This is a genomic window from Flavobacterium sp. P3_A6, assembly GCF_056403035.1.
Genome location: NZ_JBFUGG010000004.1, coordinates 1 through 57,671, shown reverse-complemented (window position 1 = coordinate 57,671; position 57,671 = coordinate 1). Strand labels below are relative to the sequence as shown.

General features: G+C 35.7%; 36 protein-coding genes and 1 pseudogene (1 of these 37 running past the window's edge). 7 read left to right on the top strand and 30 right to left on the bottom strand.

Going from position 1 to position 57,671, the window contains the following annotated elements; translation table 11 throughout:
* The 5 genes and pseudogenes from AC1DVP_RS05605 to AC1DVP_RS05585 form a co-directional block, all read right to left on the bottom strand.
* Positions 1 to 687 carry the start of a DUF6443 domain-containing protein gene (locus AC1DVP_RS05605; protein ID WP_477182554.1) on the bottom strand. It extends 2,829 nt beyond the left edge of the window, so 687 of the gene's 3,516 nt are visible here — the first part of the coding sequence; the start codon lies at positions 685 to 687; its stop codon lies off the left edge, out of view.
* Between the two features lie 32 nt (positions 688 to 719).
* A complete protein-coding gene (locus AC1DVP_RS05600; RefSeq protein WP_477182553.1) occupies positions 720 to 6,452 on the bottom strand; it encodes a DUF5977 domain-containing protein in 5,733 nt (1,910 codons plus the stop codon).
* 61 nt (positions 6,453 to 6,513) lie between these two features.
* On the bottom strand, positions 6,514 to 8,181 hold the full coding sequence (locus AC1DVP_RS05595; protein WP_477182552.1) for a T9SS type A sorting domain-containing protein: 1,668 nt from the start codon (positions 8,179 to 8,181) through the stop codon (positions 6,514 to 6,516).
* 657 nt (positions 8,182 to 8,838) lie between these two features.
* Positions 8,839 to 9,630, bottom strand: coding sequence for a gluconate 5-dehydrogenase (locus AC1DVP_RS05590; RefSeq protein ID WP_477182551.1), 792 nt, complete (start codon positions 9,628 to 9,630; stop codon positions 8,839 to 8,841).
* A 16-nt stretch (positions 9,631 to 9,646) separates the two neighbouring features.
* Positions 9,647 to 9,787 (bottom strand): annotated as a pseudogene (locus AC1DVP_RS05585) (5-dehydro-4-deoxy-D-glucuronate isomerase); the annotation flags it as partial.
* Between the two features lie 761 nt (positions 9,788 to 10,548).
* Here AC1DVP_RS05585 and AC1DVP_RS05580 point away from each other — a divergent pair.
* The 5 genes from AC1DVP_RS05580 to AC1DVP_RS05560 all read left to right on the top strand — a co-directional run bounded on the left by AC1DVP_RS05580 (position 10,549) and on the right by AC1DVP_RS05560 (position 17,663).
* Positions 10,549 to 11,577: a LacI family DNA-binding transcriptional regulator gene (locus AC1DVP_RS05580; RefSeq protein WP_477182550.1), complete on the top strand. Its 1,029-nt coding sequence runs from the start codon at positions 10,549 to 10,551 to the stop codon at positions 11,575 to 11,577.
* Positions 11,578 to 11,962: 385 nt separating this feature from the next.
* Positions 11,963 to 13,582, top strand: coding sequence for a hypothetical protein (locus AC1DVP_RS05575; RefSeq protein ID WP_477182549.1), 1,620 nt, complete (start codon positions 11,963 to 11,965; stop codon positions 13,580 to 13,582).
* Between the two features lie 14 nt (positions 13,583 to 13,596).
* Positions 13,597 to 15,912: a heparinase II/III domain-containing protein gene (locus AC1DVP_RS05570; protein WP_477182548.1), complete on the top strand. Its 2,316-nt coding sequence runs from the start codon at positions 13,597 to 13,599 to the stop codon at positions 15,910 to 15,912.
* 34 nt (positions 15,913 to 15,946) lie between these two features.
* Entirely contained in the window at positions 15,947 to 17,380 is a 1,434-nt protein-coding gene (locus tag AC1DVP_RS05565) for a glycosyl hydrolase family 28 protein (RefSeq protein ID WP_477182547.1), read from the top strand.
* Positions 17,381 to 17,468: 88 nt separating this feature from the next.
* Positions 17,469 to 17,663 carry a hypothetical protein gene (locus AC1DVP_RS05560; protein ID WP_477182546.1) on the top strand — a complete coding sequence of 65 codons (195 nt, stop codon included), beginning with the start codon at positions 17,469 to 17,471 and terminating at the stop codon, positions 17,661 to 17,663.
* Positions 17,664 to 18,067: 404 nt separating this feature from the next.
* Here AC1DVP_RS05560 and AC1DVP_RS05555 read toward each other — a convergent pair whose 3' ends face one another.
* From AC1DVP_RS05555 to AC1DVP_RS05510, 10 genes are all read right to left on the bottom strand, one after another.
* Positions 18,068 to 18,487, bottom strand: a complete 420-nt coding sequence (locus AC1DVP_RS05555) for an energy transducer TonB (RefSeq protein WP_477182545.1) — start codon at positions 18,485 to 18,487, stop codon at positions 18,068 to 18,070.
* Positions 18,488 to 18,566: 79 nt separating this feature from the next.
* Positions 18,567 to 19,406 carry a hypothetical protein gene (locus AC1DVP_RS05550; protein ID WP_477182544.1) on the bottom strand — a complete coding sequence of 280 codons (840 nt, stop codon included), beginning with the start codon at positions 19,404 to 19,406 and terminating at the stop codon, positions 18,567 to 18,569.
* 179 nt (positions 19,407 to 19,585) lie between these two features.
* On the bottom strand, positions 19,586 to 20,440 hold the full coding sequence (locus tag AC1DVP_RS05545; RefSeq protein ID WP_477182543.1) for a hypothetical protein: 855 nt from the start codon (positions 20,438 to 20,440) through the stop codon (positions 19,586 to 19,588).
* A gap of 31 nt (positions 20,441 to 20,471) precedes the next feature.
* Positions 20,472 to 21,899 carry a hypothetical protein gene (locus AC1DVP_RS05540; RefSeq protein WP_477182542.1) on the bottom strand — a complete coding sequence of 476 codons (1,428 nt, stop codon included), beginning with the start codon at positions 21,897 to 21,899 and terminating at the stop codon, positions 20,472 to 20,474.
* Between the two features lie 5 nt (positions 21,900 to 21,904).
* The gene (locus AC1DVP_RS05535) at positions 21,905 to 23,449 is read right to left on the bottom strand and encodes a T9SS type A sorting domain-containing protein (protein WP_477182541.1); all 1,545 of its coding nucleotides are present in this window, start codon (positions 23,447 to 23,449) and stop codon (positions 21,905 to 21,907) included.
* Between the two features lie 188 nt (positions 23,450 to 23,637).
* Positions 23,638 to 24,921, bottom strand: coding sequence for a hypothetical protein (locus tag AC1DVP_RS05530; protein ID WP_477182540.1), 1,284 nt, complete (start codon positions 24,919 to 24,921; stop codon positions 23,638 to 23,640).
* Between the two features lie 10 nt (positions 24,922 to 24,931).
* Positions 24,932 to 25,099, bottom strand: coding sequence for a hypothetical protein (locus tag AC1DVP_RS05525; protein WP_477182539.1), 168 nt, complete (start codon positions 25,097 to 25,099; stop codon positions 24,932 to 24,934).
* A 65-nt stretch (positions 25,100 to 25,164) separates the two neighbouring features.
* Positions 25,165 to 26,430, bottom strand: coding sequence for a hypothetical protein (locus AC1DVP_RS05520; RefSeq protein WP_477182538.1), 1,266 nt, complete (start codon positions 26,428 to 26,430; stop codon positions 25,165 to 25,167).
* Positions 26,431 to 26,500: 70 nt separating this feature from the next.
* A complete protein-coding gene (locus tag AC1DVP_RS05515; protein ID WP_477182537.1) occupies positions 26,501 to 28,018 on the bottom strand; it encodes a hypothetical protein in 1,518 nt (505 codons plus the stop codon).
* A 52-nt stretch (positions 28,019 to 28,070) separates the two neighbouring features.
* A complete protein-coding gene (locus AC1DVP_RS05510; protein ID WP_477182536.1) occupies positions 28,071 to 29,702 on the bottom strand; it encodes an O-antigen ligase family protein in 1,632 nt (543 codons plus the stop codon).
* A gap of 1,193 nt (positions 29,703 to 30,895) precedes the next feature.
* Here AC1DVP_RS05510 and AC1DVP_RS05505 point away from each other — a divergent pair.
* Entirely contained in the window at positions 30,896 to 40,120 is a 9,225-nt protein-coding gene (locus AC1DVP_RS05505; RefSeq protein ID WP_477182535.1) for a LamG-like jellyroll fold domain-containing protein, read from the top strand.
* A 252-nt stretch (positions 40,121 to 40,372) separates the two neighbouring features.
* Here AC1DVP_RS05505 and AC1DVP_RS05500 read toward each other — a convergent pair whose 3' ends face one another.
* The 3 genes from AC1DVP_RS05500 to AC1DVP_RS05490 all read right to left on the bottom strand — a co-directional run bounded on the left by AC1DVP_RS05500 (position 40,373) and on the right by AC1DVP_RS05490 (position 42,791).
* The gene (locus AC1DVP_RS05500; protein ID WP_477182534.1) at positions 40,373 to 40,756 is read right to left on the bottom strand and encodes a DUF4345 family protein; all 384 of its coding nucleotides are present in this window, start codon (positions 40,754 to 40,756) and stop codon (positions 40,373 to 40,375) included.
* Positions 40,757 to 40,879: 123 nt separating this feature from the next.
* Positions 40,880 to 41,827 carry an NADP-dependent oxidoreductase gene (locus AC1DVP_RS05495; RefSeq protein ID WP_477182533.1) on the bottom strand — a complete coding sequence of 316 codons (948 nt, stop codon included), beginning with the start codon at positions 41,825 to 41,827 and terminating at the stop codon, positions 40,880 to 40,882.
* 115 nt (positions 41,828 to 41,942) lie between these two features.
* Positions 41,943 to 42,791 (bottom strand): SDR family NAD(P)-dependent oxidoreductase, encoded by an 849-nt coding sequence (locus tag AC1DVP_RS05490; RefSeq protein ID WP_477182532.1) that lies wholly within the window; start codon positions 42,789 to 42,791, stop codon positions 41,943 to 41,945.
* Between the two features lie 75 nt (positions 42,792 to 42,866).
* Between AC1DVP_RS05490 and AC1DVP_RS05485 the strand changes: the two genes are divergently transcribed.
* Positions 42,867 to 43,451: a TetR/AcrR family transcriptional regulator gene (locus AC1DVP_RS05485; RefSeq protein ID WP_477182531.1), complete on the top strand. Its 585-nt coding sequence runs from the start codon at positions 42,867 to 42,869 to the stop codon at positions 43,449 to 43,451.
* 478 nt (positions 43,452 to 43,929) lie between these two features.
* On the opposite strand, the gene AC1DVP_RS05480 is transcribed toward AC1DVP_RS05485, so the two are convergent.
* The 12 genes from AC1DVP_RS05480 to AC1DVP_RS05425 form a co-directional block, all read right to left on the bottom strand.
* The gene (locus AC1DVP_RS05480; RefSeq protein ID WP_477182530.1) at positions 43,930 to 44,934 is read right to left on the bottom strand and encodes an NADP-dependent oxidoreductase; all 1,005 of its coding nucleotides are present in this window, start codon (positions 44,932 to 44,934) and stop codon (positions 43,930 to 43,932) included.
* Between the two features lie 21 nt (positions 44,935 to 44,955).
* Complete coding sequence (locus AC1DVP_RS05475; protein WP_477182529.1) at positions 44,956 to 45,813, bottom strand: hypothetical protein; 858 nt, start codon at positions 45,811 to 45,813, stop codon at positions 44,956 to 44,958.
* 1 nt (position 45,814) lies between these two features.
* On the bottom strand, positions 45,815 to 46,759 hold the full coding sequence (locus AC1DVP_RS05470) for an alpha/beta fold hydrolase (RefSeq protein WP_477182528.1): 945 nt from the start codon (positions 46,757 to 46,759) through the stop codon (positions 45,815 to 45,817).
* Between the two features lies 1 nt (position 46,760).
* A complete protein-coding gene (locus AC1DVP_RS05465; protein ID WP_477182527.1) occupies positions 46,761 to 47,606 on the bottom strand; it encodes an alpha/beta fold hydrolase in 846 nt (281 codons plus the stop codon).
* A 15-nt stretch (positions 47,607 to 47,621) separates the two neighbouring features.
* Complete coding sequence (locus AC1DVP_RS05460) at positions 47,622 to 48,422, bottom strand: SDR family oxidoreductase (RefSeq protein WP_477182526.1); 801 nt, start codon at positions 48,420 to 48,422, stop codon at positions 47,622 to 47,624.
* A 146-nt stretch (positions 48,423 to 48,568) separates the two neighbouring features.
* Complete coding sequence (locus tag AC1DVP_RS05455) at positions 48,569 to 49,162, bottom strand: TetR/AcrR family transcriptional regulator (protein WP_477182525.1); 594 nt, start codon at positions 49,160 to 49,162, stop codon at positions 48,569 to 48,571.
* Positions 49,163 to 49,492: 330 nt separating this feature from the next.
* Positions 49,493 to 49,681 (bottom strand): hypothetical protein, encoded by a 189-nt coding sequence (locus AC1DVP_RS05450; protein ID WP_477182524.1) that lies wholly within the window; start codon positions 49,679 to 49,681, stop codon positions 49,493 to 49,495.
* A 125-nt stretch (positions 49,682 to 49,806) separates the two neighbouring features.
* Positions 49,807 to 51,276 carry a glycoside hydrolase family 30 protein gene (locus tag AC1DVP_RS05445; protein WP_477182523.1) on the bottom strand — a complete coding sequence of 490 codons (1,470 nt, stop codon included), beginning with the start codon at positions 51,274 to 51,276 and terminating at the stop codon, positions 49,807 to 49,809.
* Positions 51,277 to 51,668: 392 nt separating this feature from the next.
* Positions 51,669 to 54,254, bottom strand: coding sequence for a glycoside hydrolase family 2 protein (locus AC1DVP_RS05440; RefSeq protein WP_477182522.1), 2,586 nt, complete (start codon positions 54,252 to 54,254; stop codon positions 51,669 to 51,671).
* Positions 54,255 to 54,311: 57 nt separating this feature from the next.
* Positions 54,312 to 55,352 carry a glycoside hydrolase family 43 protein gene (locus tag AC1DVP_RS05435; protein WP_477182521.1) on the bottom strand — a complete coding sequence of 347 codons (1,041 nt, stop codon included), beginning with the start codon at positions 55,350 to 55,352 and terminating at the stop codon, positions 54,312 to 54,314.
* A gap of 29 nt (positions 55,353 to 55,381) precedes the next feature.
* Positions 55,382 to 56,968: a glycoside hydrolase family 43 protein gene (locus tag AC1DVP_RS05430; protein ID WP_477182520.1), complete on the bottom strand. Its 1,587-nt coding sequence runs from the start codon at positions 56,966 to 56,968 to the stop codon at positions 55,382 to 55,384.
* 331 nt (positions 56,969 to 57,299) lie between these two features.
* Positions 57,300 to 57,671: glycoside hydrolase family protein (locus tag AC1DVP_RS05425; protein ID WP_477182519.1), on the bottom strand; the 372-nt coding region annotated here is incomplete at its 5' end.

The following is a 57,671-nucleotide window of genomic DNA, read 5'->3' as shown; positions in this document are numbered from 1 at the left end:
AGTGCTTCCTAATTTTTCATCTGTTGGAGCAGCAGCTGAATTCTCATCATAGGTAATGGTTTTATACAGCTGGTTAACGGCATAATTTCCTGCATCTGAAAACGAAATGTCATACAAACCCGATCCAGCATTCCATGTTGCAGTAGCTTTGTATAATTTTACCTCAGTATCTGTTGTATTGGTCTGGTAATCCAGTTTTATTTCATGTCCGCCATTCATTGCCCAGTCATTGCCGGGAGCTGCTTGTTTCAAAACCCTGCTGAGCGGTGAGGACTCTAATTTTTTCTCCGAGAATGGATTCCCATTAATGCTGCCATAATTTGTTTGATATTGCGTAATGATGTTAGGCACTAAAGTTGCAGGATCTATAAGAGCAGAAGTAGTTTGCGTTGATACATAGGGCAGATAATCTTTGACTTGCCTGCCAAAGCCATCGTACTCGATATGTGTGACAATATTTGAGCCGCTTCCCCCTTGATTAATGGCGATAGTTTGTTTAGGTCTACCCAATCCGTCAAAATAAGTTACATTTTGATTGATATCATCTTTACTTAAACTATCGTAATTAGCAATCTGTACTGCTTTTTTAGGTGTGGCACCATAAACAAAATTATCATCACTAAAAGTCTGAGATTTACCAATATAGGTAAAGAATAACAGGATTAATAATAGTATATATTTTTTCATTTGGATTTCTTTATATTTTTAAATACTAAGAATTAATTAATAGTAAATGATTGAATCACTGGTTCTCCGACAAAGGTCAAGACAACTGTAAATGTTGTACCAGTTGAATTTGCAGGTAAAACAAAATATTTAGTTATAGTAGCTGTTTTATTAACTTGATACTGATATCGTATAGTTACAGAAATTGTTCTCTCTATATGGCTTGCCGAGTTGCAGCTAGCGCTTACCCAAATCTTAGACATCATCGGATCATAATCTAACATAGAAACACTGTAAGTCTCAGATGAGCAAGTTCCATTTGCATTTATATAGGTTTGTGAATTGAGACTAATATCGTTTTGAGCCAGCAAGTCAGCATTTGATTGAGAAATAGTTGAACTATATGTTCCGGCAGGAACTGTATAGGTTACCGCAGAACCGCCTTTACCTGTACCGCAATTGTTTTTATTGGCTGTTATGGATTTAGCGGCACTATAAAAAGTACACGTTGCCGATGAGTTGGAATTGGCATTAGCCYGTCCATCAGTATTAAATTTATTGAGACCTTTAGTGTCAGCATCAGCCTGAGAAACAGTTGAAGTAACAGCTCCAGCAGCTTGGCTAAAAGGAACACTAGATCCAATTCCTCCTGCTTCACAATTGTTTTTCGCAAATGAACCATTAAATCCAACACTGCTAAACGTGCAGTTTGCATTTGCATTTGCATAGTTTTGTCCATCCGTATTAAATTTAGCCAGTCCTAATGCATCGGCGTCCGCCTGCGAAATTATCGATGTAACCACGCCTAAAGCTTGGCTGTAGCTAACACTGGATCCAACGCCTCCAGATGCACAATTGTTTCTTGTGAAAGAACCGCTTTGGGCAATACTTTTAAAGGTACAGCTTCCGTTTGCATTGGCATAGTTTTGACCATCGGTATTAAATTTAGCCAGTCCTAATGCATCGGCATCGGCCTGAGAAACAATCGATGTAACAGCTCCTAAAGCCTGGCTGTAGCTCACACTGGACCCAACGCCTCCAGATGCACAATTGTTTCTTGTGAAAGAACTGCTTTGTGCAGCACTGCTGTAAGTACAGGTTCCGTTTGCATTAGCATTATTCTGGCCGTCCGTATTAAATTTTGACAGGCCAATTGCATCGGCATCGGCCTGCGAAATAATAGACGTAACAGCGCCAGCTGCCTGGCTAAAAGGAACACTAGATCCAACGCCTCCTGCTGCACAATTATTCCTTGTGAAAGAACCGCTTCGCGCGACACTGCTGTAAGTACAAGTTCCGTTTGCATTGGCGTTATTCTGGCCGTCTATATTAAATTTTGTTAGTCCTAATGCATCGGCATCGGCCTGGGAAATAATAGACGTAACAGCTCCTAAAGCCTGGCTGTAGGTCACGCTGGATCCAACGCCTCCTGCCGCACAATTATTCCTTGTGAAAGAACCGCTTCGCGCAGCACTGCTGTAAGTACAGCTTCCATTTGCATTGGCATTATTCTGGCCGTCAGTATTAAATTTTGTCAGTCCTAATGCATCGGCATCAGCCTGGGAAATAATCGATGTAACCACGCCTAAAGCCTGGCTGTAGCTCACGCTGGACCCAACGCCTCCAGATGCACAATTATTCCTTGTAAAAGAACTGCTTCGGGTTATACTCTTAAAGGTACAGGTTCCGTTTGCATTGGCATTATTTTGGCCGTCTGTATTAAATTTTGTCAGTCCTAATGCATCGGCATCAGCCTGCGAAATAATCGATGTAACCGCACCTAAAGCCTGGCTGTAGCTCACACTGGATCCAACGCCTCCAGATGCACAATTGTTCCTTGTGAAAGAACCGCTTCGGGCTATGCTTTTAAAGCTACAGGTTCCGTTTGCATTGGCATTATTCTGTCCGTCAGTATTAAATTTTGTCAGTCCTAATGCATCGGCATCGGCCTGGGAAATAATCGATGTAACCATGCCTAAAGCCTGGCTGTAGCTCACACTTGATCCAACGCCTCCTGCTGCACAATTATTTCTTGTAAAAGAACTGCTTCGGGCTATGCTTTTAAAGGTACAGGTTCCGTTTGCATTGGCATTATTCTGGCCGTCCGTATTAAATTTAGTCAGTCCTAATGCATCGGCATCGGCCTGGGAAATAATCGATGTAACCGCGCCTAAAGCTTGACTATAACTAACTGTTGCGCCAACGCCTCCAGATGCACAATTATTCCTTGTAAAAGAACTGCTTCGGGCTATACTCTTAAAGGTACAGGTTCCGTTTGCATTGGCATTATTCTGGCCGTCCGTATTAAATTTAGTCAGTCCTAATGCATCGGCATCGGCCTGGGAAATAATCGATGTAACAGCACCAACAGCTTGGCTGTAGCTCACACTGGATCCAACGCCTCCAGCCACACAATTATTCCTTGTGAAAGAACCGCTTTGGGCTATACTCTTAAAGGTACAGGTTCCGTTTGCATTGGCATAAATTTGGCCGTTTGCGGTGACATCATTTTGGGCTTTTGTATCCGCATCAGCCTGCGATATGATAGAGGTATAGACACCAGCCGCAACGTTATAGATTACTGATGAGCCAATACCCCCTGCACTGCAATTGTTTTTTGTGTAAGTACCGCTTTTGGCTGTGCTTGTATAAGTGATAACACTTATTTGAGAACAATTTATAACTTGCCCTTTGTAATTGTAGCAATATCGTTGCAAAACATTTAAATCCTGATCTTTGATAAATTTTAACCTATTAAATTCATCATAATCATAGTAAGTAGAGTTCCCCTTAGGATCAGTTACACAGCTTACTCCAATAAGTGGTTTATAAGTGTAGGTGTTTACCATAGAGTTGGAAAGATTGGATCTCAAACTGCTAAAAGAACTTTCGGTCAAAGATCCATTATCACTTGCTGTTTGTAACGCAGCAACATAACTGGAGACTTGGCTATAAGTGGCATTCTCTATTTTGGCTATGGGCTGTGTTTTGTTGTAACCCCAAATAATACTTACAGGAATTCCGCTTTCTAATGTGTACTGCAAAATATTCCCTTTGTCATCGTATTGATCATAGGTGATTTTTTTATCCAGACTTAAATCGATAGCATTTACTCCTTTGTTAAGACCAATAGATCCTGGTAATAATAAATTACTTGTTGCAATACTTTTATCATAAACTGTTTTTTGTTCTGATAATTTTACCCCTTGCCTTAAAGTTTGTGTATCAAGAAGTATCCCGATCATATTTTTAGAGATTAACTCATTTCGGAAGGGCTCAGCTGCCATTTCGGAGTCTTGTGGATAAAAATATTTGGTTTCCAAAGCTTCTCCTTTTGAGTTGGTTAACTTTTGACTTTTTAAAAAACTTGAGTTTAAATTATAATCATATGTGGTAACCTGAACTAAAGAATCACCATGATAATAATTTGTATTTTCTTCTTGTACTAATTTATAATTTTTGGCTCTAATTGCTTTCCAACCGTATTTAAAATAATTTAAAGGCGAAAAATATGCTGGCCCACAACCTGAGCCAATTCCAGTTCCGCCTGAATATAATTTCTCCATAACATGTTTTGATTCTAAAGAATATACATATTTTGAAACATCTGGGTTCTTCTCAAATAAATAACCGTTTTTTTGTCTTTGTACAGCTATATTTGCTTGATCCTTTATCGTTTTAGAATCAAGCAAGCCATCAATTAAATAGGTTTCCTGATCTTGTAAAGAATTCAACGTTGGCATTCCTAAATAAGTAAATATTATTTTCCCATTATTGGTTCCGTCTTGAGAAACATCCATTTTTTCTACCATCTTATAAAGGACTGGACTACCTCTAAAATTTGATAATGGAAAAATACTATTGTAGTTATAATAATCTGTTTTAACATAAGAGCCTTGAGGGCAATCTTTACTGTCAGCAATAAAATACCCTGAATAAAATTCTGGTTTTTGAAGCATTACTCCTGTACTATTATTCGCTTGAGAATAATTATATACTGTACTTAAACATTGATTACTAAAATCACAATTTTGGACTTGTTTAACTCTCAGCCCTCCAACAGTTTGATTGAAGGAATTTGGTCTTTGTTTTAACGTTGCGGTTAACGAACTAGAAGCACCAACAGTTGAAGCGGCCTTTAGGTGGTAAGTCCCTAATTGATTAATAACATTTTTTTGGTTAGCCCCAGTTTTGTTTAAGTCAGTAGGAATCCATCTATTTTCCCAAGCCCAATTTTGATTATCTCTAAATATTGGGGTATTTTCTTGTCCTTCTAAAAATATGGAAATAGTTGCACTTCTATCATCAAAAGGCATAATACTTGTATTATTGGCTAAAGTATAATTAAATACTATTTCTGCAGGAACCGAATTAACAGTAAATGTCTTTTCTACTGTAATTCCAGTATTTGCATTGGTTGCAGCAGATAATGGGGTATACAGAGTGCTGTCTGCATCATAAGGAAGATTATAATTATTAGAAGCTAAATAAACACTATTGGGCTCATAATCAATAACAGAATACCCCTTCGTTTGATAGGTAATCTTTTTCAACGCTCCAATTTTTGTACTGGCAAAATCAGGTTTTATACTCGGATTATCAGTAGGTGCTGTTGAAGAGGTAACAGCAGTAACATTTTTATTGTAATATCCCCACAAATCTTTTTTATAATGATAATTTAGAAGTGTTGAATTGGGATAATCAGTAGTCATGTCATACTCCATTTGGTTTGTAATTTCACCATTGTATGCAACATTCAATAAATTCCTTCTTCTATCTACCCAATTTGAATATGCAAAAGAATAGTTCTTAACTATATCTCCTGAATTGTTTTTTAAGAGTAATTTTTTTATGACACTAACAGACTCTTCACTTGGGTTTTGATCGTATTCTAATTCTATTGTATAACCATTCGTTATTATCTTATTCAGAGTTCTATTAGAAATATTAATATTTGTTATGTTATTCCTAATTAAATTTTGAGTAGCAATTGGATTGCCTAAGTCATTCGTAGCTATAATTAATGATTGGCTTTGATTGGTGTCATTATAAGAACTTATATTACCATATTCAAATATGATTTTATTATTCGTTTTTGGGAAATTAATTTCTGTTAATAAAAAAGAAGAGTTATAATCAAGTTCTTCGGTACCCTGAATTCTAGTTGCAGTTATTGGAAGGTTAAAAATATAATTAATTCCCTGATCATCAACCAATGTGAATCCAGTTGACGAATTTCCGATAATTTTATAATTTTCATTCTTCAAAAAAATAGGGTTGTTATTCTTATCTAAGTAAAAACTACAGTTAATATTTCCAACGTTTATTGTGTATTTATCAGGTTCTCCATCAAATACTCCATCAGAAACACTTTTCAAAAACTCATACGTTTGCTTTTMTGTATAACTATCAAATGGAGGTTGCTTATTCACATAGGCATCAATTATTGCTTTATTACTTTCAAAAACTTCATCATTTAGACCATTAATAGTGTGCAAAATAGAACCTCCAATATTAAAAGTCCAGCCTACACCAGCATAACCAGGAGTTTCATCCAGCAACAATCCTGAATAATTATATGATAAATTGATTGGCATAGTAAAACCCCCTTCTTGAATTTCAAATATTGGAATTGTGTAGTTTATTCTGCCAGTAGAGATATCTATAGGGATTTCGCCTACCTTACTCATAGATGCAACCTGAGGGGAAGCTGTAGTTATGTTCGGGATATATTGTTTACCAGGATTTGTAGGGTCTTGGGCTTTTACTAATAATGTATTTAGCACTAGAATAATTAAAAAAAAAGAATATTTGGTCATTATATGGGACTTCATCTGTTTTGTCTGTTTATTTATTACTTCCCTTAATCAATTTCACCCCATCTGTATGCACATTGGTCTTTATGCTTACCAAGTAGAATCCCTGGGGGTAATTGCTTAAATCTATAGGAACGGTTCGACTGTGTATTTCAAAATGCTGCAGCTGCCTCCCTTGCAGGTCGTACAATGATGCTGTACCCTGTTCAAAATCATAACCAATTATTATATTGGTAAAAGTCGTAACAGGATTAGGGATTGCTTCTATATTTACTTTTACCTCAATTGGTTTTTCTTTATCTTTCAATTTTACTACCCAAAAATCATTTCCGCCAATGGTTGAATTTTTATCTTGAGACGATTTAGAATTGGAAGTTCCCGCAAGCAAGTAGCCGCCATCTCTGGTTTCGATAAGTTTCCTTAAAATATCTTCTCCTTTGCTTCCAACAGTCTTCTTCCAGAGCTCTTCGCCTGTATCACTAATTTTTAAAGCGATGTAATCGTTAATTCCATCTTTATCACCACTCGCTTTCAATTGCAAACTTCCTTTTGTTCCTTGGTCGCTTTCGCTTTGGGCATACCCGCCAATCAGGAAAGTATGATCCTCGTTTTCTACCATTGAGGTCAAAATATCTACTTTGCCAAAATTGTAGGTCTTGCTCCACACTGCATCCCCTTTCTCATCCATTTTCAATACCCAGTAATCGGTGCCATTACTCACAGTGCCACCTTTATAACTAAGTTGAGTGGTGCTATTGGAATTCCCGCCTGCAATATACCCTCCATCCTTAGTTTGATGGATCACATATAACTGATTATCTCCATTGCCTCCGTATGTTTTTTGCCATTCGATTTCACCTAGATTGTCAATTTTCAAAATCCAATAATCCCCAATTCCATTATTTTTCTCAGTTTTATCTCCGGAGCGTGGTGAATTGGAGTATCCGCCTAGAATATAGCCGCCATCAGCGGTTTGTTCCATACTTCTTAATACATCAGCATATTCACCGCCATAAGTTTTTTGCCATTGTACAGTTCCGGTATTGTCAAGTTTTATAATCCAATAATCCATATTGCCTCTGCACTTTTCGGTCTTACCTGTTAAATCGGGTTTTACATCAATTGTGCCTTTTTCCGTGATGTCTTTTTTAGGAGGTAATGTACTATTGGAAGAGCCCCCAAGCATATAGCCGCCATCGAGGGTCTGAAAAGCGCACAGCAATTCATCCTGGCCGTTGCCTCCAATAGTCTTCTGCCATTGTTCGTCACCTTTGGCGTTAAGTTTAATAACCCAAAAATCGGTTATCCCCTTGCAGTTTTCTTTTTTGTCGCCAATGGATCCTTTTGGGGTTTGCTGACTGTTTGATGTACCGGCCAAAATAAAGCCGCCATCCTTAGTGTTTTTGATGCTTTGAAGCAGATCAAAACCACTTCCTCCAAGGCTTTTTTGCCAATCAAGGTCTCCTTTCTCATTCATTTTCCAAATCCAGTAGTCCAAATCGCCGTGATTGTCCTCACTCTTATTCCCTGTTTTGTCAGACAGAGAACTCCCTGCTAGAATAAATCCATAATCGGCTGTGGGCTGGGCATCAAAAAGATAATCTGCATGGATTCCTCCGTATGATTTTTCCCAAAGGATATCTTGGGAGTTAGTAAAACAAGAATAAAATAGGAATAGTAGAAGTATTTTTTTTTCCATAGATTTGATTTAGAAGGGAATAGAGAGGCAACAGTTGTCTTAAACTTACTTAAGCAATTTGGTGTTAATTGTTGTTAAATTTTAAGCAAAATTTGTGCAATAGTAGGTTATCTATTTCATCTGTACAATACCCACTTTTAGTGATATTTCATTTAATAAAATTTTCAAAAAAAAGTATAAATTCACACAATAGATTCAAAACCAATAAATAACAAAAAAATGCTCAAATGACAGTAAATTGATAATTCAAAAGGAAGGATAAAATGTGATGCGATATTGAAAAAAGGAAAGAAAAAAATAAAAATTCGATGAGTTGATATAGAAAACAATAAAAGTCCATAAAAATTAGAATGCCGTTTGATAGGAAAATAACTTTAGAAATAGTACAATATGCTATCAAGAACAATTGAAATACTAAAATACTTATTATTGGAATATCGTTTTTATTTCTTCAGCATTATATTTTTATTGACACTCTTGGTTTATAACCGATATGAGATTTTAGCTATAGAAAAAAACGTCTTGAGATAGACAAAAAACTGTATCGACTTCAAGTCAAGGAAACCTCTATGAGAATTATATCATAAACAAAAAAAACATCACATAAAAAGTGATGTTTTTTATATAAAAAATCCGCTTAGCTTATCCTAAACACTTTTAAACCTCATTAGACGGTTTGCCAATAGTTGCCAGAATTCCACCGTCAACATAAACAATATGCCCATTAACAAAGTCACTTGCTTTTGAACTCAAGAAAATGGCAGCTCCTTGCAAATCATCAGGATCTCCCCAACGGCCTGCTGGAGTTCTACTAACAATAAATTCATTAAATGGATGTCCATCAACTCTAATTGGGGCTGTTTGGCTAGTTGCAAAATATCCCGGTCCTATTCCGTTTGTTTGAATATTAAATTTGGCCCATTCCGTAGCCATACTGCGTGTCAGCATTTTCAATCCTCCTTTTGCGGCAGCATAAGCACTTACAGAATCTCTGCCCAATTCACTCATCATGGAACAGATGTTTATTATTTTTCCACCTCCACGTTGAATCATTCCTTTTGCAACATTTTTTGAAACAATAAAAGGACTTATTAAATCCACATTTATTACCGCTGCAAAATCTTCAACTTCCATTTCAATGATTGGAGTTCGTTTGATGATTCCTGCGTTATTGATTAAAATATCGATAGGGCCAACTTCTGTTTCTATCTGTGTTATGCTGGCAATTACAGCTTTTTCGTCGGTTACATTAAATACATACCCGTAAGCTTCAATCCCTACAGACTTATACTCAGCAACAGCTTTATCTAAGGCTTCTTGTGAAAGATCGTTTACTACAATTTTGGCTCCTGCATGTCCAAGTCCCTTAGCCATCGCCATTCCTAAACCATGAACACCACCGGTAATTAAAGCAGTTTTACCTGTTAAATCAAATAAATTTATTGACATAATTATTTTTTTAAGTTTATTTTAATTCATCTATTTTACAAAAATCCATATTGCCGTTGTCCATGTTCTCGCTTGCCATTCCCCAAATAAATACATAATTGCTCGTTCCCGACCCCGAATGCATAGACCATGGCGGATAAATTACAGCTTCATTATTCCTAAGAAATAGCCTGATTTTAAGGGACTAATTGTTTCTAACTCCAAAGTAGTTTTAACAAGTACAGCTCCACCTTCAATATACCTGTAGTAATGAGTGCATACCAAATTTACCCTACGAGCTACATTAAATTTCGAATTAAAAACTCTTCCCGCAATCTTGTTGTATCGTATGTTTTCACATCTTGAGGTGAAGAGGCATATCGAACTTTAAAATCATTTGCCGTTATTATACGTATCTAAGTATTAGTTGTTACTATTTAAAAAAAAGCATAAAACAGACTATTTTTTTGGCAAAAGTAATATATTTATTTTAAAATACAATCGATTGTATTTTAATTTTTTTCGTAATTTTGTAAGATAGCGTTTCGAGAAAAAAAATGTTATAGAAAGGTCTTTTTTAAAATTATGAATTGAGTTGCCTAATGTATATTGGACGGAAATTGAAAAATTATTTTTATTGAACGCTCCATAAATAGTAATTTTCAAAAATTGCTACTATATTAGTCTAACCTGTTGGACTTAATTTATAAAATTTTAATTTAACACATACAAACATAGATTTTACTTTAAAAAAGAATGCAAAAAAGAAATACATTTCTTTTACATAGTAAGCTATGTGTTTTTAAAAAAAGTGAAACGCCTATTTTTGAGCTTACAAAATCTACGTGCTGAAAATAATTACACCCAATGAGTTAGTCTAATATTAATTTGCTATTAGAATAAAATTAAAAACTTAAAAAAAACTAATCCAATTCTATAATGGAAAACAGTAAAGTGACAATACATGATATCGCCAAAGAATTAAACATAGACAGTTCAACGGTTTCAAGAGCCTTGAACAACAACTCCAGAGTAACTCAGAAAACAAAAGACAGGATTCTTGAAAAAGCCAATGAGATGGGATATCAAAGAAATCTATTGGCATCCAGTTTACGAAATAACAAGACCAACACGATAGGCGTTATTGTTCCCAGAATATCGCGCCATTTCTTTTCTTCGGCAATTGCAGGTATTGAAGAAACAGCATCTGAAGCAGGATACAATGTTATCATTTGCCAATCATTGGAACAATTCAACAGAGAACAAAAAATGGCCAATACCCTTTTGGCAAACAGAGTCGATGGTCTCTTAATCTCTATTTCTATGGAAACTACGGATAGTGATTATTTGCAAATTTTCAAAAAAAGCGGCACACCATTAGTGTTTTTCGATAGACATTGTGACATTCCAGGCAATAGCAATGTGGTTATTGATGATTTTCAAGGAGGGTTTGATGCAACAGAACATCTTATATTGCAGGGATGCAAAAAAATAGCTCATTTTTCTGGACCACAAGAATTAGAAATTTATAAAAATAGATATAAGGGTTACAAATCTGCTTTGGAGAAACATAATATTAAGTTGGACAACAACTTGGTTATACACTCAAAACTAATGGAAATAGACGGAATTGAAAGTGCTAAAAAATTACTTTCCCAACCAATGCCTATTGATGGGATTTTTTCTGCAAATGATACTGCAGCCATCAGTGCCTTGCAATATTTAAAAGGAGAAGGTATCAAAATTCCGGAAGACATTGCAATTGTTGGATTTAGCAATGAACCTATTTCTTCGGTAATAGAACCTTCATTGACAACTATTGATCAACCTGGTTTTGAAATGGGAAAAATAGCTGCAAATTTACTACTGGCACAAATAAATGATAAGCCAGACACTATTGTGCCTAAAACAATAATATTGAAACCTGTTCTTATAAAACGTAATTCTTCAAAAAAATTATCTGAATAAATTGTATCGCAAAATATTAGAAAACTACATTTTACAAAAAAGCGTTGAAATTTAACAAACAGTTCAGAATGCAATCCATTTTAATTATATATAATTTTGGGATTTAATCAAATTATTTCCAAAGATTATGATTTTAATTAGTGAAGATTCAGAAAGCAAATTATTATTTACTAAATTTTTATGTTTTAACAGATGCAGGAAAGCAATACATTTATTTTATAGATAATATGTTTGCCAATTGCATTAATACAAAGCTATATTATACCCTGATTCAATTGAAACCCACATCAAAAAAGATTTTTCTTCCGATGAAATAAAAATGTGGATTCCTGACAACCAAAATTTAAATACTTTTTCGAAAGAAATAAAAACTTAAAGATAAACAATGAAACATCTGGTATTCACTATCTTCATCACCTTGTTCTCTGTTTCAAGTCTTCTTGCGCAAACTGCTCAATGGCAGTGGTCGGTTCCGGTTTCTAGCATTATCTCTAATGAAACAGGCGAACATCCACGTGCCTTTTTGTGGATTCCTGAAAACTGCAAACAAGTTCGAGCCGTTTTGATTGGCCAGCATAATATGACAGAAGAAACTATTTTTGAAAATCTAAAATTTCGAAAAGAAATGGCTAAATTAGGTATTGCTATCGTTTGGGTAACTCCTGGATTTGACATGTTATTTGACTTCAATAAAGGTGCCGGAGAGCAGTTCGAATCCATTATGAACGCTTTGGCAGAGGAATCAGGATACTCAGAGCTCAAATTTGCCCCGGCAATTCCAATAGGACATTCTGCCTATGCTACATATCCATGGAATTTTGCGGCATGGAATCCAGAAAGAACATTGGCAGTCCTATCTATTCATGGAGATGCTCCCTTAACAAACCTTACTGGATTTGGACGTCCAAATATGGATTGGAACAGACGAAACATTGATGGTGTGCCTGGTTTAATGATCGAAGGCGAATATGAATGGCTGGAAACACGAGTACAGCCAGCACTCGATTTTCAGCAACATTTTCCGGCTGCTCCAGTCTCTTTTTTATGTGATGCCGGACACGGTCATTTTGATATTTCGGACGAATTAATAGATTATCTCAATTTGTTCATCAAAAAAGCGGTACAATATCGTTTACCGTCGTCTGCAGCCGCTCTTGACAAACCCGTTCTGTTAACACCGATTAATCCAAAAAAAGGCTGGCTTAAAGAGCGTTGGAAAAAAGATATTAAACCAACATATCCTGCTGCTTCCTATAATCAATACCAAGGCGATAAAAAAGATGCTTTCTGGTACTTCGACAAAGAAACAGCCAGTGCTGCCGAAAAATTTTACGCCAAAACCCGCGACAAAAAAGAGCAATACCTTGGCTTTAGCCAAAATGGAACTTTACTTCCTTTCAATCCAAAACAACATGCCCGCATTTCCGGCAAGTTCTCTCCCGAAGCGGATGGGCTCACCTTTTATCTAAAATCTGTTTTTACAGATACTTTAAGAGCAAAACCGACAGATGATCATGCCAAATCAAAACCAATAATAAGTCGTATTTGCGGGCCAGTTGCAAAAATAAATGATACCACCTTCTCGGTACGATTCTACCGAATGGGACTCAATAATGAAAAACGAACTGGAGACATTTGGCTTATGGCAAGCCATCCGGGAAACAAAAAATATAAGAGTAGTGTTCAGCAATTCAATATGAAAATACCATTGCAAAATAAAGAAGGAATTGATCAACACATCAGTTTTCCAGCAATACAAAACATAAAGCAAGGGATAAATTCCCTATCTTTAAAAGCAACTTCAGATAGCGGGATGCCCGTTTATTTCTATGTTAATGAAGGTCCTGCAAAATGGAAAGATGGAAAATTAATTTTTACAAAAATTCCACCTCGGAGCAAATTTCCAATTAAAGTTACTGTGATAGCTTGGCAATACGGACGTACTGTTGAACCTAAAATCAAATCGGCTATACCGGTTGTTCAAAGTTTTTATATTTTAAAATAATCAAATATTCATTAATGAATAATAGTAAAAAAATGAAAAAACACTTATTCTTGATAATTGTCTGTGCATTTAGTATCACGGCTTCAGCTCAGGGACGAAAATACTTATTGCATACCGATGTTAATATTTCCCGTTTGAAAGAACAAATCAAAAATGATTCAGAGGTTAAAAAATCTTGGGAGAACCAGTTACAAAAAGCAGAAGACATTCTTAAACGCGAACAGTCTAGTGCTCCAGATTTACAGGAACTGGGATTAGCATACCGAATGACTGGCGACTCTCGTTTTGCAGAAAGAATTAAACAAGTATTGCTTAGTTACATCGGTCAAAAAAGTTGGGAAGGGCAGGATTTACTGCAGCGCTCTCCAGCTTGGAAAGGTGGACTAGGAACAGCTCATACCAGTTATTATATTGCCATAGGATATGATTGTGCATACAGCTACTTAAATCCTGCCGAAAGAAAAAAAATTGCTGATGGCATCGTAAAATTAGGGATTAAACCCGCAATGGACGATTGGCTTTCGCCTGAAACAAACATCCACACTTTCGATACCATGGGACACAATTGGTGGAGCGCTTGCGTCGATATGGCTGGATTTGCTGCATTGGCAGTAAAAAACGAAATTCCTGAAGCTCAAAAATGGGCTAACGAAATTTCAGAAATAACGACAGAATGGGTTAATTTTTCTGGAAATGTAATGGACAACAAACCGATGACTTTCGGTCGCGATGGCGGTTTTTATGAAAGTATCAACTACGCCAGCTTTGGTTTTTCGCAATACCTCCTTTTTCGTTATGCTTTCCAAAATGTACTTCCAGAGGTAAAATTACCTGAAGTTCCGGCTATGGAAAAAATGGCCGACTTCTTTATTCAAACGACTTATTACACAAAAGACACACCGCTTTCAGTCAATTTTGGAGATGGCAGTATCAAAAAAAATGGAAACTCCTGTGTCCTTTTATTATGGAATCTGGGAGTTCATAAAGATCGTTATAATTGGTATTTGCAAAAAACAATGAAAGGTTCCGACAAAGAAAGCTTGGAGATGGACACCCCTCAAGGCCTGATTTTGCATCCTGATTTTTCAAATCAAAAAGAGGTTAAAGCCCCTGATTTGCCCGAATCAAAACTATTTTCGGATTTAGGCTGGGCAACTTTACGCAATTCTTGGAAAGACAATGCAACTATGCTGGGCATCAAATGTGGTACCACATGGAATCATGCACATGCAGATGCGGGTTCTTTCATCCTCTTTCACAATGGTAAAAACCTAATCATCGACTCTGGAAATTCGTCCTACGGAAGACCTGAATACACTGAATATTATTGTCAGAGCGAAGCACACAATGTTGCACTTTTCAATGGAAAAGCCCAAAGCAGAAATGATCCTTATTTCGGAGTAAAAAATGAAGGACACCTTTATAATCTGCTTGAAACTGACAAAATGAAATACATTTTTACGGATGCCACCGGCCCAACTTCACAATGGTTTTCCCGTAATTATCGCCATTTTTTATGGATAGGCGATGTAATTCTGGTGATAGACGATCTAGAATCCTATGAACCTGGAAAGTTTGAATGGTTACTGCATTACAATGGAGAATCAAAACGTCATGGCTTGGATTTATCAATCAAAGATGGTGATGCCGAAGTGCTGGTTCGTCCACTTTATCCAGAGACATTTCCTGATGGCGGATTACCTCATGACTTTCCTGAAAAAATGCGCCTTGAAGAAAAATCAGGGTTAAAAGACCACGAACCAGATGTAAAACAACCCTACTGGTCTATTAGTCATTTTCAAGAAACCAACCGCACCAAATTTGTTACGGCAATAACCTTAAAAAACGAACAAACCAAAGATAAATTACCAACTATTGAACCCTTTGACGGAAAAGATTTTCTGGGTGTTAAAATCACTCAAAATGGAGAAACTACAGTAATTTATCTAAACCTGTTAGCGGACGGTCGAATCAAACACCGCAATAGCCTCAATGTGATGAACGGATGGGATACTGATGCCTATCTAATGGCGCTGACATTCCCTGAAGGTACGGATATCAACAATCCAAAAAACATAAAACGACTGTTCATTTCAGATGGCAGTTATCTGCGCAGAAATGGAACGCCATTAATTCATGCACTTTCCAAATTTTTTACTATCATTGATTTTGACGGTAACAACCAAAATATGCAATTTCAGGGACAAGATGAGGTAAGGGTTTCTATGTATTCCGAAAAAAAACAGAAATCGGTTATCGTCAACGGTAAAAAAGTACAAGCCGATTATAATACGGATTCTAAATTGTCAAAATTTGTTATAAAAAAATAATCCTCAATTTAAAATTAATTCAATCCATATTCTAATGAAAAAAATAGTTATCATCCTCTTATTGACTAGTATCAACTTTTGTTTAAATGCCCAACAACTAATTACATTTCCCGTATCAGACAGTATACCTCATAATGACGATTTCACCGTTAAAGTTAGAATACCTGGCGGTCAATGGCAGGATTTATATGAATATGAAGCATTAGTAGACATGCATAATGTCCGCAAAAGTTCGATGGTAAACTTTGACTTCAAAGGAACAGTTGAATTTTCGGTAACCTGCAATCGAGAAGCTGTAAAATCTGCACGCATTCGTCCATTATCTTATGGTTTTCAGCCTCAAATAACGGGAAACACCATAACATTTTCGCTTGACAGACCTACAAACCTTTCTCTTGAAGTTAATGGAGATATTTTTCATAATCTGCATATATTTACCAATGCACCCGAAACCGTTAAACCTAAACCCAAAGATCCTAATGTAATTTATTTTGCGCCAGGTTTTCATACAGTCAAAGATAATGTGTTGAAAGTTCCAAATGGCAAAACAGTCTATTTGGCAGGAGGAGCGGTTCTAAAAGCCTCAATTCTTTGTGAAAATGCAAAGGATATCCGAATCTGCGGGCGTGGAATTATTTATAAAGCAAATGACGGTGTGGGGGTAAATTTTTCAAACAACGTTTTAATTGAAGATCTAATCTTCTTAAATCCGGATCATTATACCGTATCGAGCGGACAATCTTCGAACCTTACGATAAAGAACATCCGCTCTTTCAGTTCCAGAGGCTGGGGTGACGGCATTGATCTTTTTAGCAATAACAATGTTTTAATTGATGGCGTTTTTATGAGAAATTCAGATGACTGCATCGCCATTTATGGACATCGCTGGAAATTTTACGGGGATTGTCGGGATATCACGGTACGAAATGCTACTCTTTGGGCTGATGTAGCGCATCCCATTTTAATTGGAACCCATGGAAATCCAGAACCAGGACAATCCGAAGTAATCGAAAACATAAAATTTGAAAACATAGATATTTTGAATCATGATGAACCTCAGATTAATTACCAAGGCTGTATGTCTATTAATGTCTCTGACGAAAATTTAGCCAGAAATATTTATTTTGAAAATATCCGAGTTGAAGATTTCGAACAGGGACAACTTATCAATTTACGTGTTACCTATAATAAAAAGTATGCAAAAGCTCCCGGTCGTGGAATTGAAAATGTATTTTTTAAAAATGTGAGTTATAATGGAAAAAATGCCAATCTATCAATTATTGAAGGATATTCGCCAGAACGCGGAATTAAAAACATTGTATTCGAAGGTTTGAAAATAAATGGAACTGAAATTTCAGATCAATCAATTAATAAACGGCACATGCAGCTATCTGATTTTGCCAAATTCTATGAAGGTTTATATGTAGAAGGGCTTGTTTATAAATCCTTAAATCAAGACGCAAAATAATACTTACAAAAAAGCAGTTAGAAATAACTCAACTTCATATCAAACCAGGAAATCGAGAAAGATTTCCTGGTTTTTTTGTACAAAAACCTTGTTCACTTATATTAAACATGAAAACCAAGAACTTAATGTTGGACACGATATGTGTTACGGATCTTTTGCTTATGAAAAAAATGGAAAATATAAGGTTAGATTTACTTCAATGAATATTGATGGTAAATCTTTAAATACAACTGACTGGCAGATTTTTGAAAATCCTTATCTAAATGACAATAGTAATCAATAAAAAACACTACCGCCAACTCACGTCTGTATCCATTTGCGGATTTGGCGGAATTATCGTTTTAATTCGTATTTTCGTTTAATCTAAAAACTCGTCTTTGTAAATCGCAGGCGGCTACAGGCGCGGGAACGTTAACAGGGTTTAATTTTTATGCTTCCCTTTATGGGTATTAGTTAGAAGAAGTTCAAACAGCCCACAGAACCTAACAAGATTCTCGTTTTAGAGAACGCCTTATAGAACTGGATAACATAATAAATCCTAAATCACTTTTTAGAATAAAATAGCTACACCGTTTTTATGATGTAGCTATTTTTGTCCTTCGTCTCTGAATATGTTTTTTTTATTATTTATATCTCAAACTTCTGCTTTGAAATTGTAATGGCTTTATTTTTTTAAGAAGCGTATTCTTAATTCTGGTTTCCTTGAATATTTAGAGGCATACTATATTTTACCTCTACTGGTTTTCCATCTTTAATTCCTGGAGTCCATCCTTTACAATTTTCAAATATCTTTCTTAACTGCTGTGATATTCCAAAACCAAGATCATTATTTATTTTATCAACACGCAGTGATCCATCTGTTTGAACAACAAATTCTATTACTACTCTTCCTCCAACAAAATTCGGATCTGAAGGAATAACTATTCTTTCTGCTATATATTTATAGAACTTATCTCCTTTATTTGCAGTTTTCTGTCCTTCTTTACTTTTATTTTCATCAAGAGTCGCTGATATTTGATCAGTGCCAATCTTAACTCCTGTTTTTTCAGTTTGTGAATAAAGTGAATTAAGACTTAAAATTGAAACTAGCAATAATGTTGTTCTCATTTTGGAAATTTATTAAGTTATTTAATTTATTATGTGTCTATTAGTTTACTCTCATAAGTAAGCATAAAATATCAATATATTATTCGTTTTCATCCAGTTGTTTTCTTTTCTTGCCTATAACAACGATGCCATTAGGCGTTTGTTTATCAGTTTCAAAAAAACGCTCTCCGTTTACAATATAACTGCGAATATAATTAGGTGATCGTTTTAACATATCTAAAAAGTGATCAAATCGATTTTCTCCAATCATAATATTATTATTACCGTTTTTTAAAACTCTTTCATGAATTTCTACATTATCACCTTCTTTGTAAACACCATCCTTGTCTAGAACATAGTAGTTGGTAACAGTAGGAGCATCATATACTTGTACAAAAACATCTGATTCAGCTTTACTGTTTTTATATCTCCAGTCTTTTGGAACTTTAAATTTATGAATGTCTATTTTATTAAACTCCATATTGGAACTTTCCTTTTCAAATTTATAGGCTAATACCGCAAGATATTGTTTTTGTGTCTTTTTCTCTGTAAAATAAATTTCACTATAACAATATACGTATGGCATTGGAAAATCTTCTAGTTTTAAACTTTTAAATTTTGTTTCATACGCCTTTAATTGTGTTTCCGAAAAAGATTTAGGAGGGAGCATAAATGAATTGGCTTCTGCGGCATAATCTTTAAACGCTAAAGGATAGTTCGTTGCACAATAACCCCAATACCAAGAAGGTAAGTAGGCAGTTTCAATGGGTTTATGCGCAATCATAATATAAGGACTTTCATAATACACCACTTTGTCTATTTTTATATTATCTAATTTATCATAAGATTTTATTGTTATAGAATTAGGTGATGATTGTCCAATAGCAATTATTGGTAAGACCATTAATAACTTAAATAGTAATTTGTTTGTTCTGTTCATATTGACTAGTGTTCAATTAGAGATTGGCAAATAACCTATGATTTGTTCATCCTATATTGGATAGCATAAATCCTAAATCATTTCATTTTTTGGAATAAAATAGCTACACCGTTTTTATGATGTAGCTATTTGTGTTGTTTGCCCTCGTATGTGTCACAAATACTGTAAGTACTACTTAATTATTGCTTATCCGATTCGTTTTCATCTAGTTGTTTTCTTTTCTTGCCTATAACAACGATGCCTTTTGGCGTTTGTTTAACGGTTTCAAAAATACGTTCTCCATTTACAATATAACTACGAATATAATTTGGTGAGCGTTTTAACATATCTAAGAAGTGATCAAATCGATTGCCTTCAATTTCAATATTACTGTTATTATTTGTCATGACATTTTGAATAATATCTACAGGATTACCTTTTTTATAAACACCGTCATTGTCTAAAACGTAGAAGTCGATAGTAATAGGTGAATCATATAGTTGTACAAAATTATCTTCTGACTGAGCTTTAGGGGTTTTATATCTTGACTTTTTTGAAATATTAAATTTATGTATGTCAACATTGCTAAATTCCATATTAGGTATTTCCTTTTCAAATGTATAATTCAATAACATGATATACCGTTTTTGTGTTTTTTTATCAGTCAAATAAATCTCTCCATAACAATATACATATGGTAGTGTTAAATCTTCTAGTTTTAAACTTTTAAATTTTGTTTCATAATCTTTTAATTCCTTTTCTGAAAAAGATTTAGGAGGGAGCATAAATGAGTTAGCATCTGCAACATAATTTTTAAAAGCTAAAGGATATGATGTTGCGCAATACCCCCAATACCACGAAGGCAAGTAGTCAGTTTCAACAGGTTTATTACCATATATAGCATAAGGAGTTTGATAATATACTACTTTGTCTATTTTTACATTATCTAATTTGTCATAAGTTTTTCTAACTATTGTACTAGGAGATGATTGTCCAATAACAAGTATTGGTAAAAAAATAAGCGATTTAAACAATGAGTGGATTATTTTTTTCATATTATATCTATTTAAATTAAGATTTTAGGGTTTAGTTTTTTTGGTAAAGTATAACTGGATTTAAAGGATAATCTTCTGCCTCCCAAATGGTATATTCCCCTACTTTATATTGACATGTTTCATCGATTGTGCCCATATTAATTTTAACAGATAAACTAAAATCAGCTGAAATTTTTCCTAATTTTAGAGTAGGAGTCAAAAGAACACCTGATCCATCGGTATTGGTCATTACGGAGGCTCTATATTTGAATGCCTCTGCTTTGATTGATCCTTTAGCTTCACCACATATATGATTAGAATCACCTACCTCAGCTGATACCGATCCAGATACTGCTGTAAAGCCTATTTCAAAACCTCCTTCAATTTCTGCTTTAGCAGCGGTTGAATCATCCAATGCCCCTTTTATATCAATGGATCCAGTTGCTGAACCTAAATTTAATGCAGCAAACATATTTACGACACCAATTGAATATATAGGAATTTTTATGGTCGGCATTGTTTGTGTTAAAGTTCCCATTAAATCAAATGATGTTGCATTACCATATTTAGTACCATCGGCATACATATCCACATTTTTGCTTTCTATGGTTCCTGTTAAAGTTAAGAATTTTGAACTTTCACTAATCTTACTTCCACTTGTTTTTGATTCTACGAAAGCTTTAATGTTTTCAGCCATATCATTTATTTTTGTTTTTATACCATCAATTTTTGATTGATAACTGATTTTATTCTCATCCACAATCTGAATGTTTCCTGTCGCGGAAATGCCACCTGATCCGGTAGATACAACAACCGAAGTTGAAGTGGTACCTGAATAAGTAGCTGAGCTATCATTTCCGGTAACACCAGTGCCTGACCACGTTAGATATCCACCAAAAGAAGTTGTCATACTCATACTTGCTTCTCTTGCCGATCCACTATTTACCATTACTAACGTTTGTCCATTTTTAACGATTCTATTTGGATTATTAGAATCGGTGATTATAAAAGCGTCTTCTGTTGGGGGTATTACATTCATTAAATTACAATACAAGGGATAATAAAGACAATAATCATCCGTAGCATTAAGATTAGTATAATCAAGATTATAATAAATATAAGAAATAGGATTATGATAATAATTAAAAACAACTACTTCATGTAGTTGAGTAGTCAAAGCTAATGTAGCATTTAGTTCCGCATCACTTATGGCTATTAATGTTCCCATATCGGCTGTGTTTACAACACCATCATTGTTATAGTCCCTAAAGTCATTATTTGGATTAGTGTCATTGTTTACCGAAGAGATATACGTTTCAGTACTCGTAAAAGCATTGATTTGAACGCCGGCATTTTCAAATTGCTGTAAAATGGCAGTTGTTTGAGCGTCAAAGTCCATGTCTTGCCAATCCTGCGCATAACTGCTTTGCCCCATCAATAAACATAAGAATGTAAAGGCTAATATATAATATTTCTTCATAATTCTTATTTTTTAATTAAAATAGTTGTTTTTACTTCGTTGCCGTAAGTCAGTCGCAAAAGGTAGTAGCCTGTGGGTGCGTTTAGAGCCAGGGTTTTGGTTTGTTGCCCCGCGGCTAAGCCATTCCATTGTGTGGTATAAAGCAAATTACCATTTAAACTGTGTATGCTGGCTGTAATACTTGTAGTTTGTACCAAATCAAAACTCAAATCAAAACTGCTGCTAAATGGGTTGGGGTACACAGCTACTTTAGAGAGAATTTCGCTTGCTTGTGTAATCGCAGTTTGGGCTTGTTTTTTCTCTAGAATCAGATACATGGGGTTTTCGTTCTCCCGTTCCTTGATGTTATAGATTTGGAGGTTGCCTACCAGAAACAAGGATTCCTCGGTTTGCAATAATTGAAGTTTGGCTTCCTTAAATTCATAGCTGTTAAGACCTCCTTTATAAAAATGCTCGGTACGGTCTATTTTAGAATCGTGAAACAGGATGGCATCGTCATGGATTTTGGCGGTAAAGACGGCTGTATCGCCTTCGGTTTCTTTCCATACTCCTGCAAGTTCCTTACCGTCTTGCTGGAGGTCTATTTGTAACGGGGTTTTGCTGATGATGTTCTGCCCGCTAAAGTCATAACGCAATAAATATCCTGTATAGCCTCCGCTAATATTGCCTTTTATAGCTTGTTGTTTTACTTTAAGGAAGGTTTTAGGCATCTTGGGTTCGGCAATGGTAATTACCTCCGGGATGCTTGTAGAAACGGTTTTCGCCTGATTGGGGTTGGCATTTTCGGCCTCCGGTTCGGCTAATTCTTTTTCAGAATTTTTGAATCCCAATGCCGCCGATTTGTTGAGCCAGTATTTGGCTTTTTCTGTATCTATTGTTACACCATAACCATTTCGGTAACACAAACCCAGCATATACATAGCTGCAGTACTTCTTTTTTCGGCAGCCAACTCGAACAGTTGAATTGCTTTGGCATAATCTTGTGGAAAGCCAAAACCTTTGTAATGCAAGTACCCTAAGGAATAAATACAGCCCCCAATGCCTTTGTCTGCTCCTTGCTGGAATATGCTTATTGCTAAAGGATAATCTTGTAGAGTCCCTTTACCTTGCATCACCATTCCTCCCCAGGTATTCCATGCAGCATCATACCCTCCTTTTGCCGCTTTTTCAAAACAGCCTATGGCTTTTGTCTGGCTTTGGGTTGCACCAACGCCTTCTTTATACAATAATCCTAAATTGTACCAAGCCTTGGCATAGCCATTTTCAGCTGCTTTCTCGAACCAGTTGATCCCTTGCTGCTCATCTACTGCAACGCCTATTCCCTTGCTGTAAAGTAAACCAAGTCCGTTCATGGCTTCGGCATTGCCCGCTGCTGCCTGCTGTTGGTAAGTAGCCAGTGCAGCTGTAGGATTGTAATACTGGCTGCCCTCTATAAGCTGCATTCTGGCGGTCAACAACGCCTTTTTAGCATCCGGGGATTCTTGCGAATAGCCCAGCATACTGCCCAGAAGCAGCAATAGGCATACTCCTTTTTGTGTAGTTTTTTTCATTGATTTGTATTTAAAGGTTCCTCACCCCAGCCCTCCCCTTCGGGGAGGGAGCCGAGTCCTTCTCGGTTTGTGGTTTATTGTTAATTAATTCGTTGGATTCTTCTATTTTTTTGCTTTCTTTCAAAAAGTTGAGGCTTTTCCAGTTTCCGCTCCCTCTTCTCAGCTGCGAAATGTTCTGGGTGGGAATTCTACCAAGTCAGGACGCTTTTGGCGGCTGTGTTTTTAGATTTACTTTGTGCAATAATGACATCGAGTTGTTTTAGCAATTCGGGTTTTTCCTTTTCAACATCATGCACAAAAAAGACAGCTTCCTGGGTATGATATATCTCCAGCCTCTCTTTAGCCACCGATTTTCTCAATTCATAAACAGATAATTCGTTTAGTGTTTTATCCTTATCTAAACCGGTAGTTAAACCATCTACTTCCAGTTGCTCCCAATTTCTAAAAGCTATTTTTTTAGCTTCTTTTACATTTTTATTGAGCAGCCATTTTTGTACTTGATCTGCAGTTAGGATTAGGACGATATTATCATATTCAGATGGAACTGGTTTAGGAGCAGCAAGAGTTAATTTTTTGTCTTTATTCTCCGATTTAATACGTTCGAGTTGCCTGTATTTAAACAAAAGAGTGTCTGTCTGGCTTTTAGTAAGTTCCAGTTCTTTTTCGTATTTGATTACGGAAGAAAATTTATTGTCCATATAGCTGCCGTCAGATAATATGTTAGCGTGTGTCAAAAGAAACGGTTCACTAAGTGCTATTTTATTAGTCAAAGAATCTCTTTGGGTCTTATTATATCGTTCTGCTTTTTTGTCCAAAAAACCATTTTTGACAAAGTGGTAATTCAAAATTTCAACAAATTCAGTTTTGTCATTTTCATTAGTCACCAATTTGAGTTTTATAATTTTATCCCAATCATTTTTGGCATCTTCCATCGATTGCTCTTTGTAAATTAGTTTATGCAGCAATAGAAATTGCTCTTTAGACAAGATTTGGAATAGCTTATCATCATAAATCCAAATCGTTTCTTTAGCAGACATTTTTGAAACCTCCCCTAAAGAACCATTTTGCTTGCGTATTTCACTGATTTGTGCGGGATTTAATTTTAACTCAGTTGCAAATTTTAAGGCTGCCAGAAAGCGATTGTCTTTATTCATTTCATACTCATAATTCTCCAATTCTTCCTGAGATAAAATGGGTTTCAAAAAATTAATATTAATAGAATAATAGGATTTCAATGTAGAAACTGGCTTGCCATTAGTTAGGCTAACATTGGCCAAACGATCTTTCTCAAGAAGTTTGTTGGCAATTTGAATTTGTTTGTCTTCGGTCAAATTTATTTTTGAAACCACCTCCCCTATTTTATAAATAATGTGTGCAGGAAATCGCTTACTCAGGTTTTGACTTAGTTGTGCCTGACTCATAAAAGGGAGACACAGAATTGCCAGGAACAGTGTTTTTATTTTTGTTTTCATATGTTAATATTTATTGTTTTTTATCGGTCATACCTGTCTGCCGACAGGCAGATGTAATTGCTTCACCTGTTCGCTGTCGCTCGAGCCACATATCATCATTGGTGTTTATCTCATCGTCTACTATTTTATTTTGGTATTCGATGATTTTCAATTGCGACCAATTATCGGTTATGTTCATTTCATATTTGATATTGTTATTGAAATTGATGTTTCCTCTACGCTGTCTCTAATATGGAGGGAATCCTACCAGGTCAAGGCATTTTTGGTAGTTGTATTTTTAGATTTAGTTTGATTTATAATATCGAGTTGTTTTAATAATTCTGGTTTTTTCTGTTCGACATTCCATTTCATCAAAACGGCTTCCTGACTGTGATATATCATTTCCAGATCTCTGGCCATAAAGTATTTCAATTGATAAGTAGTCAGATCTTTAACCGTAGTGTCCCTGTCCAAATTATTGGTAAGACCTTCCGTTTTTAATTTTTCCCAATTCTTCATGGCCTCTTGATCCGCATTATCCTGGTTTTTAAATACGAGCCATTTATTTACTTGTTCTGAGGTCAGTATTTTGGCAATATTTTCATATTCTGTAGGTGAGTTAAGGGTTGATTTTCTTACTTTATTTTCAAAACGAATGCGTTCGAGTTGGCTGTATTTGAATAAAAGAGTATCAATTTGAATTTTAGTTAGTTGCAACTCTTTTTCTAATTTAATAATAGTAGTATACCTATTGTTTTTATAAATTCCATTAGATAATATATTGGCTCGTATTAAAACTGTAGGCTCTTGTAGTACTATGCTTTTTGTTACTGCTTCCATCTTATTATTGTCGTATTTTTCGGCTTTTTCATCCAGAATACTATTTTTGATCACGTAGTAATTAAAAATTTTAGTGAATTCGGTTTTCTCATTTTTCTCATCTACCAGTTTAAGTTGTTTTATTTTTGCCCAGTCTTTTTTGGCATCTTCTATCGATTGCTCTTTGTATACTGTTTGAATTAACAAAGCGTATTGCTCTTTTGAAAGAATCTTACTGAGATTAGTGTTATAAAAACCAAAAGTTTTTTTTATCGTCATTGGAGCAACATTGCCTAAGGAATCATTTTGATTGCGTATTTCGCTTAGCTGTGTTTTACTTAATTTTAGCTGAGTTGCAAATTTTAAGGCTGCCAAAAAACGATTGTCTTTATCTATTAGATACTTATAATCGTCGATTTCTTCTGCTGATAAAATGGGTTTCAAAAAGTTAGCATCAATGGTATAATATGATTTTAATTTAGAAACGGGTTCGCCATTGATAAGGCTAACATTGGCCAAACGATCTTTCTCAAGAAGCTTTTCAGCAATTTGAATTTGTTTGTTTTCAGTCAAATTTATTTTTGAAACTACATTCTCTATTTCATAGACAATGTGTGCAGGAAATCGCTTGCTTAGGTTTTTACTTAATTGTGCCTGACTCCTATGGGGGAAGTAGAGACAAATGCTTAATAATAGTAGTGTTTTAATCATTTTTTCCATATTTAGATGTTTGATATTATTATTGAAATTGCCATTGAAAAAATTTTATTTTATGGACCTTTTAAAACCAAGTTCTTTCGCCAGTATCATCTATTATAAAAGGACGTTCTAATCCTTTGCTATCACTGGCCAAGAATAACAGTAAGGCATTTTTAGGCACTTTGGTAAATAACATCGATTCTATGGCACTAGTCACCCCCTTAGTTTCAATGAGCTTCCAACCATTATTCCAATAGAATAGTTTATAAATTACTCCCAGTTTAAATCGCAGGTATTTATCTTTTTCGGCAATTACAACATCTCTGGTTTGTGTGACATCAGGAAGTAATACTTTTAGTTCTTTATTCTTATTTCCAACAACAACTGGAGCTCCCGCAGGAATAAATTTTCCGTTACTGTAATATTGCGGCAACAAAACAGTTCCTTTGCAAATGGAGTTAAAAAGAGTTTGCCCATTTTCTACCTTTCCCCACCAAAAAGGTCTCCAAACCAGTCCATTAAAAGTAGTTGCATACACAATTTTAGGTTGTGTGGTTGCTGGATATAATGGGCATTTTACATCCGTAGTTTCCCAGTAGTCTTTGGTCACATCGATATAATTTTGTTGTTGTAAAAATCCAACAGGGATATTGTTTTTGTCTTCAAAACTGGCTAGTGTATGGGGCTGCTTAGAATAAGTCATACGAAGGACTTTGGCAGGCTCCCTTTCTAAATTTTCACCAAAATATCTTGCTCCAAAATCGCAATTATAGGCTTGCATTGTATCATCAAAAAAAGTATCCATAAAATGACCTCCCGTGGATGTAGCCCAAAACGGAATTACATTTACCGCCGCAGGTATTCCCTGAGAGCGCATAGTAAACACACCCAAATCGGCAAGGTCTGGACAAGGCCCTTCTTTTCTAAATAGTAATTGCAAAGCACCAAGTCTCGGCAGGGGTTCTTTACGCGGATCTTTCCAAGTATTGGTAAACCAAAAGACATAATCATCTTTTAAAGAATATAAAACCGATTTGTATCCCTTGGTGGGGATTTGTTCGTTTATCCACTTGAATTTAGCAGCATAACCAGTACGCCAATCCTGCAAAGGTTCTTCGCTAACCCGATACGGCAAAATGTACTCGCAAAAATCATCAAAGGAGATATTCTTTATCGCAGAAGAATGCCAAACCACAAAAGCTTTTTCCAAATTTTGTATTAAGTAATCAGCCGTTATCACTTCAATGTCTTTGTAAATGACGGGTTTGGGTTTTAGTCCCGGATTTTTTTCCCTGATCGCCTCAAAAGCAGTTTTAGCTTGTTCAAAATCAGGATAATCCAACTCGCTATAGGCTATTTTTTTGCCAGCGGCATCTTCCCAATAATAATCGGATGACCAATGAATATCCATATTGGCAATCAAAAATTGCATCGCTTTTATTTTCAAAGAGTCGCCGGTTTTGTTGCTGTACTGCAATGCTTTTTCCAGTTCAGATCTATTGGCTCCTGCTTTTTTTAGAGCTGCTTCTACGGCTGCAGGATACTGAGCTTGCAGGAATAAGGGAAAGAATAGAAAAAGGATTTTAATGGAGTGTAACATATTTATTTGATATTAAAAAAATTGAAGATTGAATTTGATATAGTTATTGGAATTATTGCTTGTTCACTTTTTGGAAGGTAAGTTGCTTCAGTAAACTCCGGCAGATGTTTTTATACCGATCCACTTTTTCGGATGGGATTTTTGGTTTGAGAAGGATAATTTCCTGTGCTAGAGCAATTGCTTTAGAGGATTTTTTGTTTTTTAAATAGATTTCCAGTAACATCATTCGATATAAAAATTTGGAAGGATACAAGCCTATGAGTGTTTCGTATTGCTGAATGGCTTTTGGGTATTGATGCAATTTTTCATAACTCATTCCTGCTCCTATATAGATTTCTGGTAAAGTGCTCAATGCTTGTGCTTTTTTGAAACAAATTATTGCTTCTTGAAATTTTTGTGTTTTAAAATAAATACGCCCATAGTTTTCCCAATAATGGCTGTCTTCTTTTAAATAGGGTTCTAAATCAGGCATAATTTGAAGGGCTTGTCCATAATGTCCTGCTTCATTTAGGAATTTTGCTTTTTTGTTTTGTCTATCTGCCGTAGCTATTCCGAAAAGCAGGTATAACAAATACAGACTAATAGTGGTAATTACAATTTTAGAAGCAAAAGAAAAGACTTTGCTTCTTTTGATAAATGAAAGAAATCGAGGAAGTTCTATCGGGTCTAATGTGCTGCAAACAATAGCAGCATAAATGATTAACAAACACATTATAGGTACAATCTGTATGGTAGAATTAACCATCGACATCCCGATAAAAGCGACAACTCCTGCATAAGCTAAATGGAAATAACTATTTTTTGCTTGAGAAATAGCTTCAAAATTCAACTCATTTTGATTTGTTCTGTTTTTTTGTTTTACAGCAAAAAGAAGCGAACCGAAAAAGAGTGAAATCAATATCAAACCAATAATTCCTCCTTCGACTGCATTCTGTAATAACTCATTATGCGGCATAATTACAGGCCCTGCATTGGCTAGTTCTTCGGTGGTTGCTTTGCCGTTTTGAATGTAATTGACTTGGTATAAATTGTATTCTTTTTCAAAAAAACCATAGCCATAACCTGTCACGGGTTTTTCGGATGCCATAATTGCGGATACCTTCCAAATGAATTTTCTCCCATCAGCCGAAGCTTTTTTAGCGTTATACAATTGAGAACCTATTGGAATAATAATCAATAAACCCAGAATCAATATGGCTTTGGCGGAAGTGCTGTTTTTCTTATTTTTGAACCAATTGATGAATTGGTATTCTAAACCATAGAAAACAATGATGGATAAAACAGTCCCAATAAAAGCGGCTCTGCATTTGAGTAATAATAAGGAGATTAGTATAGAAAGAAAACCTGTCAGCACTATTTTTTTATATTTGCCCTGAAATAAATGCAAAAACACAGGAACTGYCAAAGCTAAAAAGATGGCAGTAACATTAGGATTGTTCCAACTGCCTGTAACAGCAAAGAGTCTGCTTTGACTTTTGAATCCTCCTAAAAATTGCGTGATGCAGTAAACAGATTCTACCGATGCAATTACTGCAATGCTGACAAAAAACAGCTCAAATTTGAAGTTGGGAGTACTAAAAAGTGTGGTTGCTTTAAGAAGCAAAAAATAAAGTACAACAATGTAAATGGCAAAACGAGTGTTCCAGTATTGGTGAAATAATGTATTAGAATATAAAAACAACATAATCCGAATAAAAGAAGAGGTAATTTAAAAATAACTACCTCACTATCATATACGTACAAACAACATGAAGTAATTACAAAAAGTAAAGCAGTTATGCAGAACCCATAATAAGCAGCAGAAGTGGAACTATAAAAACACACAGTATTGACAAGTCCTGCTATAATGATAATGACAAGTAAAACCTTTAATAAATTGGATAATAGAATAGTTGTTTTGAACATTATTTTGAATTTGCTGATTGTGATTTAATTATTAAATTTTAGTAGTATTTTTAATAATTATTTGCAAATTATAATTTTGTTTAAGCAAAACCATTCTGAACTGTTTGTTAAAAATACACTTTCAACAAAGAAAAACACACAACTATTTATTTTACAATTAATTAGCACTAAAAACAAATAAGAAAAATATGTAATTTAATCTAATTCTTAGTTTTGATTTAGTAAACTCTTTGTGGAATTAAGGATTGAAAATTACAATCTGGAAGGGGAAAAAGGAACTGCCCAAATTTGAGTAAAAGAATCAAAAAACGGAAAAATAATCCGTCAGGAACAAACCAATAAAACTATTAAATAAAATTTATAAACTACTTAATAAGGAGCAACTAATCCTTATTTCAAAAACAGGAAATCGAGATGATTTCCTGTTTTTTTTGCACTGATTTTATTTTTTATAAAATAAAACGTCAAATCAGGTAACTTTTTTTGAAGATTGTCTTTTTCCTTTGACCAAATCAGTATTAAAACAATAGTTCTTTTTTTACATACTTACCTAAATAATTAAAAAATTAACAATCAATTACATTTAAAATTATTTTAAGTGTTTTTTTATTATTAAAAAAAACAAAAAAACACAATTACATCAGCATGGTTCAGAACAGTTAGATGATTTTAATGCTATAATTTTGTTTGACTACTAAAGACGATATCGGCACATAGTCTTTTAAAAGTCAAAACATAAAAAAATTGCCTATGACAGAATAAGAAATACAAAACCTAAACAAACTTGCTATTATGTCAATTGTATATCAAGGGCAAGTATACTTAATTAAGAATACAATTTAATTTAATACTAATATTTTGTATTTCTCTAAACGACCTGAACAATACAGTTTCCTACCCTTTTTATATAGTAAAAAATCTAAGGTTAAATTATATTAATTACCACAAAAATTATATCTAAAAAATAAACCAATGAAAAAAATTTACTCCATATTTCTGTATGGAACCTTGTTGCTGATTCTCGGGTTTACCCAGCAGATTTCGGGACAACAACCGTTCATACATCCGGGTATCCCTTTTACCCAGACCGATTTGGATCAGCTGAAGGTCAATATTACCAAGGAACCTTGGCTTTCGGCTTACAATGCATTTAAAAATGACTCAAGATCTAGATTAGATTATTGGATGCGGGGTCCCTTTGCTTCGGTTAGCCGTGCTCCAAATTTAAATAACGACCAATGGAAGAGCGATATGATTGCCATACATAACTTAGCATTTATGTGGTGGTTTACCGGCGATACTGCTTATGCACGCAAAGCTACTGACATGCTCGATGCTTGGGCAGTAACCAACACCAGCTGGGACGGTAATGAATCTATGCTTGATATTGGAGACTACGCCCAATTCTGGGCTACAGGAGCCGAAATACTCCGCTATACTTATCCTGGCTGGACCCAGGCAAATACTGAACATGTAGAAAAGTATTTTTCTCAGGTGTTATTCCCTACTTCCTTTGTACCTTATCCATTACGCGACCAGAACAAAGGTGCTATTCAGCTAAAAATAGCTCTGGGCGCAGCGATTTTTTGTAATGATGTTACTAAATTTAATCAAGCGATAGAAGTCTACAGAATGGACGCCGGTGGAGGGATGCGCAACTCATTACCCAATGGCGAAGTTGGAGATACAGGCCGGGACGACCACTGGCGCGTGCAGGTTGCAGCTTTAGCTTGGGGTGCAGAAGTAGCATACAAACAGAACGTAGACATGTTTTCCGAGTTAGACAATCGCGTATTGGCTATCGGCGAATTATATCATAAATATGCCTTTGATGGAGCTACAATGACCTATATCCCCTTTGGAGGTTATGCAAGTTATTGGACTGGCTGGGGGATTCAACCCGGAGCAAGAGTGGGTGATATGACCAATCTTATTTATAGTGCTTATAATGTTCGAAAAGGGATCCCAACTCCTAATACCGACAGAATGCGAACTGCGTTGGGTGGTGCCGGAGGTGATTTCTTATATCTAAAATCGTCGGATACTTCTACCGCAGTTAGTTTACCCCCTGTGTTTTATCCTGCCGATCATGTGCAGCCGGTGAGCAACCTGACCCATATAGACATCGGTAATACAGGACTGGCAGGCAGTGCTTCGTTAAATAACGGAGTGTGGACTCTTAAAGGTGCAGGAACTTCAACCAGTAGTGCCTTTAGTTTCAATTTCAAAAAAGTTAACGGAGATACCGGTCTCGTAGTAAAAGTGGATAATATGTCGCTCACTACCGGAGGCTGTGGCGTAATGTTACGCGAATCGCTGGAGCCTGGTTCTCGTTTTTGGGATATTTATCTCGGGGCGAACGGCGGTGTCGGAAGACACTGGCAACCAAAAGCACCTTGGTGGTTAAAAATTGAACGTGTGGGCACCAGGATATTTACGTATCATTCTCAGGATGGTGTCAACTGGACCAATATTGGTTGTGCCTATTCTGCAACAGGTTTTCCAACTGATTTGTATGCGGGATTTTATACCGTCTCAAATAATGCATCGGTACAGAACACTGCCACGTTCAGCAATGTGGCATATAGCCAAACTGCAGCTGCAGGATCTCCGGAAATAAGCAGTATGACATCTGTTAACGGCACTCTTGGAACTACATTTAATTATGCTATCACTGCCAGCGGTACCCCTACAACTTATAGTGCAGCAGATTTACCTGCTGGCTTGACTTTAGATTCAATTACAGGTATTATTTCCGGTACACCAACGACTATAGGAAAAACAGTCGTTACTTTGGGTGCTACAAATGCCAATGGCACTGGAACTACATCGCTGGTTATCAATATAAGCAACAGTGCGGCACCGACTATGCCATCGAACTTAGTGGCAAACATTGTTAACTCTACGCAAATCAACCTTTCTTGGACAGCTCCTTCTGGTGCCACCAGTTACACAATAAAACGTTCTCTTTCAGCCGGTGGCCCATATACTATCATACAATCTGGCATAATCGGTACATCTTATGTAGATGCAATGCCAGAGCCGGAAGTAAACAATTATTACGTAGTGACGGCGTTAGCTGGAGAACTGGAAAGCGAAATTTCAAATGAGATTTTTGCATCAGTTCCACCGGCAGTACCTTCTAAACCTGTCGTTGTTAACAAAGACCAACAAATAGATCTAAGCTGGGAACTGGCTTCAGGAGCTAAAACCTATAATGTGAAACGAAGTCCAGCCATGGGTGGTCCATATACCACTATTGCTTCCGTTACATCAAACACTTACTCAGACATCAATCTTACTAACGGAAATGCTTACTATTACGTAGTTTCTTCGGTTGGTAATACCCAAGAAAGCGGGAATTCACCAGAAACTTTCGGAGTTGCTGGTTCAAATACCATTACTTGGAGTCCCACCCCATCATCAGCAATCTGGAATCAGGCGTCTAATTGGTTGGAAGACGCAGTACCTACAAGTCCTGCCATTATGACTTTCAACGCTTCAGCAGAAAGTACTTTAACCAATGACATGACTGGTCTGGAAATTTCCAGAATACTTTTTGGTTCTGATGCCAACTCCTATACCATTGGAGGAAATGGGATTACTTTGAAAAGCGATCTTGTTAACAATTCTGCAAGTTATCAAACCATAACTACGCCAGTGAATCTAAACAGCCAATTGAACGTGAATACCAATACCGAGGGTATAAATCTTTCAGGAAGTATAACTGGTACGGGAAGTCTTCTAAAAACCGGAAGCAGACTCCTGTTTATCTCAGGGGCTAATACTTACTCGGGCGATACAACTATTAACGGAACTATCGGTGGCTGGCCTCCACAAAATGGAATTGGAATAGCTGGCACTGGAACGGGAACTCAAAGCATACCAACTGCTGGTCCTTTAGGAACTGGAAAAATTATCATGAATGGAGGTTCATTATACTCTGAGTCGGGAGATGCTACCATTTACAATGATATTGAAGTAACTTCGGGGAAAAAAAGCTACATGTATGAAACCAGCTGGGCGCTGAACCTAAGAGGAAGGCTTATTGGCAGCGGTACATTGGAACACGATGGAAATACCTATGCCGGTTTACATCTTTTGGGAGATAACAGCGGCTTTACAGGAACATTTATATCGAAACTGCGTAGTGGTAATCAACGAGTACGTTTTGAAGTACCGGAATCAGGAAGTGCCAAAGCACATTGGCTGCTGGATGCAAATGGCGTGGATTGCCACAGTCTCCAGTTTCAAACAGGTACGCTGCATTTTGGAGGACTTTCAGGAAGAGGTTATCTGCGTAACAACGTAGGAGGTTCTCCGATAATCAGTATCGGTGCTTTAAATACCAATTGTTATTTTTCAGGAACCTTTGCTAATTTTCTTAATGTAGAAAAAGTAGGGACTGGCGACTTGGCTTTTGGCGGGAATCATACCTATGGTGGTACCACCACAATTAAAAAAGGAAGATTCCTTTTAGGTAATAACCCAACCTCTGGTGTTTTTGTCAGCCCGGTAATTGTAGAAGAGGGAATATTTGCAGGATCAGGAAAAAGTACAGCTCCAGCCACTATCGGAACTGGATCAGGACCAGGTGCTATCCTTGAACCAGGATATCTGGGAATAGGTACACTTACTATAGGAGCACTAACCCTAAATGCAGATGCCACTTATAAAGGAGAAATTAATCTGGATACTGCCATTGGAGACAAAATCAATGTAACTAGCGTAAACTTGGTTAACAGTCCAAAATTAACCATAAGCAGTATTGGAAGTACATTACCATCTGGAACAGCATATACGCTTATTGATAATACAGGGACAGTAGCTATAACAGGAACCTTTAAGGATTTACCGGAAATGGCCATACTTAACATAGGTGGTTATAATCTACGCATCACCTATAAAGGAGGAACAGGTAATGATGTACAGTTATTAGACGACCGTACCCTACCGGTTGTTATTACTAGTTCAGCAGTAGAAACTACGTTGCTAAACAAACCATTTACTTATACTATTACAGGTATCAAATCCCCGACCAGCTTTAATGCTACTGGATTGCCTGCTGGTTTAAGCATTGACATCACTACGGGTGTAATATCTGGAGTACCAACAGCATATGGTATTTTTCCTATTAGCTTAACAGCTTCCAACGGCAGTACAACAGGTACTCAAACTTTAGCTTTGACAGTACAAGATATTGTAGTAAACAATGTAATAGTGGCATCAGGTGACACTAAAAACATTATTGAATGGGAACCTATTCAAAATCTCAGCTACAATATTAAGCGTTCAACTACTTCTGGAGGTCCTTATACGACCGTCGGAACTGTTACTGGAACAAAATATACTGATACAGCTGTTACTAACGGTAGTACTTATTATTATGTAGTTTCTTCTGTTGATACTATTGCGGAAAACCCTAACAGTGCCGAAGTGGTTGCAACACCTAATATCGGGCAAATTACTTACCTGAAATTTGATGAACAAAGCGGAACACGCGGCATTGACAATTGGGGTGCAAACCACGGAACATTAGCAGCCACTGCAAGCCGTAGCTCAGGTAGAAACGGACAAGCACTTAAATTGGACGGAACTGCTAGCTCTTATGCTAGCTTACCTACTGGAATTGTTAGCACTTTAGCTGACTATTCGATAACAGCATGGGTAAATATGGATGAGTTGGCTAACTGGATGCGAGTTTTTGACTTTGGAACCGGAACATCTAAGTATATGTTTTTATCCGCTCAGGCAGGAGCATCAGGTCAGGTACGTTTTGCAATTAAAAACGGTGGAACAGAACAAGGGATGACGTATAATTATACTACTCCTCTTAAAACCTGGACTCACTTTGCAATTACCCAATCTGGAAGTACTTGTAGCATGTACATTAACGGAGCGTTAGTTGCAACTAATACTGCCGTAACTATTAAACCGTCTGACTTGGGAAGCACTAATCAGAACTATTTGGGTAAATCTCAATGGCCTGACCCTATGTATAAAGGTGCAATTGATGAGTTTAAAATATATAGCAGATCTTTAAGTGCAACTGAAATTGCAGGAACTTATCAAAACCAAACGATAACGCTGAATTCTATTGCTCAAAAAGTAATGGGTGATGATGATTTTGACCCTTCTGCTACCACTTCTTCAGGGCTTCCTGTAACTTATAGCAGTTCAAACGAATCAGTGGCGACTATTGTAAATGGTAAAGTTCATGTTGTTTCTACCGGAACTGCAAATATTACTGCTTCTCAAGCAGGAAACAGCGTATACTGGCCAGCAGCTTCACAAGCAAAAGTTTTGACAGTTGTTCTTACAAACGACACACAACTCACTACTTTGATTGGTAAACCATTTACTTATACCATTAGTAACAAAGCCTTAAGCAATTTTACTGCAACAGGTTTACCTACTGGTTTAACTGTTGACAGTGTTACAGGTATAATATCGGGTACTCCTACACAATTCGGTGTTTTTACTGTAACCTTAACTGCGGCTAACGGCAGCATTACAGGTACACAAATAATCACTTTAACAGTACAAAATATTGCAATAAGCAATGTTACCGTGGCATCTGGTGATACTAAAAACATCATCGAATGGGATCCTATCCAGAATTTTAGCTATAACATTAAACGTTCTACCACTTCAGGTGGACCTTATACTACTATCGGAAATACTGCCAATACAAAATTTACCGATACTGCAATTAGCAATGGTACTATTTATTACTATGTGGTTTCTTCTGTTGATGGTAGTACGGAAAATTCTTCCAGCACAGAAGTGGTGGCAACTCCTAATACAGGACAGCTGACCTACCTGAAATTTGATGAGGCAAGTGGAACACGCGCTATTGACAACTGGGGAGGTAATCACGGAACATTGGCCGCCACAGCTGCTAGAGATGCAGGTAAATACAGTCGGTCACTTAAACTGGATGGAACAGCCAATGCTTATGCTACGTTGCCAACTGGAATTGTAAGTACACTAAATGATTTTACCATATCATCATGGGTAAAAATGGATGCTTTGGCTAACTGGATGCGCGTTTTTGACTTCGGCACAGGAACATCAAAATATATGTTTTTATCCGTTCAAACGGGAAGTACAGGTTCGATTCGTTATGCTATTAAAAATGGAGGCTCAGAACAGGGTATTACCTATAATTTTACCACCCCGCTTAACACTTGGACACACTTTGCAGTTACCCAGTCAGGAAATACTTGTCGTATTTATATAAATGGAACTTTAGTAGCAACGAATACCGGTATCACTATAAAACCTTCAACGATAGGTAGTACCAATCAAAACTATTTGGGTAAATCTCAATGGCCTGATCCAATGTTTAAAGGCTCAATTGATGAATTTAAAATTTACAACAAAGCTTTAAGTGCCACTGAGATTGTCGAAAGTGCTAAATCAAGTCAGACTATTGCTCTTAAAACGACTTTACAAAAAGAAATGGGCGACGCTGATTTTTCTCCTGCAACAGCAACTTCAGGACTGGCAGCTAGTTATACCAGTTCAAATATAGCTGTAGCAAGTATAGTAGACGGAAAGCTGCATATTGTTGCTCCCGGAACCTCAACTATTACCGCTTCGCAGGCAGGAAATACAGGTTACAATGCTGCACCAACGCAGACGCAAGTTTTAACAATAGTAAAAAAAGAACAAACTTTTAGTTTTGCTTCAATTGGAGCTAAATCTATCAGCGATGCTGATTTTGATGCTGGAGCAGCTGCCTCTTCAGGGCTTCCTGTAACATATAGCAGTTCAAATACCTCTGTAGCAACAATTGTAGATAACAAAATTCATATTATAGCTGCAGGTTCTGCTGTTATCACTGCTTCACAAGCAGGTAATGACATCTACAATGCTGCAACTTCAGTTGCACAACCGCTAACCATTAATAAGACGTATTATTTAGATACTGATCGTGATGGTTTTGGATCAACTACCAGTGCTTTATTTACGGTAAATGAAGCCCCTGAAGGTTATGCTACCACCAATACCGATTGTAATGATAACGATGCAACTGTTCATGAGCCAATTCAATATTATACAGATGCCGACAAGGATGGATTTGGATCGACTGCAGCAGCAATGTTGTGCTCATCTGTAGCTCCTGAAGGATACGCTACGAACAATAGTGATTGTAATGATAATGATGCGACTGTTCATCAGCCAATTCAATATTATGTTGATGCCGATAAGGATGGATTTGGATCGACTGCAGCAGCAATGTTGTGCGCGTCTACTGCTCCTGAAGGATATGCTGCCAACAACACCGATTGTAATGATAGCGATGCAACTGTTCATGAGCCAATTCAATATTATGCAGATGCCGATAAGGATGGATTTGGATCGACTACAGCAGCAATGTTGTGCTTATCTGTAGCTCCTGAAGGATACGCTACGAACAACACTGATTGTAATGATAATGATGCGACTGTTCATCAGCCAATTCAATATTATACAGATGCCGATAAGGATGGATTTGGATCGACTGTAACAGCAATGTTGTGCGCGTCTACTGCTCCTGAAGGTTATGCTGCCAATAATACCGATTGTAATGATAGTGATGCGACTGTTCATCAGCCAATCCAATATTATGCAGATGCCGACAAGGATGGATTTGGATCGACTGTAACAGCAATGTTGTGCGCGTCTACTGCTCCTGAAGGATATGCTGCCAACAACACCGATTGTAATGATAGCGATGCGACTGTTCATCAGCCAATTCAATATTATGTAGATGCCGACAAGGATGGATTTGGATCGACTGCAGCAGCAATGTTGTGCGCATCAATAGCTCCTGAAGGGTATGCTGCAAACAACACCGATTGTAATGATAGCGATGCGACTGTTCATCAGCCAATCCAATATTATGTGGATGCCGACAAGGATGGATTTGGATCGACTGCAGCAGCAATGTTGTGCGCATCAATAGCTCCTGAAGGGTATGCTGCCAACAACACCGATTGTAATGATAGCGATGCAACTGTTCATCAGCCAATTCAATATTATGTGGATGCCGACAAGGATGGATTTGGATCCACCGTAACAGCAATGTTGTGCGCGTCTACTGCTCCTGAAGGTTATGCTGCCAACAACACCGATTGTAATGATAGCGATGCGACTGTTCATCAGCCAATCCAATATTATGTGGATGCCGACAAGGATGGATTTGGATCGACTGCAGCAGCAATGTTGTGCGCATCAATAGCTCCTGAAGGATATGCTGCCAACAACACCGATTGTAATGATAGCGATGCGACTGTTCATCAGCCAATCCAATATTATGTGGATGCCGATAAGGATGGATTTGGATCCACTGTAACAGCAATGTTGTGTGTATCTGTTGCTCCTCAAGGGTATGCTGCCAACAACACTGATTGTGATGACAGCAAAATTTTATATGCTGATAACGATGGAGATGGATTAGGTTCAAATACTCTTACAGCCTGTGGTGTAACTAACCATACGGATTGTGACGATACCAATGCGATTCAATTGACCGCAACGATTCCAAACGTGTATGCCCTTAATGCTGCTGTTGACGAAAAAAACACCATCTATATTGGATATGGCCCAACATCCCTTAGTATTACAGCGACTCCAGCTGGAGGAACAGCTCCTTACACTTATTTATGGAGTACAAACCAGACAGCGCAAGCCATCTCGGTATCAGATGCAAGAACATACACTGTGATAATAACTGATGCTAAAGGTTGTCTAACAACAGCTTCTATCGTGATTAAAACGATAAATGTACAGTGTGGCAACTCTAATGATAAAGTTATGGTTTGTCATAATAATAAAGAAATTTGTGTGAGTTCCAATTCAGTTCAATCGCATTTGAATCATGGTGACAAACTAGGTTCTTGCACAGCTTCGGCTAAAATAGAAAGCAAAAACAGTGATAAAACCTCAAATAGTATAGAAAATCAAAATACTGCTAAAGGCGTAACCGTTTATCCTAATCCTGTTACCAGCCTATTGAACATAAAAGTAAGTGAAGTCCGCAGCGGTGATACACTTGAACTATACAATTCATTAGGAATGAAATTGCAGTCCCAAGCTTTGACCAGTACTTTAGAAGTGATGTCTTTGGATAAATTGCCTACCGGAATGTATTTCTTGAACATCAAAAATGGTAATGAAATTATCGTGAAAAAGATTATCAAAGAATAAATAATTATCTAAAAACAAAACCGTCTCTTGTTCAAAAACTTGAGGCGGTTTTTTTGTTTTCGGTAAAGTGGTCAAATTGCGGTTAAGTGGCCAAGTAAATATATTCCGCAATTTCTATTAATTCCAATGCTTTGAGAGAGCTGTTCATCTGTCAAATAATTTATCAGCTCTGGCCAATTGTGAATTTCAGGCATTGAGAACTATTCCTAATAGAACTTCGTTTTTATTTTCAATTATTTAAGTAAACGCTTTTTATTTTTTAGAAGCATCTAATTGTTTTGAGGCAAAAAACATTACAACAACTATATACAATTCTGTTATAACTGCCGGTAATAAATCATTTGTCCAGCCGTCAAATAGTACACTAATAATTCTGCAAGTGAGTATTACAGCTATTAGCAATAAAGAGGCTTGATACCAAGTTTTGTTTTTGGTGATTAAACCCATAAGCATTATTAAACCTCCACCAATAAGCATACCGCCTATGGCTCCTCTAAATGTACTATAAGTCATTATGCCTAATGGTTTAATGCCATATAAATCAAAAGTATTTAAAGGAGCAAATACATTTACTGCACCTAATACAAACAAAGGGACAATCCCCAGTACTACTAAAATATTGATTATTTGTTTCATTTTTTAATTTTAAAAAATTACTCATATATCTAAATGATGGTTTCTATTATTTGTATTAAAAACCATTGTCGAGATATATGCGAAAAATTATTAGGATAACTTTATTTTGGGGTCTGCCTGTTCTTAAATATTCACTACAATTTTACCAACAGTTCTGCCTTTTTCTAAATACAAATGCGCATCGCCCATTTGGTCAAAAGTGAATGTTTTAAAAATATGTGATTTTAGTATTCCTTTTTCCATTAGTTGTGAAAGTTGCAACATGTTTTCACCTGATGACTGTACAAGTAGAAATGATAAATTCACATCTTTTGATTTTGCTTTTTCAAGCTCTTCATTAGAAAGATTGCTAGATGCAATTGAAACAATTGTTCCGCCTTGTTTTGTTATATCTAATGATTTTAAAATAGTATCTCCTCCAATGGTATCTAACACAAAATCAACATCTGAAACTATGTCTTGAAAATTTTCTGTTGTATAATCTATATGTTTATCTGCTCCATTTTGTAAAACAAATTCTCTGTTTTTTGCTGATGATATACCTATTACATAAGCTCCAAAATGTTTAGCAATTTGTGTGGCATAGTGTCCAACCCCGCCCGACGCTCTGTGAATTAACACTTTGTCTCCTTTTTTTACATTCCCTCTTTCTACCAAAGTTTGCCAAGCCGTAAGAGCTGCAAGTGTAGCCGATGCTGCTTCTTGATGAGAAACATTTGTAGGCTTTAAGATTAAATGTGCTGATGGTACTGCAACAAATTCTGCATAAGCATTTCCTTTTCCTGGGAAATTTGCCATTCCAAAAACGGCATCACCAATTTTGAAATCGGTTACGTCATCACCAACTTCAACTATTGTTCCTGACAAATCCCAACCAATAATCGCGGGTCTGTCTGCGCCAAGAATCCAATTCAGCGCTCCATCATTTGACCTTACTTTATAATCAATTACATTTACACTTAATGAAATTGTTTTTACCAAAACTTCATTACTTTTAATAGTTGGCTTTGAGGTTTCTATATATCGTAGATTATCAACACTGCCTGCTTCATTTAATATTATTGCTTTCATTTTTTTAATTATTTTAACTTTATTGATTTATTTGTTTACAGTGAATACTTTGATTATTTATTTAATTGTTTAAGAATATTTTTTTCTAAAATTCCGTAAGCAAAGGTCCAAATTCCTAATTTTTGGTATATCGTTCCGCAGGTTGACCAGTTTGTGAACCTTGCATTAATTTTATACGGGCATCTTCGTAAGCATCAATTAGATTTTGATCATTTACAGACGGATGTGTCAGTAATTCGCCTTTATCTAGTCCAGAAAGAATGGCATCAACACAATTTTCAGATGTCATTATTGTCGACTGTTCCAATGCAGATAGTGGAACGCCACCAACTTCCCATATTTCTGTTGCAGTTGTTGCAGGATTTACCAACTGAACATGAATATTTGTTCCTTTTACTTCTTCTTGTAACCCTTTGGTATACTGAACTACAAACCCTTTTGTACCACTATAGATAGCACTTATAGGTAAGGAATAAAATCCAAGTACCGAAGCTATATTAATTAAAGTACCTTCATTTCTCTCTAAAAACTGCGGTAGAATAGCACCAGATAATAGCATTAACGCAGTTACATTTACATTTACCATCTCCTTTTGTTTCATCACGCTAGTCTTAGTAACGGACGTAAGTGTAGAAGTACCTGCATTGTTAATAAGCAATGTTATACTCTTATCATTTCTTAACACTTCAGCTACTTTTTCTAAATCTGTATCTAAACCTAAATCCGCAACTAAGTTGGTTACCTTAATTCCGTACTTGCCTTCTAATTTTTCTGCCAGTACATCTAATCTGTCCTTACGGCGTGCTACCAATTTTAAATCGTAACCACGTTTTGCTAATCTTTCGGCAAATACCTCACCTAAACCTGACGATGCACCAGTTACTACCGCAGTCCCCATTTTATTTTTTTCTTTCATTTTGAAAATATTTAAATTGTGTTTGTTTTTTTTAGATGTTATGTCCATAACATGTAAACCAATCTGTTTACATGTTGCAAATGTAAACTAAACGGTTTACATTTGCAAGAAATTTTTTTATTCATGGAAAAAAAAATAAATCAAGTTTCAAAATCCCAAAAAAGGGACGAAATGATTAAAAGTGCATATGACATTTTTTACAAGAACGGTTTTCATGCCACCGGCGTAGACGCCATCGTTGATAGTACTGGAATATCCAAACGAACACTTTACAAACACTTCACATCAAAAGAGGGGCTGATTATTGCTACCCTTAATTATTACCACCAAATCACGTATAGAGCAATAAGCGATTATATAGAAAAATCTACATTAGACAAACCAGTTGATAAGGCTTTAATGATTTTTGACTTTCTTGTTGAGCTAGTGGATGCTGGTAATCTTAACGGTTGCTTTGCAATGAATGCAAAAACAGAATATGCCCATAAGGCAATAGAAATAGAATCAGCCTGTGATGTCCATACTAATGCACTAAAGGGACTCATTGAAAAGTATCTAGTAGAGGCAAAAATTAAAGAAAGTGAATCGCTGGCTATTCAGGTTATCATGTTATTTGAAGGTGCAATTCTGCGAAGCAAAGGGACTGAAAGTTCGTTACCAATTAAATTAGCAAAGTCGGCAGCTAAAGTAATTTGTAGTCAATCTTAATGTGGTTTTATGAAATCCTATAAAATTTGAGAAAACGCAATAATTATTGTGAATGTAATTACATTATGGTGATTATTATTGATCTCATTTTTGGAGTTGATACCTTTTTTTCCGCAAAAAGTTAAGGCATTTAAATTTATTATTAAATCAATTTTGTACGTTTTAAATTTTGTGACAGAATCGTGGCACATTGCTTTTTATAAAAATAAAAACTTAGCATTGACAAGCCGTTCCGACTTCAGGTTCGAATATATTAAAATAACCATATCTCTAAAAATCTTAATATCTACTATACATTTTCTTTAGATAATTGCAATTAAAACACAAAGAGGAGATTTCCTAGAAGTTATATGAATTGTTATATTTATCAGAGTAAGTATAATTGACAAATACCTTCCTATATTTATTTGCAACTAAACTGAAATCTTTTCAGAGACTGACTTTAGCAAACTTTAACGAAAACCCCACACATACAGAACTACTTTACTTTAACAACAACTTTCCCTTTAGACCGACCAGTTTCAACGTAAGACAATGCTTCATTGGTTTGCTCAAAGGGAAACACTTTATCAATGACCGGTTTAATAATTCCTGCTTCTATTAGTTTGGTTATTTCTCCCAATTGTTTTCCTTCTGCTTTCATAAACAGGAATTTAAAAGATACATTCCGTTTCTTTGCCTTTTTTCTTGCACTAAAACTTAATAGGTTAATCACCAATTTTAAAGGCCAAGACAAACCAAGTGCATCGGCAAATTCAGGTGTTGGTGGTCCGACTAGAGAAATTAATTGTCCGCCAGATTTTAAAATACGTAATGATTTTTCAAGAATTTTTGAATCTTTATTGCTGTGCAATACCAAATCGTAGTCTTTCAATTTGTTTTCAAAATCTTCGGTTTTGTAATCAATAATTAAATCTGCACCAAGGCTTTTTACTAAGTCTATATTTTTTGAGCTTGTAGTTGTTGCTACAAAAGCACCTAAATGTTTTGCTAATTGAATAGCGAATGTACCCACGCCACCCGAACCTGCTTGAATAAAGACTTTTTGACCTTTTTTAATTTTTCCTATTTCTACAAGTGCCTGCCAAGAAGTTAAACCAACCAACGGAATAGAACCAGCTTCATCCATTGATAGATTTTTGGGCTTGAATGCTACATCATTTTCATTAATAGAAATGTATTCAGCATAAGTACCCAGATGATGATCGCCTGAACTAGAATAAACTTCATCTCCAACTTTGAACTTACTAACTTTTGAACCCGTTTTTATGACTATACCTGCCACATCACGTCCCAATAGAAAAGGCGGTTTCATGGGTAGAAAAAGTTTGAAATCCCCATTTCGTATGAGTAAATCTATCACATTAACACCTGCCGAATGTACTTGTACCAATACATCATTTTCATTTACAGTAGGTTCAGCCCAATCCGTTAAATGTAATCTTTCTTTTTTACCGTATTTTTTTACTATGAATGCTTTCATCAGTTCTGTTTTTTACTTTAATTATTGAATTTGTTTACCATCTTTTACAAAGGTGATTGTTTCAAAAACATCATAAGCATCAACTGCTGAACAGTAGGCAGCAATTCTGTCAGAAAGTTTTTTAATTACTTCGCTTTTAAAGAATTTTTCCATTTCACTTTTATTTGCGAAACCAAGCATAATAGAAGCTTGAAACTGATCTGCCTTATCATTGTCATGGGCTACATTTGGAGTGTTCCATTGTTTTTGTTTCCAGGGATTATAAACTTTATTTCTCAATTCTTTAAGCATTCCAGTATTGGCAAGTATAGGCGTAAATTCGTCATTTATAAACTTTTTAAAATCGGTATCGCTTACACTGTCCTTTTTTCTAAAAAAAACCATTGCATTTGCTCCAATTTTAGTATCAGTGTCTGCTACTTTGTACCAATAAGAATGAGGAAAAGCGGCATAAAGAATGGTTCGTTTAAACAAATTTACTTCATCGGTATAAGCCAATTTATTTTGTTTTTTACCTCTAAATAGTGAAAATAGATTTTTTAATGTAACATCAGCTACACCATCAATTTTACGATTTTGAGGAATGTTCGTTTCAACGCCACTAATTGCTGGCCATAAACCTGTATTGTTTTCTGCAAAATGTATTTGACGGTATTCCAAGAGTCCTTTATTTGCAGAAATTATCTTTGAATGTGGTCCTTTCCAACGGTTCATTCCATCTTGACGCGATTTATCTGTCCGCATCCATAATAATATAGATGAAGATATATGCTTTTCTGATTTTACATTTGTTGCAACCTTTAGAGGTTTTGCCCTTTGAGCATTAACATCAAATAATGCAACTATACTCAAGATAATTCCTAATGATATATTTTTCATTTTATTTATTTAAAAATGGTATTGCTTTTTTAAGAAATTCTTCGTGATATTGAAAAATACCGCCATGTCCTGAATTTGGATAAATTATTGCTTTTTCAGCATTAGGAAACCGCTTTGCTAAATCATACGAATTAGGCGTTGGTACCATTCTGTCATTATCGCCATTTACTACTAATATGGATTGTTTGAAAACACTTAAATCGGCAGGCTTGTCATGTCCCCATGTTTCAATAGCTTTAAGCTGATTTTTCAATACACTAAATTTTACTTTTTCATCACGGTTCTCAGTTCTTTCTTTCAGACGTTTTAAAAAATCACGGGCCGCTTCTTTACCTACTTTGTTTTGAGTAAAAAATAGATAAAATTTAGGATCTCTGAATGTGAACAGACCTTTTAAAATATCCTTATACGTTAAACCAACCACATCACTAACTCCTTCTCCACCTCTTGGTCCGGTTCCCGCAAGAATAATTTTACGAGCTAAAGTCGGCTCTTGCAAAAGTAATTCTTGTGTAATAAAACCACCCATAGAAAATGCCATAATATCCACTTGCTTGTACCCAAGGGTATGGATAAAGGCAATCGCGTCTTTTGCCATGTCTGGAATGCTTGTACCCTGCTCACCTGTAGTAGCACCTACGCCCCTGTAATCAAAAGAAATAATATGGCGATGTGCCGCAATGGCATCCATAATTCTTGGGTCGCAGTTATCAAGGTTTGCCGTTAAGTGGTTGAGATAAATAACAGGTATGTCACCTTGCTTACCATAGGATCTGTATGCGAATTTTATACCGTTAGCTTCTACAAATTTAGTGGGAACTGTAGCATAAGTGTAGTTTCCATTTTGGGCATTTGAAGTTTTCATAATTTCAGAATTATTAGTCTGTGAAAATAAACTGCTAATTAAACCTATCATTAGCATAAATGTAATTAAAAACTTTTTCATTTTAATTATTCGTATTTTTAATGAAAGTTTTAATATACGATGTGGCTAATTCAGGGTATTGATAATGTGGCGCATGACCAGTATTTGGAAAAATAATATGCTGAAGAGAAGGAGCTTTTTGAAGCAGAGGAAACCAATTTTCTACAGCAAAAGAAATATCATTATCTCCAGAAATCGCCAATACAGGTGTTTGTAAAGTTTTATATGCTTCTCTAAAGTTATCCTTGTCTAATGCTAATTGCTCTGAAGGAGCGAAAAAGCGTTGAAATATTTCTTGTGTTGCCGGAACTTTTGATTGGTCAAGTCGTTGAGCAATTCTTACAGCTGACGCTTGTGCAGCAATTCTGCTTGATTCAGATTTTGGTTCAAAGAAAAGTGTAATTATATCTTCTAAATCATAATCCGGTTTCAATGCTTTTTCCAAAAAGACAGGAGAAAGAGGTGTTTCATTTTTACCCATTGGATTACTGCCAATAACGATTGTACTCAGTACTCTTGTTGGGTATAAAAATGTTGTGTATTGAGCAATAAGTCCTCCATACGACCAACCACCTACTACAAATTTATCAATATTAAGATAGTCAGCTATTTTTACCACCTCTGCTGCTACAAGATGTAAATCCAGTGGCAATTCACCTTCAGAATAACCAATACCTGAATAGTCAAAAGTAATTACAGTATTGGTTTCAGCCAATAAGTCAAGAAACAAGGGATCCCAAGTATCTAATGTTCCTCTAAAACGGTTGGCAAGAATAATAGGTGCTCCATTCCCAATTTTTCGGTAGCCAATTTTTTTGTTATCAATATCTGCGTATTGTGTCTCTGTTGTTAATGCATTATTTTCCATTTTTTTATTATTTTTTTAAGATTTGTTTAATTGTTTGAGAACATTTTTTTCTAAAATCCCATAAGCAAAATGTTGAAGATTGAGTAAAGTAGAAGTACCCTTACCCACAATGTTCCTAAATTTAGGCTTATCCGTTTGAACTACTTTAAGCACTTTTTCTGCAACCATTTTAGGATCTTCGGCTTGTTCTACTAAGTCGTTTGTGAATTTTTCAATTTTTTTCCTTAACGAATTATAATCTTCAATTTTCGTTAATGGTGATGATGAATTATCTAAAATACTTGTTTTAAAAGCAGCCGGTTCAATCATGGCAACACTAATATTAAACTCATTCAATTCATAACGCAATGATTTGAAATACCCTTCCAATGCGTGTTTAGAAGCGGCATAGTAAGCAGCATTAGGGAATGATACAAGCCCAACAATTGAACCCACAGTAATTATTTTACCAAATTTTTGTTTTCTAAAATGCGGTAATACAGCGTTAGTTACCTTGATGGTTCCCCAAAAATTAGTTTCTAATTGTTGTCTTCCTAACTCAATGGGTATTTCCTCCGCAATTCCTGAAACTAAAAAGCCCGCGTTATTTATGAGAATATCTAACTGACTTATTTCCTTAAAAATTCTTTCAGAAAAAGTGTTTATGGATTGCTCTGAATCAAGGTCTAAAGCTATCATTTTGAATGGTAACTTTGATATATACTTTTCAGGGTTTCTGCTTGTACCAATTACGTTGTACCCTTTTTTGTGTAGTTCGTTTGCAATTAGCAAACCAAAACCTGATGATGCGCCTGTTATTAAAATTGTTTGTTTCATAATTATTTTATTTTATAAATTGGTTTTTAGATTATTTTTAGACTTTTTAGTATATTATATTAGACTTTTTTACTGATATATTTAGATTTATTAACTGATTAATTTGTTTTAAAATAGACTAAAAAGTATATTTTAAGATAAAAAAATTAAACTGAATAATTCTCTAATTCGGCTTTCAGACTTTTTATCAATCCCTGCATTGGTTTTGCTGTGTTCATAATGCGGCACATAACAACAGCTCCTTCAATTGCGGCAACAGCTTTGAAAGCATAAATTTCAGGTATCAGGTCGTTAGAAAATTCCCCATTTTGAATAGCTTGTTTTAAAATTTCAACAAACATATTTTGGCCTTGTCTAAATACTCCGGCTATTTTTTCCCTAACAAGAGGAAAATTATCGTCAGATTCAACAGCCATATTAATTAAAGGACAGCCTCCTTTAATATGAGTTTCTATTGGATCTTTATAAAAATCAAAATAGGTAAATATTTTTCCTTTAGCAGTTTTCTCTTTGCTGATCATTGAAACTAATTTTTTGGAATTATTTTCAATCATATAATCAATAACCTGCAAGGAGAGATCTTCTTTGTTTTCAAAATGACCATAAAGACACCCTTTTGTTAATTTAGTGGCATCAAGGACATCATCAATATTAGCTCCTGAAATTCCTTTTTGATTATAAATTGGAGCTGCCGTTTCTATAATAAATTGTTTTGTTCTTTCAGCTTTTGTCAACATCATAATATTATTTTACAAGGCAAAAATATACTAAAAAGTTTATTTTGTAAAATGTTTTAATCTTTTTATAAAAATTTTAACTTTTATAATAATGTGGTTTTTTATAGAAAATAAATTTTGCATCAATTTTATATGGCTTTGTAGTATGTAAAATACCGCTTTTATAAAGAAGCAAAATTCAGCAATGAAGCATAAATCTTCCAAGGAGAATTAAAAAAACCGGGATCTTTTAAAACTGAATGAGGCTGTCTTTTTGGACAGCCTCACTAAATTATCTAAAAAACGATTACTCTCTTTACTCATTTCGACCAAGCTTCAATAATTAAAATTTTATTATTTGGAAATAGAACCAAAAACCTCAAATTCAGCCAGTTTTGCTGATTCCCCTTTAGGCAATTTGGTAAGAATTACTCTTATAAAAGGTCCGAATATTTTTTCATTTATATTTTCAATGCGGATTTTATCAGTTGAAGTCGTTTTGGATTGGTCGATTACTAACTTCCAGCTATTGAATACAATCATAACCTTGATAATAGGCCTTGATATTCTTGTTTCTGAGAAAGGCTTCGTTAGTGAGGTCGACGCATTCAATGGCCGAAATTTTTATTTGTATAATAAAGTAATTAGTGGGAAGAGAATATTTGAAACTACTTTAATTGAAAAGTATTAAAAGAATGAGGCTGAAGCGTTACATTCAAATAGCGTTCGCCGAATTTTACGTTTATATTTTTATTCTCTTCATTGAAATTACCTGCAATAACAACATATTTTCCCTGAGGGTTAGATACTACCAATAAAGGTAATTTATCGTCTTTGTCATGCTTATAAACTACTATTTTAGACCCGGAGGTTATGTAGTGACTAAAGTGTTTTGCTGCATAATATTCAGGTGTATAGGTTGCTGTTTTTGTTTTTGAATCAACGCGAATCAACGCATTTTGTTTCCAACCCCAATTGCTAACTCCATCATCACACAATATCGAATTCCAGAAAGTATATTCTTCACATCCATTGCCTAAATAATAATTCATAAGGCTAAAAGTATGCTCGGCCGATTTCCAATCGAACGAACCCCAACCACATTCACTTTCTGATTGAACATATTTGTATTGCGGATATTTGGCTCGTATTTTAGGCAGAATCTGTCCACCTTCCCATTGAAAACCAATTCCTTTTATAGTTTGCGGCATTCGAGAATCAGAAAGCACTTGGTCTATAACTTCATAGCGATTTGTATTAATTGTACCAAGATAAAGCGACACATTGGGATGTTGCTCTTTTAGTGCAGGAGCTAAATATTCTGAATTAAAACGAATTATACCCTCGGCTGTCCATGCACAACCTGGATAAATTGTATAACTCCATGGCTCATTCTGAAACATTGCCATAATAATAGGTATACCCTGTTCTTTATATGCTGCAATAAATTTGCAGAAATAGTTTGCATAGGTTTTAAGGTAGCGAGGGTCTTGTATAAGAAAATCGTTAACTGTTAATTGTTTTGGAAAAACCTTTGAATCTTTTTCAGTATTATCTTCATAAAGAGCAACGTCAGACAATGATGATAATTGATTATATTTATTACTACTGCTAACAGAATAATTGTGATTCACTTTCATCCAAGATGGAGGTGACCACGGAGAAATCCAGAAAGTCATATTAGGGTTGTATTGTTGGGCAGCTTTAATATAAGGGATTAAAGTCGTTTTATCGTGGTTAATATTAAAATGTTTCAGTAGGAAGTCTCCATCATTCTCATCACAACTATACCATTCACGGGCATAATCGTTAGCATTCATAGATAAACGACCAATTGTAAAATGCAAGTCACCATCGGGCGAAAAAAGCTGACTTAGAAGAATTTCTTGTTGCTTACGTGGAAGCTGATTTAGTGCATCCCATCCCAGTTCGTTAAAACATGTCCCCCAAGATTTGAATGTCGTTATATTTTCATTACCATTTATTTCGATAGTTGAGGATGTAGTTGCTTTTTTAAGCAAATTTATTGACGATTGTTTCCATATATTACCTTCTGTACTGCTAACCCAAATACATGATTGAGCATTTACAGCATAAGAGAATGCAATAAAAAGAAGAATTAAAAATTTAGTTTTCATTTTGTAGAAATTAGTTTATTTAAAGTTTATGTGATTAGTAAAGACCTCATCAAAATAGCAGTCATCAATTCTAAATCCATTTAATGAAGCTATGCGTCAGTTTTTAAATTTTATCATAATAAAATGTTGATGGGGTAAGGTTGTACACAACGTTTCCTGTTACAGGAGATTTTGAGCTAAATTAAGACCATTTTCAGATTTGCAAAATTTCACAAATACAACACCACTTTGTATTAAATCTAATGCCCAAATCCGTTGTAACTTGGGCTTTCCGAAGGGAACATTTTTTAAAGCGGGATGCTATACGAAGTTTTCGTAGCACTTTCTAAATTATTTTAAAAAAGATTACTCACTTTACTCATTTCGATCAGACTTCAATAATTAAAATTTTATTATTTGGAAATAGAACCAAAAACCTCAAATTCAGCCAGTTTTGCTGATTTCCCTTCAGGCAATTTGGTAAAAGTTACTCTTATAAAACGTCCGAATATTTTTTCATTTATATTCTCAATGCGGATTTTATCTGTTGAAGTGGTTTGGGATTGGTCGGTTACCAACTTCCAGTTATTGTCAGCATCCAGTGTTTCAATTTTATAGCCGAAATTGGCCTCTTCCGGAAAGGTCAGTTTCACTTGGGCAATATCGACAAACCGTTCCAAATCCACCTGCCACCAATTGTCTGAATTAGTATTGGCTGCCTGCCAGAAGGAATTCGGATTACCATCACTGGCTAAACGAGGTAAACGTCCGGGAGCTTCACTACTGGTTCGCGTTGGGTTATCAAGACCAAAGCTGGTCGCTGCTGCTTTGGTTTCTTTTCCAGTAAAGCGAACATAGGGACGATCAGCAGCTGCTGGTGTTTTTCCGGCAACAAATTTGGGTGAGCCAATTGTCATTATTTTGATTACTGCATCTTTCAATCCTGGCGATGTGGCACGAATAACGGTTTCTCCTCCAAAAAATGAACGAAATTCAGTAGCGGCTAATCCGTCTAAAATCTCAATATCCGACTTGGAATCGAAAGTAATAGCAGTACCTGTGGGAAATTCTCCCGGACCGGATTCAATACTTAATTTCACTGTCGGAGAATTACTCAATTCTTTACTCTCAGCATCCACAATACTGACAAGCAAATAGGCATCATCTGTTCCGTCATTTGCAATCACCGTTTTATCTGTGGTTAGTTTGATAGCAGCAGCTGTCCCTTCAACTCTCTCAGGAGGAGCCGGAACTCCTGTATATTCATTTCGATACCAGTAAAATGCTCTTTTAGGAATACGGGCATAATCCAAAATCCCCATTGAGCCAAATCGCTTTCCGGCAACACTTCCATGATCAAAACCGCACCAAATAGCTTCTCCACTTCTCCACTCATAATGCCATGGGTATTTTAAGCTTTTATCCTGATTTTCTCCAAGAGGCAAATCACCCCAACCCGGTATATATTTTCCGGGACGGAACCCTTCCGTAGATCCATATTCACTCACCACGCTAGCCACTCCTGGATTAATAAAAAGACGCGCTCCGTCGCCATTATAACCTGCCACATCACCAATTTTATCCATTTCTCCACGTTGACATCCGCCAATAGCCACCGAACGCGTAGGATCTAGCTGGTGTCCTAATTCGACCTCCTTTTTCAACAATTCACGTGCTGGATCTAATGTTTCTTTGGTTGTAAAGAAGGGTTCGTTACTGGTACTCCATACGATAACAGAAGGATGATTACGATGGATTCGAATCATATCTTTCATTTGTTCCAAAACACTTTGGTCAAATGCGACCCAATCATCAGGATTTGTTGGATAGGCATTACTCCCTTCATAATCCCCTTCAGTTCGTGAACCTCCAGAACCCCAAAATGGAGTTTCAGACCAAAACAGCATTCCCTCTTTATCACAGGCTTCTACAAAAGCTGGATCGTGAGGATAATGAGACCCACGGATAAAATCAAATCCGGCTTCTTTCATCATTTTGATATCTCTTAAAAAGGCATTATTGGTCACGGCATCGCCCCAACCAGCATGATCCTGATGCACATTGGCTCCTTTAAAATAATAACGTTCCCCATTCAGGAAAAATCCTTTATCGGCAGTAAACTTAATACTGCGGAAACCCAATGGTGAAATAAAATCATCTACTGCTTTACCATTGACAAGCACTGTTGTTTTTACCGAATAAAGATTTGGTATTTTTGGACTCCATAATTTAGGATTCTTAATTTGATTGCTGGTTTGGTCAAAAGTAACGATTTGACCCGCTGGAATATTTTTCGTTGATAAAAAATCCGTCAGTTTTTTTCCATTAATATCCAGTACTGTCGTTTGAACAGTAGCCGAAACTTCGGTGTTTTTTTCATTGACAACTTCCGTTTTTACGTTTACCGTAGCCAAATCTTTAGAAACACTTGGAGTCGTGACAAAAGTACCATACCAAGCAACATGGACGGGATCGGTAACTACTAATTTTACGTCACGATAAATTCCTCCACTGAAAACGTGTTCTCCAGCACGTGGTGCTACACGGGAATCCCAAAGATTATTTAGTCTGACGGCAACCGTATTCTGTCCTTTTTTAATCGCTTTGGTTATATCAATTTCAAAACCGGTATACCCTGAATTGTGTTTCCCTACTAATTTTCCATTGACATAAATTTCAGCGGTCCGATAAGCACCTTCAAAATCAAGGCTTACTCTTTTCCCAAGCCACTCTTCTGGAATATCAATATTCTTGCGGTACCAGCCATAACCTTCGTAAAATTTAGCTGACTGATAATAAGGCATACTAAAGGAATGCGGGAGACCTATATTATCCCACTCCGAATCATTATATACTGACGCTTCAGCTCCTGAATAATCACCCAGCTTAAATTTCCATTCTCTGTTTATATTGATGTTTTTTCTAAGTAACTGTGCATTTACAGTAAACTGAAATGCTATAAAGGACATTACTAAAAGTATATTTTTAATGAATTTCATAGAATATTTTTTATTTAAATTATGATTTTGTTTGTCAGTTTCACCAAATGATGCCTCTTAATGTTTTTTTTCAGTTTGATTGAGTTGATTTAATATTTCAGAACCACTCATCCATTTTTTTCGAAGTCTTTTAGCTTCTTCGTTTGTAATGGACATAACTGTTCCATGGCGCGGATGAAAGTCCATCGTCACTTCTTGGTCAATTATCTTGAAATTTTCAAGGTCGTCACTTTTCGTGAATTGGTACTGTCCTTTTCTATACACATCATACATTAAAATCCAAGAATCTGAATTATTTAGCTTAAAAACGCAGGATCCTTCAACTGCATCCGTAGTCTGCTGTAGCAGTTTGTCCTGCTTTATGTACCCTTCTGTAAGTTTGTTCGAAACAGCTTTTTTGATTCCCTTATAATTATCCTCATCCTTGTAAAACAAATGATACTTACCTTCATAGTAAATAATATCTCCATCAATACAAGCTTTATTATTAGGCTCAAAAAATAATTGTTTCGGTTCAGTTTCGAGTGCTGTAAAGTCTTTATTTGCATAAGCATAATAGATTTTATCAGGTTCATTCCCTGATCTCATAGACCAGTAAATCATGTATTTCTTTTTTACAGGATCATAAATTGTTTGAGGTGCCCATACACGGTTTACTGATTTAAACTCTAAAAATGTATTGGGAACATTGACTTTACTGGATTTCCAGTCTATCAAATTAGTAGATTTCAGCAATACCATTCCCCGGTTTGAATCCCATCCTTTGGCAGCTACCATATCTGTAGCAACCATATAGAATGCTTTGCCATCAACCGTACGCATAATATGTGGATCGCGAACTCCTCCGCTTTCACTAATCTTTTCTGAACTTAAAATGGGTTGATTGCGATTTAACGCTTTAAAATTATATCCATCATCGCTCAGTGCAAATCGAATTTGTTCTTCATCTTTATCTGCTGCTGTAAAATAAACAAAGAGATAAGAACTATATCTATTTTTAGTTGAATTAAGTTCATCTTTTATGTTTTGCGCGTTTGTTTTTTGTTGGCTATATCCTGTCATTATTAAACATAAGATAAGCGATATACTGTACTTCATTTTTTGATAGAATTTCATTTGATAATTTATTACTTCTCTAAGCGATAATTGAAATAATCCACATCCAGATAACCTTTATCTGAATCGTTATTATATGTATAAATACCTATTCGATCTCCTCGATATGACCCCCACATGAGTTGATAAGGATCACCAAATGGAATAAATTTTGATCCATCAGTACTGTAATAAAATTGACTTACTCCATCTAATCCCCATATTGATTTTAACCACAAATCATTACTTAAAATAGTACCTCCCTCTACAACTGAGTTTTTAACGCTATATTCCATTTTTTTTACCATACCATCAAACACTACGCCTAAAGATGCATAGTTTGGAGATCCAAAATGGGTTAATCCTAATTTTTGGCCTTTAGCCATTCCTTGTAAATCCAACTTAACAATTACTTCATTAAATGGAGTTCTAAAAGAACGCTGCGTTATAGTATTACCAGCCTTTACCATATTATTTTTCTCTAAAGGCCGAAAAGCTTTTAATCTTAGCCATCCCTTACGTTCTGTTAATGACCATTTATCATCTCTAGGCTGATAATTCCATTCCCATTGCTGAGTAAGTTTTGCTTTATTGAAATTATCACTCGTTTGCGGTTTTATCTTTTTCATACCCGAAATAGGTTTCTTTCCTGACCAAACCATTGAACCAATCTGATGAATATCTGGATTTCCTAAAATTGGCCATCCATCTATCCAGGTAACAGGAAGTAAACTCATATTTCTGCCGGACCAATCACCAGTTCCATGATGCGTCAAAAAGTACCAATCTCCTTTTTGAGTCTGAACAATGCCTCCCTGATTAGGTTCATTATATTCCTTTTGAGCATAACTTAACTGCTTTGGACCTTCGTATGGACCGTAAATATTCTTAGATCGTTCCATCATTACTACTCTTCCTTCATTCTTTACCTCCGAAAAGAAGTGATAATAAGTATCCTTGATTTTAAAGAGTTTATTAGCCTCGCTTCCTTTAGATTGATAAATTACCTTATCCGATTCTTTAATTAAGTTTTTTCCATCAGGAGTCATTTTAAACAGATGAATTTTATATCCATCAGCAAAGTTGGTCCCTATAAAATAACCTTGTCCGTCATCATCCCAAAACGGGCAGCCATCATCCCACCCTTTTGCTGCCAGAACTTGAGTAACTGGCTCCCAAGGGCCTTCTGCTTTTGGAGCAGTTGTCATGAAATAGCCCTGATCCGGATCTCCAAAGTAAATCCAAAATTTATTATTGTGATAACGAATAGCTCCTGCCCAAATACCTCTGCCATAAATATTCATTTTATCCCAATTCATCTCCGGTGAAATTTTTGTAATATCATTCACCGCATGGCTGATGATACTCCAATTCACTAAATCTTTAGAATGCAAAATAATAAAACCGGGAGAATACTGAAAAGTTGAAGAAACTGCATAGTAATCATTTCCCACTCTTATGCAGTCTAAATCGCTATAGTCAGCAGGAAGTATTGGATTCTTATAAGTTCCATCGTTTTGATCTCCCCAAGTTTGCCAATCTCCCCATTTTACTTTTTCCTGCGTAAAAGCTTCATTAAATCCAAGCAGAAATAAACATACAGGAAATATAAATTTCAATTTTTTAAACATCAGCTTTTATTTATCTTTAAACATTAATTATTATCAGTAAAACGATTTATTGATAAAAAAACATTTTATATTTTAACAAGAATAACTCACTTTTCTATTATTATTTAACCCATTGGATGTAATTGTTTTCAACACATAGAAACATCGATTTTGTAAACTCAAAAATAGGTGCTTCACTTTTTCAACACACACATAAACTCATTATGTAAAAGAAATGTATTTCTTTTTTTTGCATTCTTTTTAAAGTAAAATCGATGTTTCTATGTGTTAAATAAAAATTTTATGAATTACACCCAACAGGTTAATTTATTATTGTCCTTTATTTTCTTCTGTTAATTCCTCGTTTTTCTAATTCTATGTAAACAGGCTTATCCCTGTCCACAGTTATTACCCCGTCTTTATATTCCAGTTCAGCTACCTGAATTACACTGCGGCGAGTTTCGACATTGTCTGCAAATTTTGTCGTAACTCTGCCAGGATGAGTAAAATAATATACGAAAGCACGGCCACCTGAAACTACCACATCCGCATGACCGCCAATAGCCTGATCCTCCTTTCCTTTTCCTGGAAGCTCCAGAATCCTTTCACCTTGCTGTTTCGTCCAAGTGGCTGCATCATCGGAATAATAAAAACTCATACCGGACCAGTTATCAACCAACATCCAGTATTTTCCTTTCCAGCGAAAAACTTT

Coding starts and splice junctions, on each gene's coding strand:
- AC1DVP_RS05580 (WP_477182550.1), top strand. CDS start 10,549: ATGGAAAACAGTAAAGTGACAATACATGATATCGCCAAAGAATTAAAC.
- AC1DVP_RS05515 (WP_477182537.1), bottom strand. CDS start 28,018: ATGTTACACTCCATTAAAATCCTTTTTCTATTCTTTCCCTTATTCCTG.
- AC1DVP_RS05575 (WP_477182549.1), top strand. CDS start 11,963: ATGAAACATCTGGTATTCACTATCTTCATCACCTTGTTCTCTGTTTCA.
- AC1DVP_RS05525 (WP_477182539.1), bottom strand. CDS start 25,099: ATGAACATAACCGATAATTGGTCGCAATTGAAAATCATCGAATACCAA.
- AC1DVP_RS05520 (WP_477182538.1), bottom strand. CDS start 26,430: ATGATTAAAACACTACTATTATTAAGCATTTGTCTCTACTTCCCCCAT.
- AC1DVP_RS05565 (WP_477182547.1), top strand. CDS start 15,947: ATGAAAAAAATAGTTATCATCCTCTTATTGACTAGTATCAACTTTTGT.
- AC1DVP_RS05490 (WP_477182532.1), bottom strand. CDS start 42,791: ATGGACATAACATCTAAAAAAAACAAACACAATTTAAATATTTTCAAA.
- AC1DVP_RS05435 (WP_477182521.1), bottom strand. CDS start 55,352: ATGAAGTACAGTATATCGCTTATCTTATGTTTAATAATGACAGGATAT.
- AC1DVP_RS05455 (WP_477182525.1), bottom strand. CDS start 49,162: ATGATGTTGACAAAAGCTGAAAGAACAAAACAATTTATTATAGAAACG.
- AC1DVP_RS05460 (WP_477182526.1), bottom strand. CDS start 48,422: ATGAAACAAACAATTTTAATAACAGGCGCATCATCAGGTTTTGGTTTG.
- AC1DVP_RS05495 (WP_477182533.1), bottom strand. CDS start 41,827: ATGAAAGCAATAATATTAAATGAAGCAGGCAGTGTTGATAATCTACGA.
- AC1DVP_RS05500 (WP_477182534.1), bottom strand. CDS start 40,756: ATGAAACAAATAATCAATATTTTAGTAGTACTGGGGATTGTCCCTTTG.
- AC1DVP_RS05505 (WP_477182535.1), top strand. CDS start 30,896: ATGAAAAAAATTTACTCCATATTTCTGTATGGAACCTTGTTGCTGATT.
- AC1DVP_RS05530 (WP_477182540.1), bottom strand. CDS start 24,921: ATGAAAACAAAAATAAAAACACTGTTCCTGGCAATTCTGTGTCTCCCT.
- AC1DVP_RS05450 (WP_477182524.1), bottom strand. CDS start 49,681: ATGATTGTATTCAATAGCTGGAAGTTAGTAATCGACCAATCCAAAACG.
- AC1DVP_RS05590 (WP_477182551.1), bottom strand. CDS start 9,630: ATGTCAATAAATTTATTTGATTTAACAGGTAAAACTGCTTTAATTACC.
- AC1DVP_RS05440 (WP_477182522.1), bottom strand. CDS start 54,254: ATGAAATTCATTAAAAATATACTTTTAGTAATGTCCTTTATAGCATTT.
- AC1DVP_RS05540 (WP_477182542.1), bottom strand. CDS start 21,899: ATGAAGAAATATTATATATTAGCCTTTACATTCTTATGTTTATTGATG.
- AC1DVP_RS05570 (WP_477182548.1), top strand. CDS start 13,597: ATGAATAATAGTAAAAAAATGAAAAAACACTTATTCTTGATAATTGTC.
- AC1DVP_RS05555 (WP_477182545.1), bottom strand. CDS start 18,487: ATGAGAACAACATTATTGCTAGTTTCAATTTTAAGTCTTAATTCACTT.
- AC1DVP_RS05480 (WP_477182530.1), bottom strand. CDS start 44,934: ATGAAAGCATTCATAGTAAAAAAATACGGTAAAAAAGAAAGATTACAT.
- AC1DVP_RS05550 (WP_477182544.1), bottom strand. CDS start 19,406: ATGAACAGAACAAACAAATTACTATTTAAGTTATTAATGGTCTTACCA.
- AC1DVP_RS05535 (WP_477182541.1), bottom strand. CDS start 23,449: ATGAAAAAAACTACACAAAAAGGAGTATGCCTATTGCTGCTTCTGGGC.
- AC1DVP_RS05595 (WP_477182552.1), bottom strand. CDS start 8,181: ATGGAAAAAAAAATACTTCTACTATTCCTATTTTATTCTTGTTTTACT.
- AC1DVP_RS05470 (WP_477182528.1), bottom strand. CDS start 46,759: ATGAAAAAGTTTTTAATTACATTTATGCTAATGATAGGTTTAATTAGC.
- AC1DVP_RS05545 (WP_477182543.1), bottom strand. CDS start 20,440: ATGAAAAAAATAATCCACTCATTGTTTAAATCGCTTATTTTTTTACCA.
- AC1DVP_RS05445 (WP_477182523.1), bottom strand. CDS start 51,276: ATGAAAACTAAATTTTTAATTCTTCTTTTTATTGCATTCTCTTATGCT.
- AC1DVP_RS05485 (WP_477182531.1), top strand. CDS start 42,867: ATGGAAAAAAAAATAAATCAAGTTTCAAAATCCCAAAAAAGGGACGAA.
- AC1DVP_RS05475 (WP_477182529.1), bottom strand. CDS start 45,813: ATGAAAAATATATCATTAGGAATTATCTTGAGTATAGTTGCATTATTT.
- AC1DVP_RS05465 (WP_477182527.1), bottom strand. CDS start 47,606: ATGGAAAATAATGCATTAACAACAGAGACACAATACGCAGATATTGAT.